This is a genomic window from Nocardia sp. NBC_01377 (genome assembly GCF_045040005.1).
In the GTDB taxonomy this organism is placed as follows: domain Bacteria; phylum Actinomycetota; class Actinomycetes; order Mycobacteriales; family Mycobacteriaceae; genus Nocardia; species Nocardia noduli.
Genome location: NZ_CP109566.1, coordinates 5,241,482 through 5,298,231, shown reverse-complemented (window position 1 = coordinate 5,298,231; position 56,750 = coordinate 5,241,482). Strand labels below are relative to the sequence as shown.

At 68.5% G+C, this 56,750-nt stretch carries 53 protein-coding genes and 2 pseudogenes (2 of these 55 running past the window's edge); 24 read left to right on the top strand and 31 right to left on the bottom strand.

The genetic code is table 11. The annotated features are described in order from the left end of the window. Positions 1-111 carry the 5' portion of a Scr1 family TA system antitoxin-like transcriptional regulator gene (locus OG225_RS24340; protein ID WP_405177421.1) on the bottom strand. It extends 2,001 nt beyond the left edge of the window, so only the first 111 of its 2,112 coding nucleotides appear in the window; it begins with the start codon at positions 109-111; its stop codon lies beyond the left edge, outside the window. A gap of 433 nt (positions 112-544) precedes the next feature. On the opposite strand from OG225_RS24340, the gene OG225_RS24335 reads away from it, so the two are divergent. Next, a complete protein-coding gene (locus OG225_RS24335) occupies positions 545-2,071 on the top strand; it encodes a flavin-containing monooxygenase (protein WP_405177420.1) in 1,527 nt (508 codons plus the stop codon). Positions 2,072-2,156: 85 nt separating this feature from the next. Here OG225_RS24335 and OG225_RS24330 read toward each other — a convergent pair whose 3' ends face one another. Then, positions 2,157-3,671, bottom strand: a complete 1,515-nt coding sequence (locus OG225_RS24330) for a catalase (RefSeq protein ID WP_405177419.1) — start codon at positions 3,669-3,671, stop codon at positions 2,157-2,159. Between the two features lie 107 nt (positions 3,672-3,778). Next, on the bottom strand, positions 3,779-4,882 hold the full coding sequence (locus tag OG225_RS24325; RefSeq protein ID WP_405177418.1) for a glutamate--cysteine ligase: 1,104 nt from the start codon (positions 4,880-4,882) through the stop codon (positions 3,779-3,781). 264 nt (positions 4,883-5,146) lie between these two features. On the opposite strand from OG225_RS24325, the gene OG225_RS24320 reads away from it, so the two are divergent. Continuing rightward, positions 5,147-5,611: a hypothetical protein gene (locus OG225_RS24320; protein ID WP_405177417.1), complete on the top strand. Its 465-nt coding sequence runs from the start codon at positions 5,147-5,149 to the stop codon at positions 5,609-5,611. Between the two features lie 117 nt (positions 5,612-5,728). After that, positions 5,729-6,208, top strand: coding sequence for a Dps family protein (locus tag OG225_RS24315; protein ID WP_216910806.1), 480 nt, complete (start codon positions 5,729-5,731; stop codon positions 6,206-6,208). Between the two features lie 135 nt (positions 6,209-6,343). Here OG225_RS24315 and OG225_RS24310 read toward each other — a convergent pair whose 3' ends face one another. The 10 genes from OG225_RS24310 to OG225_RS24265 form a co-directional block, all read right to left on the bottom strand. Then, on the bottom strand, positions 6,344-7,312 hold the full coding sequence (locus OG225_RS24310; protein WP_405177416.1) for an ABC transporter substrate-binding protein: 969 nt from the start codon (positions 7,310-7,312) through the stop codon (positions 6,344-6,346). A gap of 30 nt (positions 7,313-7,342) precedes the next feature. Next, a complete protein-coding gene (locus OG225_RS24305) occupies positions 7,343-8,425 on the bottom strand; it encodes a FecCD family ABC transporter permease (protein ID WP_405177415.1) in 1,083 nt (360 codons plus the stop codon). Continuing rightward, entirely contained in the window at positions 8,422-9,231 is an 810-nt protein-coding gene (locus tag OG225_RS24300) for an ABC transporter ATP-binding protein (protein ID WP_405177414.1), read from the bottom strand. The genes OG225_RS24305 and OG225_RS24300 overlap by 4 nt, the downstream gene beginning before the upstream one ends. Then, on the bottom strand, positions 9,228-10,082 hold the full coding sequence (locus tag OG225_RS24295) for a class I SAM-dependent methyltransferase (RefSeq protein WP_405177413.1): 855 nt from the start codon (positions 10,080-10,082) through the stop codon (positions 9,228-9,230). Before OG225_RS24295 ends, OG225_RS24300 begins: the two co-directional genes overlap by 4 nt. Beyond that, entirely contained in the window at positions 10,063-11,370 is a 1,308-nt protein-coding gene (locus tag OG225_RS24290) for an MFS transporter (protein ID WP_405177412.1), read from the bottom strand. The genes OG225_RS24295 and OG225_RS24290 overlap by 20 nt, the downstream gene beginning before the upstream one ends. Then, positions 11,367-12,410 carry a dipeptide epimerase gene (locus OG225_RS24285; protein ID WP_405177411.1) on the bottom strand — a complete coding sequence of 348 codons (1,044 nt, stop codon included), beginning with the start codon at positions 12,408-12,410 and terminating at the stop codon, positions 11,367-11,369. The genes OG225_RS24290 and OG225_RS24285 overlap by 4 nt, the downstream gene beginning before the upstream one ends. Next, positions 12,407-13,465 carry a PLP-dependent cysteine synthase family protein gene (locus OG225_RS24280; protein ID WP_405177410.1) on the bottom strand — a complete coding sequence of 353 codons (1,059 nt, stop codon included), beginning with the start codon at positions 13,463-13,465 and terminating at the stop codon, positions 12,407-12,409. The genes OG225_RS24285 and OG225_RS24280 overlap by 4 nt, the downstream gene beginning before the upstream one ends. After that, positions 13,453-14,322, bottom strand: coding sequence for a Rossmann-like domain-containing protein (locus OG225_RS24275; protein WP_405177409.1), 870 nt, complete (start codon positions 14,320-14,322; stop codon positions 13,453-13,455). The genes OG225_RS24280 and OG225_RS24275 overlap by 13 nt, the downstream gene beginning before the upstream one ends. Then, positions 14,319-15,584, bottom strand: coding sequence for an ATP-grasp domain-containing protein (locus OG225_RS24270; RefSeq protein ID WP_405177408.1), 1,266 nt, complete (start codon positions 15,582-15,584; stop codon positions 14,319-14,321). The genes OG225_RS24275 and OG225_RS24270 overlap by 4 nt, the downstream gene beginning before the upstream one ends. 96 nt (positions 15,585-15,680) lie before the next feature. After that, on the bottom strand, positions 15,681-16,391 hold the full coding sequence (locus tag OG225_RS24265; protein ID WP_405183355.1) for a hypothetical protein: 711 nt from the start codon (positions 16,389-16,391) through the stop codon (positions 15,681-15,683). 346 nt (positions 16,392-16,737) lie between these two features. On the opposite strand from OG225_RS24265, the gene OG225_RS24260 reads away from it, so the two are divergent. The 3 genes from OG225_RS24260 to OG225_RS24250 all read left to right on the top strand — a co-directional run bounded on the left by OG225_RS24260 (position 16,738) and on the right by OG225_RS24250 (position 18,862). Then, complete coding sequence (locus OG225_RS24260) at positions 16,738-17,259, top strand: DUF4254 domain-containing protein (protein WP_232840229.1); 522 nt, start codon at positions 16,738-16,740, stop codon at positions 17,257-17,259. Between the two features lie 202 nt (positions 17,260-17,461). Next, on the top strand, positions 17,462-18,064 hold the full coding sequence (locus OG225_RS24255; protein ID WP_216910824.1) for a DUF4126 domain-containing protein: 603 nt from the start codon (positions 17,462-17,464) through the stop codon (positions 18,062-18,064). Between the two features lie 243 nt (positions 18,065-18,307). Then, positions 18,308-18,862 carry a GNAT family N-acetyltransferase; N-acetyltransferase gene (locus tag OG225_RS24250; RefSeq protein WP_405177407.1) on the top strand — a complete coding sequence of 185 codons (555 nt, stop codon included), beginning with the start codon at positions 18,308-18,310 and terminating at the stop codon, positions 18,860-18,862. Here the strand turns inward: OG225_RS24250 and OG225_RS24245 are convergent. Beyond that, on the bottom strand, positions 18,786-19,913 hold the full coding sequence (locus tag OG225_RS24245; protein ID WP_405177406.1) for an FAD-dependent oxidoreductase: 1,128 nt from the start codon (positions 19,911-19,913) through the stop codon (positions 18,786-18,788). The genes OG225_RS24250 and OG225_RS24245 overlap by 77 nt on opposite strands. A 168-nt stretch (positions 19,914-20,081) precedes the next feature. Between OG225_RS24245 and OG225_RS24240 the strand changes: the two genes are divergently transcribed. The 5 genes from OG225_RS24240 (at position 20,082) to OG225_RS24220 (ending at position 25,649) form a co-directional block, all read left to right on the top strand. Then, positions 20,082-21,332 (top strand): hypothetical protein, encoded by a 1,251-nt coding sequence (locus OG225_RS24240; RefSeq protein WP_405177405.1) that lies wholly within the window; start codon positions 20,082-20,084, stop codon positions 21,330-21,332. A 114-nt stretch (positions 21,333-21,446) separates the two neighbouring features. Beyond that, positions 21,447-22,298 carry a hotdog domain-containing protein gene (locus OG225_RS24235; RefSeq protein ID WP_405177404.1) on the top strand — a complete coding sequence of 284 codons (852 nt, stop codon included), beginning with the start codon at positions 21,447-21,449 and terminating at the stop codon, positions 22,296-22,298. 65 nt (positions 22,299-22,363) lie between these two features. Then, positions 22,364-23,227, top strand: coding sequence for a type I methionyl aminopeptidase (map, locus tag OG225_RS24230; RefSeq protein WP_405177403.1), 864 nt, complete (start codon positions 22,364-22,366; stop codon positions 23,225-23,227). 100 nt (positions 23,228-23,327) lie between these two features. After that, the gene (locus tag OG225_RS24225) at positions 23,328-24,965 is read left to right on the top strand and encodes a cobyric acid synthase (protein WP_405177402.1); all 1,638 of its coding nucleotides are present in this window, start codon (positions 23,328-23,330) and stop codon (positions 24,963-24,965) included. Between the two features lie 120 nt (positions 24,966-25,085). Next, positions 25,086-25,649: an alpha/beta hydrolase gene (locus OG225_RS24220; RefSeq protein ID WP_405177401.1), complete on the top strand. Its 564-nt coding sequence runs from the start codon at positions 25,086-25,088 to the stop codon at positions 25,647-25,649. On the opposite strand, the gene OG225_RS24215 is transcribed toward OG225_RS24220, so the two are convergent. Then, positions 25,629-26,690: an alpha/beta hydrolase gene (locus tag OG225_RS24215; RefSeq protein ID WP_405177400.1), complete on the bottom strand. Its 1,062-nt coding sequence runs from the start codon at positions 26,688-26,690 to the stop codon at positions 25,629-25,631. The two genes, OG225_RS24220 and OG225_RS24215, sit on opposite strands and share 21 nt — an antisense overlap. 288 nt (positions 26,691-26,978) lie before the next feature. Between OG225_RS24215 and mqo the strand changes: the two genes are divergently transcribed. The 6 genes from mqo to OG225_RS24185 all read left to right on the top strand — a co-directional run bounded on the left by mqo (position 26,979) and on the right by OG225_RS24185 (position 34,063). Then, positions 26,979-28,499, top strand: a complete 1,521-nt coding sequence (gene mqo, locus OG225_RS24210; protein ID WP_405177399.1) for a malate dehydrogenase (quinone) — start codon at positions 26,979-26,981, stop codon at positions 28,497-28,499. Positions 28,500-28,511: 12 nt separating this feature from the next. Next, positions 28,512-28,961 carry a GNAT family N-acetyltransferase gene (locus OG225_RS24205; RefSeq protein ID WP_109529583.1) on the top strand — a complete coding sequence of 150 codons (450 nt, stop codon included), beginning with the start codon at positions 28,512-28,514 and terminating at the stop codon, positions 28,959-28,961. Between the two features lie 147 nt (positions 28,962-29,108). Then, entirely contained in the window at positions 29,109-31,175 is a 2,067-nt protein-coding gene (locus OG225_RS24200; protein WP_405177398.1) for a VWA domain-containing protein, read from the top strand. Between the two features lie 59 nt (positions 31,176-31,234). Next, a complete protein-coding gene (gene cobO, locus OG225_RS24195; protein WP_216910842.1) occupies positions 31,235-31,849 on the top strand; it encodes a cob(I)yrinic acid a,c-diamide adenosyltransferase in 615 nt (204 codons plus the stop codon). An 85-nt stretch (positions 31,850-31,934) separates the two neighbouring features. Beyond that, on the top strand, positions 31,935-33,593 hold the full coding sequence (locus OG225_RS24190; protein WP_405177397.1) for a cobyrinate a,c-diamide synthase: 1,659 nt from the start codon (positions 31,935-31,937) through the stop codon (positions 33,591-33,593). A 107-nt stretch (positions 33,594-33,700) separates the two neighbouring features. Continuing rightward, complete coding sequence (locus OG225_RS24185) at positions 33,701-34,063, top strand: cobalamin biosynthesis protein (RefSeq protein ID WP_405177396.1); 363 nt, start codon at positions 33,701-33,703, stop codon at positions 34,061-34,063. Between the two features lie 47 nt (positions 34,064-34,110). Here OG225_RS24185 and OG225_RS24180 read toward each other — a convergent pair whose 3' ends face one another. The 4 genes from OG225_RS24180 to OG225_RS24165 form a co-directional block, all read right to left on the bottom strand. Further along, complete coding sequence (locus OG225_RS24180; RefSeq protein WP_405177395.1) at positions 34,111-35,208, bottom strand: hypothetical protein; 1,098 nt, start codon at positions 35,206-35,208, stop codon at positions 34,111-34,113. Between the two features lie 2 nt (positions 35,209-35,210). Next, positions 35,211-36,341: a phosphotransferase family protein gene (locus tag OG225_RS24175; protein ID WP_405177394.1), complete on the bottom strand. Its 1,131-nt coding sequence runs from the start codon at positions 36,339-36,341 to the stop codon at positions 35,211-35,213. A gap of 150 nt (positions 36,342-36,491) precedes the next feature. Further along, a complete protein-coding gene (locus tag OG225_RS24170; protein WP_405177393.1) occupies positions 36,492-37,487 on the bottom strand; it encodes an isopenicillin N synthase family dioxygenase in 996 nt (331 codons plus the stop codon). Positions 37,488-37,503: 16 nt separating this feature from the next. Beyond that, positions 37,504-37,974 (bottom strand): nucleoside deaminase, encoded by a 471-nt coding sequence (locus OG225_RS24165; protein ID WP_405177392.1) that lies wholly within the window; start codon positions 37,972-37,974, stop codon positions 37,504-37,506. A gap of 85 nt (positions 37,975-38,059) precedes the next feature. Between OG225_RS24165 and OG225_RS24160 the strand changes: the two genes are divergently transcribed. Beyond that, a complete protein-coding gene (locus OG225_RS24160) occupies positions 38,060-39,589 on the top strand; it encodes a PucR family transcriptional regulator (RefSeq protein WP_405177391.1) in 1,530 nt (509 codons plus the stop codon). Positions 39,590-39,605: 16 nt separating this feature from the next. Here the strand turns inward: OG225_RS24160 and OG225_RS24155 are convergent. Beyond that, positions 39,606-40,461 (bottom strand): annotated as a pseudogene (locus OG225_RS24155) (cytosine permease); the annotation flags it as partial. 165 nt (positions 40,462-40,626) lie between these two features. Between OG225_RS24155 and cobA the strand changes: the two are divergent. Together cobA and OG225_RS24145 are read left to right on the top strand one after the other, a co-directional pair. Then, positions 40,627-41,883, top strand: a complete 1,257-nt coding sequence (cobA, locus tag OG225_RS24150; protein ID WP_405177390.1) for a uroporphyrinogen-III C-methyltransferase — start codon at positions 40,627-40,629, stop codon at positions 41,881-41,883. Between the two features lie 138 nt (positions 41,884-42,021). Next, positions 42,022-43,506, top strand: a complete 1,485-nt coding sequence (locus OG225_RS24145; RefSeq protein WP_405177389.1) for an MFS transporter — start codon at positions 42,022-42,024, stop codon at positions 43,504-43,506. Between the two features lie 7 nt (positions 43,507-43,513). Here the strand turns inward: OG225_RS24145 and OG225_RS24140 are convergent, their stop codons facing one another. The 6 genes from OG225_RS24140 to OG225_RS24115 all read right to left on the bottom strand — a co-directional run bounded on the left by OG225_RS24140 (position 43,514) and on the right by OG225_RS24115 (position 47,856). Then, complete coding sequence (locus OG225_RS24140) at positions 43,514-43,834, bottom strand: hypothetical protein (protein WP_216910862.1); 321 nt, start codon at positions 43,832-43,834, stop codon at positions 43,514-43,516. Next, positions 43,834-44,136: a hypothetical protein gene (locus OG225_RS24135; RefSeq protein WP_405177388.1), complete on the bottom strand. Its 303-nt coding sequence runs from the start codon at positions 44,134-44,136 to the stop codon at positions 43,834-43,836. Before OG225_RS24135 ends, OG225_RS24140 begins: the two co-directional genes overlap by 1 nt. 8 nt (positions 44,137-44,144) lie before the next feature. Beyond that, complete coding sequence (locus tag OG225_RS24130; RefSeq protein WP_405177387.1) at positions 44,145-44,459, bottom strand: PPOX class F420-dependent oxidoreductase; 315 nt, start codon at positions 44,457-44,459, stop codon at positions 44,145-44,147. Between the two features lie 149 nt (positions 44,460-44,608). After that, positions 44,609-44,974: a hypothetical protein gene (locus OG225_RS24125; protein WP_405177386.1), complete on the bottom strand. Its 366-nt coding sequence runs from the start codon at positions 44,972-44,974 to the stop codon at positions 44,609-44,611. Positions 44,975-45,115: 141 nt separating this feature from the next. Continuing rightward, positions 45,116-46,606 carry a CoA-acylating methylmalonate-semialdehyde dehydrogenase gene (locus OG225_RS24120; protein WP_405177385.1) on the bottom strand — a complete coding sequence of 497 codons (1,491 nt, stop codon included), beginning with the start codon at positions 46,604-46,606 and terminating at the stop codon, positions 45,116-45,118. Between the two features lie 518 nt (positions 46,607-47,124). Beyond that, positions 47,125-47,856 carry a hypothetical protein gene (locus tag OG225_RS24115; RefSeq protein ID WP_405177384.1) on the bottom strand — a complete coding sequence of 244 codons (732 nt, stop codon included), beginning with the start codon at positions 47,854-47,856 and terminating at the stop codon, positions 47,125-47,127. A 237-nt stretch (positions 47,857-48,093) separates the two neighbouring features. On the opposite strand from OG225_RS24115, the pseudogene OG225_RS24110 reads away from it, so the two are divergent. Beyond that, positions 48,094-49,080: pseudogene (locus tag OG225_RS24110) on the top strand (GMC oxidoreductase); the annotation flags it as partial. Positions 49,081-49,114: 34 nt separating this feature from the next. On the opposite strand, the gene OG225_RS24105 reads toward OG225_RS24110, so the two are convergent. Continuing rightward, the gene (locus OG225_RS24105; RefSeq protein ID WP_405177383.1) at positions 49,115-50,323 is read right to left on the bottom strand and encodes an NADH:flavin oxidoreductase; all 1,209 of its coding nucleotides are present in this window, start codon (positions 50,321-50,323) and stop codon (positions 49,115-49,117) included. A 2-nt stretch (positions 50,324-50,325) separates the two neighbouring features. Then, positions 50,326-50,901: a TetR/AcrR family transcriptional regulator gene (locus OG225_RS24100; RefSeq protein WP_405177382.1), complete on the bottom strand. Its 576-nt coding sequence runs from the start codon at positions 50,899-50,901 to the stop codon at positions 50,326-50,328. 181 nt (positions 50,902-51,082) lie between these two features. Here OG225_RS24100 and OG225_RS24095 point away from each other — a divergent pair, with 181 nt between their 5' ends. After that, the gene (locus OG225_RS24095; protein WP_405177381.1) at positions 51,083-51,415 is read left to right on the top strand and encodes a hypothetical protein; all 333 of its coding nucleotides are present in this window, start codon (positions 51,083-51,085) and stop codon (positions 51,413-51,415) included. 10 nt (positions 51,416-51,425) lie between these two features. Here the strand turns inward: OG225_RS24095 and OG225_RS24090 are convergent, their stop codons facing one another. Beyond that, complete coding sequence (locus OG225_RS24090; protein WP_405177380.1) at positions 51,426-52,679, bottom strand: PucR family transcriptional regulator; 1,254 nt, start codon at positions 52,677-52,679, stop codon at positions 51,426-51,428. A 527-nt stretch (positions 52,680-53,206) separates the two neighbouring features. Continuing rightward, entirely contained in the window at positions 53,207-53,572 is a 366-nt protein-coding gene (locus OG225_RS24085; RefSeq protein ID WP_405177379.1) for a hypothetical protein, read from the bottom strand. A 535-nt stretch (positions 53,573-54,107) separates the two neighbouring features. Here OG225_RS24085 and OG225_RS24080 point away from each other — a divergent pair. After that, positions 54,108-54,734 (top strand): metal-dependent phosphohydrolase, encoded by a 627-nt coding sequence (locus OG225_RS24080; RefSeq protein WP_405177378.1) that lies wholly within the window; start codon positions 54,108-54,110, stop codon positions 54,732-54,734. 13 nt (positions 54,735-54,747) lie between these two features. Here the strand turns inward: OG225_RS24080 and yaaA are convergent, their stop codons facing one another. Beyond that, complete coding sequence (yaaA, locus tag OG225_RS24075) at positions 54,748-55,491, bottom strand: peroxide stress protein YaaA (RefSeq protein WP_405177377.1); 744 nt, start codon at positions 55,489-55,491, stop codon at positions 54,748-54,750. A gap of 124 nt (positions 55,492-55,615) precedes the next feature. Between yaaA and OG225_RS24070 the strand changes: the two genes are divergently transcribed. Then, positions 55,616-56,750: the 5' portion of a proline--tRNA ligase gene (locus OG225_RS24070; protein WP_405177376.1), read on the top strand. It continues 614 nt past the right edge of the window; 1,135 of the gene's 1,749 nt are visible here — the first part of the coding sequence; the start codon lies at positions 55,616-55,618; the stop codon falls past the right edge of the window.

Sequence of the window (56,750 nt, the reverse complement as noted above, 5' to 3'; positions counted from 1 at the left end):
CGCGCCCGCGATGTCGCGGGGCGCCGAAATCACCGTCGCGGGTACGGAACCCGAGACGACGACGCCGACCGCGATCAGGGTCGACGCGGTGATCGGGGCGGATAAACGCATGCGGCCACACCTATCCCGACGTCGCGGGCTCGCGGCGTGACCGTGTCCGGTCGGTCGCCGTCCCGGACGACGCCGTCCAGAGAACAAGAACTGTCAGTAACATATCGCATAATCGATCCATGTAGATAGCTTGTCCTTCAGCGAAGCTCTGATCACATGGATCGTGAGGGTTCGGCGTCGCGACGCGGGTTCGGATTACCGACCGGTCGGGTCTGATTAGCTGAATATCTGCTATAGCTATTCGGCAATCTGAAACACTGCGCAACAATTCCTCGTGTTCGGTTTTCGCATGACTGAAGACATTCCGATCGCTATCGAATTTCCCTGTCTCTAGCTAGGTTTATTCGATTCAGTGCCGTTTTCATATCGCAATCAATCCATTCGGGCTTGCCACGCGAATAGAGATTGCTGAATGTTGACTGAATGAGAGAGGTTGGACGTCGACGTGGTGCTTGACCTGAAAGTGGCGGTAGTGGGCGCGGGATTCGGTGGGATCGGTATGGGGGTGGCGCTGAAGCGGGCCGGGTACGAGGATTTCGTCATCCTCGAGAAGGGCGACCGGGTCGGCGGTGTGTGGCGGGAGAACACCTATCCCGGCTGCGACTGCGATGTGCCCTCACATCTCTACTCGTTCTCCTTCGCCCCGTATCGCAGTGCGAAGCAACGGTATCCGGGCCAGGAGCAGATTCTGTCGTACCTGCGTCAGGTCGCCGACGACCACGGCCTCACCCCGCATCTGCGGTTGAACTCGGCGCTGTCGCGCGCGACCTATCTCGAGGATCTCGCGCGCTGGGAACTCACCACCACCGACGGCGAGACGATCCGCGCCGAAGTGGTGATCTTCGCGCTCGGCCAGTTGCACCGGCCCTACATCCCGACTATCCCGGGGCGGGATCTGTTCGCGGGTCCGGCATTCCACACCGCGAGATGGGATCACCACCGGGATCTGCGTGGCCGCGATATCGCGGTGATCGGCACCGGCTCCAGCGCGGTGCAGTTGCTGCCCCAGATCGCGCGGATCGCCGGGCGCGTGCATGTCTACCAGCGCACGCCGCAGTGGCTGCTGCCCAAACCCGCACGCGAATTCGGTCCGGTGTCGCGACTGGCGCTGCACGTGCCTGGCGCGCATCAGGTCTACCGCAGGGCATTGCACCGGGGCGCGGACACCCTGCTCGCGCCGATCATGCATCGCGGCTGGTCGGCGCGGCCCGCGCAATGGTTCGCGCGCGCGTACCTGCATCGCCGGGTCACCGATCCGGGGCTGCGCGCGGCGGTGACGCCGGACTACCCGATCGGTGGCAAACGGATCATCTTCGACAATGCCTACTACGCGACGCTGGCCCGCCACAACGTCAAACTCGTGACCGACCCCATCCAGCGCATCGTCGCCGACGGTGTCGAGACCGTCGACGGCGCGCACCGCCGCGCGGATATCCTCATCTACGCCACCGGCTTTCGGGCCGCGGAGTTCATGGTGCCGATCTCGGTCCGCGGTCGCGGCGGACAGGTGCTCCAGGAACAGTGGTCCGACGGTGCGGACGCCTTCATGGGATTGGCCGTGCCCGGATACCCGAACGCGTTCCTCATCGCCGGACCGAATTCCTTCACACCCGCGGGGAGCAATCCCACCATGAAGGAGTACCAGATCGGCTACATCATGGAATGCCTGCGCTGGCGCGAGGAGATCGGCGCTCCCGCGATCGAGGTCGGCGCGACGGCGATGGCGCGGTACCGTACCTGGTTACAGGGGGCGATGGCGAAGACGATCTGGTCGGGCTCGGTCGACAGCTGGTTCAAACACGCCAACGGCCGCGTGGTCAATCCGTGGCCGGGGACGACGCGGAGTTTCGCGCGCATGCTCGCGCATCATCCGGCGGACGCGTTCACCGTGGTCCCGGCCGGTACCGGCATCGCGTCGAACGTGAGGACGGACGCCGAGCAGAGCGACCGCCGGTCCTAGCCATCGGTACCACGTCGGTGTGGACGGCCGAACGGTTCCGCCCCCGGTGCGCGGTACGCGCGCCCGGGGGCGGAACGGCGCGCGGTCAGGCCTTGCGCTGCGCCGAGTAGCGGGCCGGATTGGCCTGTTCGGCGGCTTTGGGGTCGAGTTCGTCCTGTTTGTCCCTGACCCCGGCCTCGATCCGGTCACCGAGATCTTTGTCGACATTGCGCCAGTACTCGAACGCGCGTCCCAGCACCGGTTCGCTCACGCCATTGAGCAGATGGCCGACGATATTGTCCACCAGTCGCTGTCTGGCCGAATCGTCGAGGACATCGCGCACCATCGTGCCCGCTTGACCCCAGTCGTCGTCCTCGGCGCGGACCGTATAGGCCTGCCTGACCATCTCCCCGTCGGTATGCCACCCGACGGGCGGCCCCGACACCTGGGGATCGGCGTGCGGACCGCCCTTGGAATTGGGGACGTAGACCGGATCGCCGGGATTGTGATGGCGCATCGCCCCGTCCTTGGAATACGAGCGAACCGTGGTGGCGTGCGGCGAGTTGACCGGAAGTTCCTTGTAGTTCACACCGATCCGATGGCGGTGCGCGTCCGGATACGAGAACCAGCGCCCGAGCAACATCTTGTCCGGACTCGGGCCGGTACCCGGCACGGAATTACTCGGTTCGAACGCGGCCTGCTCGATCTCGGTGTGATAGTCGGCCGGATTGCGATTCAACGTCATCCTGCCGACCTCGATCAGCGGGTAGTCGCTGTGCGGCCAGACCTTGGTCAGGTCGAAGGGATTGAACCGGTAGGTCTTCGCGTCGTCGAACGGCATGATCTGCATGTTCAGCGTCCAACTCGGATGGTCGCCGCGATCGATCGCCTCCCACAGATCCCTGGTGTGGTAATCGGTATCGATCGAGGCCATCTGGTCGGCCTCGTCCTGGGTGAAGAACTCGATGCCCTGATCGGTCTTGAAATGGTATTTGACCCAGAAACGCTCGTTCGCGGCGTTGTACCAGAGGTAGGTATGGCTGGAATAGCCGTTCATGTGCCGCCAGGTGCGCGGAATGCCGCGATCGCCCATCAACCAGGTGACCTGGTGCGCGGATTCCGGTGACAGCGTCCAGAAATCCCATTGCATATCGTGGTCGCGCAGGTTGTTGTCGGCCCGTCGTTTCTGCGAACGGATGAAATCCTGGAATTTCATGGGGTCGCGCACGAAGAAGATCGGCGTGTTGTTGCCGACCATGTCGAAATTGCCCTGTTCGGTGTAGAACTTCAGCGCGAAGCCGCGCGGATCGCGCCAGGTATCGGGACTGCCGCGCTCGCCCGCCACCGTCGAGAAGCGCGCGAGTACCTCGGTCTTCTTACCGGGCTGGAACAGATCGGCCCTGGTGTAGGCGCTGACATCCGCGGTCACCTCGAAGGTGCCGAAGGAGCCGCCGCCTTTGGCGTGCGGTTGCCGCTCGGGCACCCGCTCCCGGTTGAACGCGGCCATCTTCTCGATGAGATAGGCGTCGTTCAACAGGATCGGGCCGTCGGGCCCCACCGTGAGTGAATGTTCGTCGCTCGGTACCGGAATACCCGCGTCATCGGTGGTGAAATTCGACATCTTGCTCCCTTCTACCTCAGGTAACCGGGAGATCGAGCCGTAGCTCGCGTCCGGCCGTGACAGTTGCCGCCTACCCCCGCCTCGAGCGGTGAAACCGGCCGCCTCGCTCAGACGCATCCCTCCAGCGTCGCGCGCGAGAGTTCGGCGATGACATCGGTGACCTCCCCGCGGGCTCGCATCGCCCGCAGTTGCCTGCGGGCGCCGTTACCCCTGCTGTGGAGCGCCGCGATCGCCTCGGCGACGAAGTCGTGGTCGCCGGTGTCGCGCAACGCGGGTTCGATCCGTTCGACGAGATCGGCCAGCAGTTCGCGATGTGGCCTGACACGACCGGTCACCGGGTCGAGCCCGTCCCCGTCGAGTCCGGAGTGGGCGGCTTTCCAGTAGGCGGCGCGCAGGACTTCGGCGGGTACCGCGGGCGCGCGGACCCCGCGGACGATGGAACGCAGCCCCATCGTCACCGTCGCCCGGATCAACGCCGCGAGCAGGGCAGATTCCTCGACGGTCGCCGGAATGTCGCTGACACGCACCTCGACGGTGGGAAACGTCTCCGAGGGACGGATATCCCAATACACCATCTTGTTGTCGAGAATGCTGCCGCTGGCCCGCATCATCGCCACCATCGACTCGTATTCGGTGGCGGAGCTGAAATACGGTGGCGGCCCCGCGCTCGGCCAGCGCCGCCACAGGATGCTGCGCCAGCTGGCGTAGCCGGTGTCGCGGCCCCGGTAGATGGCCGAGTTGGCCGTCGTCGCGAGCAGGACGGGCAACCACGGGCGGACGTAGTTGCCGACCAGCACCGCCGTCTCGCGATTCGGCACGCCGACGTGGACGTGGCATCCGCACAGGCCCTGCTCGTGGGCGAGCATGCCGTAGGCGTGCTCGATCCGCCGATACCGCGGGGTGTCGGTCACCGGGAAGTGTTCGGGGACGGTCGGGGGGATGGCCACCGCGATCAGCCGCGCGTCGTTGTCCTCGGCGCAGTCCGCGACCGTGCGGCGCTGTTCGCGCAGTTCATCGAGCAGCGCCGGGATCCGCGTATGCACGCTCGTGCTGGTCTCCACCTGACAGCGGGTCAGTTCCAGTTGCAGCGCGATCCCCGCCTGCTTCGCCGCGTCGGCCACCGCCAGGTTCTTGGCGGCGGGTGCGCCGGTGACCGGGTCCGCCAGCAGGAACTCCTCCTCGACGCCGACGGTCGGCGCGGCCTCGTCCATGCCTGTAGGCTACGCCGCCTTCATGACGATTCGGCTATAACAGCTGTTTGAAAGCATGCCGCCGGGGATCGTCGCGGGCACCTCGCCATCGGGGCCGCGCCTGTAAGGATTCCGTAGGAAAACTCCTAGCTCCAATGGATTTGATTCACAGGTACGAACACCACAGTGGGGTTCGCCTCGACCGGGGATTCGCTCCCGGAAGGTCGCACGGATGCCGATACGAGATCCGGATCCGATGGAGAAAAGGAGAAGACAGTGCCGACGATGTTTCCGACTTCCGTCACGGTGGCGAGCCAGGACACCACGCGGGATTACACCCGTTTCGGGTGGACGGTCGCGGCGACGGCCAACGGCGCCTGCCTGATCACCGACGACCGGGTCGCCGGTATCGAACTGACGGGGGAGTTGGCCGCGAATGTGCGCCGCTTCCTGCGTGCGAACAATCTGTCCGGTCCGGTGATCGAGATCCCGGGCGCGCAGCGTCGTGAAATCCATCTCGTCACCGGCCTGAAGCGGGTCGAAGGGGCGATCGCGGCACTGCGGCACGCGGGAGCTGTCGTCCACAGCGACGGCGCCGGTGTCCCGCTGCCGCCGAGCACCCTGTCGACCGGCGCCCTCACCTGGGGGATCGCCCCCGCCGAGGCCCGCTGGATGCCGCCGCTGGTCGCCGTCGCGGCGGCCGTGCGCGCGGCCTCGCGCCGGGCGCGGATCGTCGGCATCGCCTGCTGAGAAGTGTCGCGTCGGCGACGCTCGTGACTCGCGACACCCCGGTTTCGGCTCGGTGAGGCCGGGTAGTTCGGTCCGTGAGTACGGCGAAAGCGTCGCGACACGAGAAAGGCGTGAACGATGACCAAACCGATCACGAGCACACTCGACCAGGAACAGCAGCGGATCGCCGGCGAGGCATTGCAGGCCACGGTGGTGGATCTGATCGACCTGACCCTGATCGCTAAACAGGCACACTGGACCGTCATCGGCCGCAACTTCCGCTCGGTCCACCTCGCATTGGACGAATTGGTGGTCGTAGCGCGGGAATTCACCGACAGCAGCGCGGAACGCGCCACCGCGATCGGTATCAGCCCCGACGGTCGCGCCCAGACGGTGTCGACGGATTCCGGCGCGCTCGGCATCGGCGCGGGCTGGCAGCAGGACACCGACGTGATCGACTCCGTGGTGGGCAATCTCGGCGCGGTCATCGCGCGACTGCGCGACCGCATCGAGGCGACCGAGAAGGCCGATCCGGTCACCCAGGATCTCTTCATCGAGATCGCGGCGCGGCTGGAGCAGCTGCACTGGATGTGGCAGGCACAGCTCGCCACCGTGTAGTTCTCGCGTGAGCAGAGCGGACCGTCCGCCGTCGACCGAGCGTCGACGGCGGACTTGTGCGCGGGGCAGGGGCTTTCGGGCAGTGGGCATCGGCGACACGGATCGCCTCGTGGGTTCGAGGCGAGGTCTACACGGTCACCGCAGGGCTTCGAGCTTGTCGGACAGCGTTTCCAGACCTTCCACCGCGACCGGGCCCGGGCCGGTGTAGCCGAACGGGACGGCGATGACGCGGTCGGCGCGGATCGCGTCGATACCGGCCAACTCCGGTCGGTTCCGTAGGGCGGCGCGGGCGGAGTCGGGGGTCTGATCGCCCTGGGTCAGCAGGATCACGATTTCGGGGTCGCGCTCGATCAAAGTTTCGGTGTTCGCGCCGAAACTGCGTTGGGCGACATCTCCGAAGATATTGGTCAGTCCGAGGATCTCCATCTGGGTGTCGACGGTGCTGGTGCCGCCGTAGGCGTTGAGGGTCGATCCGTCGCGGGACAGTATCAGCGCGGCCGCCGGGCGCTTACGCTGTTCCGGGGTGTGTTTCGCGGTGACGGTCGCGACTCGCGCGCGCAGTGCGGCGACTTCGTCGGCGGCGGCGCGCTCGGTGCCGAAAAGCCTGCCGTAGAGCTCGATATCGGCGAAGACGTCGTCGAAGGAACCCGCCGCGTCCTTGCAGTATCCGCGGGTCACGATCAGCGGGATGCGCGCGGCCGCGAGGTCGTCGGGGGTGACGGCGGCGCCCTCGAAACTCACCACGACGTCGGGAGTCCGGACGATGATCTCCTCGCGCGCGAGTTCCGCAGTGGGAGCGACGAATTCGGCGTGCGCGAGCCGGTCGGTATACGCGCCGGGGAAGGGGGCGGTCTCGAAAGTGCGGGCGATCACGCGGTCGGCGGCGCCCGCGGCGGCGATCATCGGTGCGGCGATCGAGCCGACCGTGACGACACGCCGTGGCGCGGCCTCGAAGGTGACGTCGCGACCGCAGCTCGAGATCGTCAGCGGGAAACCGGTTTCCGGGTGCGCCGTGGTCCGCGCGGTCGATCCGCCACAGGCGGTGAGGCCGACGAGCGCGGCCAGCGCGACGGGCAGGACGGTGAATCGGTGCGGAGTTCTCATGGTTGGTCGGATTCCTTCTCTGACGGGGGATTACGAGGTGACGGTGCGGAGTCGCCGGATCAGGAGCAGCAGCATGGGCGCTCCGACGACGGCGGTGACGATGCCCAGCGGCAGTTCGCGTGGCGCGAACGCGGTGCGCGCCACGACATCGGCGGCGACCAGGAAGATCGCGCCGATCAGCGCGGACACCGGGATCAGCCTGCGGTGCGCGCTTCCGACACACAGCCGGGCGACGTGCGGAATGATCAGCCCGACGAAACCGATCGTGCCCGCCACCGCGACCACCGCGCCGACGCCCAGTGCCACCAGGCCGAGCGCGTACATACGCAACCGGATGGGTGCGAAGCCGAGGGTTCTCGCCGTGTCGTCGCCGATGGCGAGCGCGTCGAACCGGGCGCCGAGCAGGAACAGCGCGCCGAGCGTCACGGCCACGGCGACGGCGGTGACACCGGTCGAGGTCCACGCGGCCGACCCGAGCGATCCGAGCAGCCAGAAGAGTACGGCGCGCGCGCCTTCGGGGGAGTCGGAGGCGAAGATCAGGAAACTCGTGGCCGCGGAGAAGATGTAGCCGATGGTGACCCCGCCCAGCAGCAGCCGCAGCGAGGTCATCTGCCCGTTGATCCTGGCGATGGTGAACAGCAGGGCGGTGGCGATCGACGCCCCGAGGAACGCGCTGGAGGCGAGCGCGCCGGTGGCGACCGTGGCGGTCGAGCCGAACAGCAGGCAGACGGCCGCTCCGGTGGACGCGCCGGAGGTGACGCCGAGGATATGCGGATCGGCGAGCGCGTTGCGGACGATGGTCTGGAGGACGACACCGCTGACCGCCAGTGCCGCGCCGACGCAGGCGCCGAGCAGGACGCGCGGCGCGCGCACCAGCCAGACGATCGAATCCTGGGCGGCGGACCATTCCACCTCGCCGGATCGGCCGAGCAGATGGTGGACGACGATCCGGGCGACCGTCGGCGGTGGCACCGAGACCGGCCCGATCCCGGTCGCGACGATGACCGTCACGCACAGCAGCGCGGTGAGCCCGCCGATCCACGTCGCCGTGATCCACCGTTTCCCTGTCTGCGCCGAGTCGTCGACCTCGGTCGGTGCGAAGGTCGCGGTCACGGTGCGAGAACCTTTCCGGCGCAGGTGGTTACGACGTCCTCGACAATCGGCCTCCTCGGCCCGAACAGCAGCTGAATCGCGCCGAACGCCGTCGAACGCGCCACGGTGACCTGGTAGACGGGTTCGAGTACGTCCGGGGTGAGGACGTCGTCCACCGGGCCCGCCGCGGCGATTCGACCCCGGTCGAGCAGGACCAGGCTGTCGCAGTACCTGGCCGCGAGGTTCAGGTCGTGCAGGACGACCACGGTGGTGACATCGAGATCGTGGACCAGGCCCAGGAGTTCGTGCTGGTAGCGGATATCGAGGTGATTGGTCGGCTCGTCGAGCAGGATGTGGTCGGCCCGCTGGGCGAGGGCGCGGGCGATCAGCACCCGCTGGCGCTCACCGCCCGACAGCGAGGCGAACGGACGTTCGGCGAGCGCGCGCACCCCGACCCGGCGCATCGCGGCGGCCGCGGCGGCCCTATCTGACCGCGAATACCCTCGCAGCGCACCGGCCCACGGCGAACGACCGAGCAGAACCATCTCGGCGACCGTGATCGGCGTGTCCGCCGAGGATTCCTGCGTCACCACCGCGAGGCGGCTCGCGATATCGCGTCCCCGCAGGTCGGCGACCGGGGTGCCGTCGATGGCGACGACACCGGTACGTGGCCGAAGGGCCCGGTAGATCAAGCGCAACAGTGTCGACTTGCCCGAACCGTTGGGACCGATGAGCCCGAGGGTGGTGCCGGGTTCGGCCACCAAGCCGATTCCCGACAGCACGAGGGTGCCGCCGTAGTCGAAATGGACGTCGTCGAGGGTGATCACGCGACAACCTCGACGGCGGTCGAGCCCCGTCGTCGGGCCACGACATGCAGGCGGTCGCCGTCGAGTGCGTCGCCGAGTATGCCGTTACCCGGCCACTCCGGTTCGGTGAGCGGTCCGGGTCGATCGAACAGCGCGAGGACCTCGAATCCGCTCAGGTCGAGCAGGTATCGCAGCTCCCGGGGGAACAGCAGACGCCACCCGGTGTCCTGGGTGACCGGTATGCCGCAACCGTCCCAGGTCCAGACACGGCGCCTGCGCAGCAGTTGCGCGGGCAGGTCGATCGACAGCGACGTGCGCGAGGTGTAGTCGACGCCCTCCCACGCGATCGTGCGGACCGATTCGTGGTCGAGCAGTTCGCGCCGCCCCCGGTCGGTGAGCAGGAACGCGCCGTTGCGCATTTCGAGGATCAGCACGCCGCCGGGGCGCAGGCACGCGGCGAACCGGGTGAGGGCCGCGACGATATCGGCGGTGTCGTGCAGGTGCAGCAGGGTGCTGCCGAGACAGGTCACCACATCGACCGTTGCGGCGACCTCGATGTCGCGCGCGTCGGCGACCGTCACGGTCAGATCGGGGTATTTCGCGCGGGCATAGGCCACCATCCGCGCGGAGATGTCGACGGCGCTCACCGAATAGCCGAGGTCGGCCAGCCGGGCGGCGTCGCGTCCGGTACCCGCTCCGATATCGAGCAATCGCCTCGAATCCGTCGCGGTGTCGGCGAATCGCGTCACCAGGTCGTGGACGAAACGCGCGTTGCGTTCGCCGTTGTCGGGGAAGGTCCGTTCGTAGAGCGCGGGATTGTCGGTCAGCAGGTTCTCACCCGCGAGCACCGGGTCAGCGCTGGTGGGTGTCATCGTCGCAATCACCTTTCACGAGTACTGTGCGCGGGCCGGACGTGCCGTCGGGGGTGGGCAGCGCGCCGCGCCGGTGCAGGACCGTCACGGCCGCGGCGGCGAGCGAACCCGTCGCGGCGCACAGCAGCGCGGGCCACCAGGCGAGCGGTCCGCCGAAGCGATCGACGGCCGCGCCGACGGCGGAGGTGAGCGTCACGGTGAACACGCCCGCGACGAGATAGAAGGCGCCGTAGTAGGTTCCGGTCAGGTGTGGGCCGCTGAATCGTGGGATCAGTTCGTTGACGAACGGTTGCACCGTCATGACGCCGACGGCCAGGATCGACGCGGCGAGCGCGACCGGCGCGACCGACACGATCGTGGAAAGTGCTCCGCCGGTGCCGGATTCGAGGACACGCGACGCGATCGGCGGGACGAGGAAGGCCGCGCCCATCGTCGCCATGCCCGTCGCCATGGCGGGTCCGCGCGCCCGGGTGCCGAACGCCCGGGTGATACGGACCTGGAGCAGGAGAATGATGATCGTCTCGGTGAGGAACAGCGCCGCCACCGCGATCGCCGCACCGCCCGCTCCAGCCGCCCGGCGCGCCTGCAAGGTCAGGAGGAAATAGATCTGGCTCTGCAACGCGAACATGGCCATCAACGCGAGCGCGAAAGCCACGAACACGCGATGGGTGAGGACGGTGACCACATCGCCCGCCACGGTCGTCGTGCCGCGCGCGACCGGACGATCAGGCAGCAGGACGAGTTGGGCGACGGTGAGCGCCAGGAAAATTCCCGCCGCCACCACGGCGGTGAGCCGAAAACCGATCGAGACCAGGACGGTGCCGACAACGGGTCCGAGCGCCGACCCGATATTGCCGAAGATGTTGAACAGCGCGAAGGCGTCCGCCGCGCGGTCGTCGCTGTCGAGGGCGATATAGGAGCGGACCGCCGGATTGAACAGCGCCCCGGCGAATCCGGTGAGCACGGCGGCGAGCAGCACGACCGTGACGGACCCGCCCACCGCGAACAGTCCGAACCCGGCCGCGCGAACGGCCGCGCCGACGACGATCACCCGGCGCGCGCCGAGCCGATCGGCCGCCGACCCGCCGACCAGGAACAAGCCTTGCTGGCTCAGATTGCGCACCCCGAGCACCACGCCGACGGTCGCCGCCGACAACGCCAGATCGTGCAGCAGGTAGTCGGCGAGAAACGGGATGAGCAGATAGAACCCGGTATTGCCCGCCAACTGGTTGACCAGGAGTAAGCGCACCGACAGCGGGAACGTCCGGAACAACGCGAGCGTGTTCACGCGGCCACCCGTCGGCGGATTCCGAGTCCGGGCCCGGCGGGACGGCGCAGGACACCGTCGACATCGCCGAGCCCGCACCACGGATCGGCGGCGATCAGCAGATGTCCGTCCAGGTCGATCCATCGTGCGGCGCCGCTCAGATGCGCGGCGGGGGCGATACCGAGCGAGGTCGACACCTGGCAGCCGAGCATCACCTCGACACCCGAACGCCGCGCCCAGTCGATCATCGAGGCGGCCGCGTCCAGGCCGCCGCATTCGGCCAGTTTGATATTGATTCCGGCCACCGTCGTCGGCAGTGCCGCCAACTGCTCGACCGAACCCGCGTCCTCGTCGGCGATCACCGGCATCGGGACCGCGCGCGCGACGGCGTCGAGGTCGTCGAGCCGTCCCGTGGGCACGGGTTGTTCCACCGCGGCGATCCCGGCGTCGGCGAGTTCGGTGAGAACCCGCACGGCGGTCTCGGCGTCCCATGCTCCGTTCGGGTCGAGTATCAGCGTGGCGGTCGGAGTTGCCGCCCTGACCGCGCGGACCCTGGCGATATCGGCGGCGGGATCGGGTTCGCCGAGTTTGAGTTTGAGCACGGAGAAACCGGCATCGATCAGCCGTCGGGTCGAGCGAACCGTGGGTTCGATGGCCCCGATGCCGAGCGTGTAGGCGGTGGGCGCCGAATCCCAGTGCGGCATACCGAGATAGGCGCTCAACGGTTGTCCGGCCCGGGTGGCGAGATGGTCGTGCACCGCGATATCGACGGCCGCCGCCACGGGCAGCGCGTCGGCCAGGCGGGCGCGAAGGGCGGGCAGGGCCGCGCGCAGAGCTTCCGGGTCGCCCACGCCCGCCGCCCACGCGGCGGTGTCCGCGAGCGCCCGACCGATCGTCGCGACGGTGATTCCCAGACGCGGGCTGGTGACGACCTCGCCCCGGCCGGAGACGCCGTCGTGCGACAGGGTGACGCATACGGCATCGCGTTCGGACATGGTGGCGCGCGAGATGCGCAGCGGCTCGGTGAGTTCGATACGCGTCGTCGTCCATTCGAATCTCATGCCGATACCCGCGCTGTCGCCGGATCGCGGACGACGCGGCAGCGCGCCCAGCCCTGTGCCTCGGATTCGTCGGGGTCGCCGAATTCGACGGGTTCGGTACACGGTGCCTCGAGCAGGCCGCGCTCGGCGCACCAGTCGTCGTCGTAGATGGTGCGCAGATATCGGTGCGGTCCGTCCGGGAAGACGGTCAGCACCCGCGATCCCGGTTCGCGGCGCGACACCCAGTCGGCGACCAGCGCGGCGGCGCCGGTGCTCCAGCCGCCCCCGAGGCAGGTACGCGCGGCGAGGTCGCGGCAGGCGGCGACCGATTCGGTCGGGCCGACCCAGTGCACCTCGTCGAAATCGGCGTAGGCGACGTTGCGCGGCAGGATACTGCTGCCGAGGCCGCGCATCACCCGGCTGCGCGCGGGTTGGCCGAAGATCCGCGAGCCGACCGCGTCGACGCCGACGACGCGCAGTCGCGGCCAGTACCGGCGCAGCGCCCGGGTCAGGCCAGCGGAGTGACCGCCCGAACCGACGGTGACGACGAGCACGTCCATCGGTTCGGTCTGGTCGAGAATCTCGCGGGCCATGTCGAGATAGCCGAGCGCGTTGTCGGGGTTGTTGTACTGGTCGGGCCAGTACGCGCCGGGTGTCGACGCGCGCAGGACCGCGAGCCGATCGAGGCGGGCGCGTTGCCAGCCGCCCTCGGGATGCGGATGCTCGGCGACGGCGAGGGCGACGCCGTAGCGGCCGAACAGCGTCCGCATATCCGGTTCGAGTTCCGCGTCGACGACGAGTGTGACCGGATGGCCGAGCGCACGCCCCGCCAGCGCCAGTCCCACACCCATTGTGCCGCTGGTCGATTCGATGATCGGCGCGCCGGGCGCGAGTTCCCCGCGATCGATGGCGGCCAGCAGCATGGACGCGGCGGCGCGCGCCTTCATGCCGCCCACCCCCGCGGATTCTATTTTCGCCCAGTAGTTTCCGGACTCGGTCGGGATCGGGGTGACCGGTGTCCCGCCGATCAGTCGGAGCAGTCCGGATCGACCGCCGTGTGGCTCTACCGTGCGCACGTGGACTCCGAAAGGTCGTAGTGGATATGAGTGCTCGGGCCGCCGTCGAGGGAGAAGAACGGATACGGTTCGGCCGATATCGCCGTGACGGCGTCGTCTCCGAGGAACCACGGCAGTACCGCGCTGCCGGTCTGCGCGAACATCACCAGGGGCATGCCGTGGCGGCCCGCGTGCTCGAGCAGAGGATCGAAACTGCCGTTGACCAGCGTCATCCCGGTGACGAGCATGGCGTCGTAGGGGGTGGTGATCGCCTCGGTGGACCTCAGGACGGGTTCGTCCCATTCGGTCGTCCCGCCCGCGCGGTCGCACGGGATGTAACCGATTCCCCGCGCGCGCAATTCGGCGAGCAGGGAGTTGACGACGCCGACCACGAGCACGGTCCGGATGCCCCGCGTGGGCAGCAGGTCGACGACCGTGCGGGCCCGGTTGCGCGATTTGATCAGTGACGACGCGCCGTCGACCGCGATCGTCCGTCCCGTTCGTCCCGCCGCCGAGGGATGCGGGTGCCGGTGCATGAGGTAGCCGTCGAGTGCCGCGATCCTTACCGCGGGAACGGCGTGGTCGAGCAGTGCGGCCACCGTCGCGCCGACACAGTCGGAGACGATCTCCGCGTGGTCGACGCGCCGATCGGGTTCGAGTCCGCACGAGCCGACCGCGGAACCGACACGCACACTGATGATCTCGTTGCGATAGCGCTGTGTCCGGCCCGCGTGCCTGGTGCCGTGCACGGTGAGGAACGCGCTCGCGACCGTGACCGTCTCCGGCGGCGGGCCGAGCGCGCCCGCCCGGACCAGGTCGACGAGTTCGGCGACCGAGCGCGGCCGTCGTCCGGTCGCGGGGGTGTTCGCGGCCGTCATGTCCGGGTACCGGGATCGTGATAGGCGACGCGTAGTCCGGCGATCGATCGCTGGGCGAGTTCGCTCGCGGCGCGCGGCTTCTCGTCGACGACCATGACGTAGCCGAGGTATTCGTTGTTGTTGTCGGCGACGCGTACATTTCTGCCCGCCGCGGCGAGGTGATGATCGACGATCCGGTCGTCGAGGGACCACTGGCCCGCGCCGAGGATGGACTCCAGTCGCCCGGCGCGGTCGGGTACCAGGAAGGCGATGGCCGCGCTGCCGATTCCGGTGTCGACCGGTGCGAGGACGGGTTCGATCCCGGCGGCCAGATCCGCGTGGACCGCCGCGAGATCGATACCGGTGACCCGGCGCACCAATTCGGTGATCCGATTGCCCGCCGGTCGCGGATTGACCTCGACCAGGCGTGGACCCCGCGCGGTCACGACGACCTCGGTGTGGGCGACCGTGCCGTCGAGTCCGAGCGCCTCGATCGTGGCGACGGCGACGGCGCCGATGGCCGCCGACTGCTCGGGGTCGGTCGTGGCGGGGAACATGTGCCCGGCCTCGATGAAGCAGTCCGAACCCACCACGTATTTGTCGGTGATGCCGACGACGGTGGTCCGGCCGCGGTGGGTGACGGTCTCGACGCTGTATTCGGGACCGTCGAGACATTCCTCGACCAGTACGTCGGGCGCGCGGACCTGCCCGCGCGCGTTGACGGGGAATCCCGCGATGGCCTCGACCGCGTCGCGCAACCGGTCGACGTTCTCGACGCGGCGCACGAACATCCCACCGCAGAGGTCGACCGGTTTGACAACGACCGGATAGCCGATTCGCTCCGCCGCCGTGGTGATCTCGTCCCACGCGGCCACCACCGCGAATGCCGGACCGGGAACCCCGGCGGCCGAGCAGATCCGGCGGGTCGTCGCCTTGTCGCACGCCGCGCGCATCGCGTCGCGGCTCGGCCCGGGGAGCCCGAGGTCGGCGGTGATCGCGGCGACGGTGGGCAGGTAGTAGTCACACGAGGACAGCACCCCGTCGAATTCGAAGACCTGGTGCAGACGACGCACGGTGTCGACGACGGCCTGCTCGTCATTGGTCTCGGCTGTAAGGATATTCGTCGCGCCGAGCAGGGGATGGCGCGCATCGGTCGCCGTCCGCAGGTAGTGCCCGAGATCGCGGGTCAGGAAACTGAATCGGTGTCCTCGGTCGCGGATGCCGTGCGGGAGCAGTGTGCTCATGGACCCGACCCAGCTCTCCACCATCAGTAGGTGCCCCATGTGTTCTCCTCATCGCGCGCGGTCGATAGGTAATGATAATCGTTATCGTTTTCTCTCGAAACCCCTCCCTTGGAGGAGGTTTCGAGGGGGTGCGACCTATTTGGCGGGCGCGGGATTCGGTGAGGGGGAGTTGATCGTCGTGAAGTACTGCGCGGCGGCCATGATCGCGACCGGTCCGGTCACGAGCAGTTGCCCGGCGACCGTGCCGAGGGCGCCGACGGCGACGATTCCGCCGAGGCAGCCGACCGCGGCGGCGGGGACGAAGGGGCCGAACAGGCCGACGATCGTCGCGGCGGCGACGGTGGCCCCCGCGATGCCGCCGAGTACGCAGCCCACCGCCGCGCCCGCGAGCCCGCCGGTGAGGGTGCCGATGGTCGCGCCCATCGAGATGGTGCTGGTCATCCGGCTCCACGCCGCTTGTTCCCGGTCGTACTCGTTCTTCCACGGCGCCTTGTCCTCGTACGGCAGGGCGACCGGGCGGTATGTCGCGTGCGCGAGGTCGAACCTCGGCGTCAGCGTCGCGGTGTCGCCGGCGATGTCGGCGACGATAGGGAAGACGAAATCGTCGACGCGGAAGGACAGTTCGGTCCCCGCGAGCGTGGATCCGTCCGCCGCCCTGATCGTGAATATCCCGTTCTCGGCGGCCATCGAGCCGGAATCGGTGGTGATGACGGTCGCGGTCGCGGTGGTGTCGGCTCGATACGAGACCGCGTCGGTGGGCGTCGCGTCGGCGGTCGCGTGGCCGAATGTCATCGCGGTGATCAGCAGTACCGCGCCCACGGTCGGGGCGGGGGCGGTTTTCCTCATCGGCATGTGGGGGTTCCTCATCGATCGGTGGATCTGGCGAGTGCGCCGCATCGGATCTTAATGACAATGAATGTCATTTGCATAGCCCGGAGGTGATGGAGGTGCGCCGCGCCGCCGATCCACGCGGACCGCGCGGTCTGTTGCTCCTCGGGTGCCGGAAGGCCGGAAACCCCTCTTGCACATGCCGTTCCGTCTGTTTCGCGGACTTACCGTGGTCACGGCCGTGCGATGACTTCGCGATTGCATCTGTAAGAACATGTCGGTTGCAGCAAGTAGAACGCAATCTTGCGTTCTGGTATCCGTGAGCGCCGGATGCCGCTAGCCTGATGCGAGAACAACTGATCCGATGACCGGGAAAACCGAATCGAGAGCCAATAATGTTGGTACTGAGAGCATTGGTGTCGGGCGATTTTCGGGGGATGCGATGAGCGCGCCGACTGTAGGGGTACTGCCGACCGCTCCGCAAATACTGTGCGCATTCCAGGGGCGACGTTTCCTGGATCGCGAACTGTTGCGATCCGCCCACGCCCTCGCCGAACTGCATGCCCGTCGCGCCCAGATACGCGATGCCTTTCTTGTCGCCGAAATCGACTGTCGGCGGGTAGAGCTCGTCGACGATATCAACGACTGGATCTCGCAGGAGGTCCCGCAGCATCGCCAAGGTGCGTCATTGCATACCGAAAGCCTCGGGTCCGTCGTCGATCGGATGGCCCGTAGCTGGGTCGATGCCAACCAGGCGATCGATGTCGACGGTCCGCGCAGCGACAGCACGCACAAGCATTGGTATCACTTGGCCGAACTCGTGGACGGTTACACGGATCTGGTCACCGACGTCGCCGGTGGTCGTCGTCGATTGCCCGAGAAGTAACGCCGGGAAGCGACCCGGGGGCGTCACTCCGGAAGCGACACGGAATCGGTCGGATGTCGTGAATCGAAGTTTTATCGTCTCGTTATGAAATTGTATTCGATTCGGCGACAACGATTTCTCCGCACGGACCGCTGCCACGATGATCGTGTGGCAGCGGTCTCGCTTTGTGCTCATTCGCCGGGACCTGATTACGATCGACCGGGTGTCGCTGCTTCCTTTGATCTTCACCGCGGGCTGGGCCAGTGGAATCAATGCCTACGCGGTAGTCCTGCTATTCGGGCTCTACGGTCTGACCGGGTTATCCGATGACGTACCAGTCGGTTTGCAACGTACCGATGTCCTGATCGCGGCGGCCGTGCTGTTCCTGATCGAGGCGGTGGCGGACAAGGTTCCGTATCTCGATTCGTTCTGGGATTCCTTCCATACCGTGGTGCGCCCCGCCTCCGGCGCGGTCGTGGCCGCGCTGATCGCGGGACCGGACGGGTCGCTGCCGCAGTTGGCCGCGGCGGCGGTCGGCGGGACCTCGGCACTGGTCAGTCATCTCGTCAAAGCCGGGCTACGGATGGCGATCAACACCTCGCCGGAACCGGCGAGCAATATCGTCGTCAGCACGGCCGAGGATTTCGGTGTCGCGGCGATCATCACCCTCGCCGTCTTCCATCCGGTCCTCGCCGCGAGCATCGCCGGAACCCTGTTGCTCATCGGCGCACTACTGGTCCTGTTGGCGGCGAGCAGGATTCGCCGCTTCCGCCGACGCAGGCGCGAACGCCGCGCCCGACGCCAGGAAGCCGCGCTCGCGGGTTGAGGCCGCTCGGCCGGTGGATCGGGCGACACCTCCACCCGTCGAAATCGCCTTGCGGCTCCTCGGCGCGCCGACGACGATCGATACATGGAACAGCCGACGCCACATCAGCGGGCGCTGGCGCGGGGAGTCGCCCCGCCCCGGCACATCGAACTCGGCGACCTGTTGCTGCGGCGATGGGAGACCACCGACTTCGAGGCTTAGTTCGCAGCGCTCACGGCGTCGTTCGATCAGTTGCACGCCTGGATGCCGTGGATGGCGCAAGCCCCGTCGCGTGACCGGCAACGCGAATTCCTCGCCGAGGCGTCGGCGGACTGGCCGGACTCCACCGGGGAATGCGCCTACGGCATCTTCGATTCCGAGGGCGGCGTGCTGGGCGCGATCGGCTTGGGCGACCACCTGGGCCCGAAAGCGCTGGAAATCGGCTACTGGTGCCCCTCCGCGCACACCGGCCGCGGGCTGATCACCAGGTCGGTCGCCGCACTCACCGATATCGCGCTGGCACTGCCCGATATCGGCACGTCGAAATCCACTGCGACGCCGCCGATACCCGTAGCGCGGCGGTGCCGCGCAGGCTCGGCTACCGTCTGGACCGGGTCGAGCCCAGGGAACGGCTCGCGCCCGCCCACTCCGGCAACGGCACGGTCTGGGTACGGGACACCCCGCGGAACGGTATGTGACCTGTCGCGTGGCGCTCGACCGAGATCGACGCCCCGGCGCTGGCTCAGAGTCCGAGCAGGTCGGCGGTTTCCTCGCCGAGGAGTGGGCCGAGTGTCGTCGCGAGATGTCCGGCCCCGGTGAGGACCCAGACGTTGGCGCTCGCCCGGATTCGGGTGACGGGTGCCGACGGGTCGGCGCCGTGACTCCGGACGTAGGCCCAACGCCGCAGCACCCGGGGCAATTTCCGGCCGAGCAGTTCCTCGGTGACCTGGGTGAGGTGGTCGTAGGGCGCCTCGTCCACGTCGAAGGGGAAGGGTTCGGCGGATTCGTGGGTCCGGCCGATCGTCAGTCCACCGTGCAGGCGCTGGACACAGAGCAGTTGCATCGTGTGTTCCGCGGCGACGGCGGTCTGGGACTGTTCGGCGATCAGCGCGTCGACGGCCGGGCCCGCGAAACCGGGGTGATAGCGGAAACTGTCACCGTCGGCGACGGCGGTGGTCAATGGTTCGCCCAGCGTCGCGGTCTGCATCATCTGCGCGCGCACCCGGTGCAACGGCAGGACACCGGCGAGTTCGCGGGTCAGGCCGGTGTGGGTCGCACCGGGGCAGTGCAGGACCAGATCGGCGTCGAAGACCCGGCCGTGATCGTCGAGGACCCGTGCGCCCGAACCGGTATCGGTGACCGCTCTGGCCTCGGCGCCGGCGTGGAAGGTGTAGCGCCCGGTCGCGGTGAGAGAGGCGCGCAGCGCGGGGAGGGCGCGGCGCGGTTCGATGACGGAATCGGTCGAACAGTGCAGTCCGGCGAGGAATTTGCCACGCAGCGCTGGGGTGAGCGTCCGCACCGCTTCGGGCTCCAGCAGTTCCAGGCCGCGCGATCGCGCGTCGGCGTCTGCCGCCGCGGCCTCGGCGACGGCGAGTTCCGCGTCGGTGCGGATCACGGTGAGCGAGCCGGTCGGCCGGAACCCGACGCCCGGCACCCTGCCGCCGATCTCCTCCCACAGTTGCCTGGCGAGCAGGGCCGCCTCCAGGTCGGTGGACGCGCATCCCGACACCCGCACGAGTCCGCTGTCGCGCACCGTCGCGCCCCGCGCACTCGACTCCCGCTCGAGTTGCACGACCTCGTGCCCTCGGCGCACCGCGGCGAGCGCGTGGGCGGTACCGAGGAGTCCGCCTCCGATGACGACCGATCGCATGGACCCATCGTGGGCCAGTCCCTCGGAGGGCGGGCAGCGCGCGGGCGAACGGCAGGTTAACAAGTGCTCGCACCGGCGACCGCCGAATCGGGTCACCCGGAATGCGCGCATCGAACGGCGGTCTCTCGTTTTTTCGTCGGATCCGCTGTGCCGCATACACTCCGGCGCATGCGTTTTCTCGGGGGCCTGTTCGGCTCGAACCGTAAGGTGTTCGTCGAACAAGCGGTGGATATGTTGCGGGCGATGAACAGCGTGGCATCGGTGGAATCCGATGCCGAGGCATTGCAGATCTCCTATTGGACACACGACGGTATGCACGGCCGGATCGACCTCACGACGGTGTACCGGCGGTGCCGCCGGGCATCGGCGGCCGATGCCGGGCGGATGCTCGCCGAATTCATGTCCATCTCGCCGCAGAACGGCCGTGCCGACCGATCCGGCGGTGCCGAGCGAATCTCCGGCTGGGCGGAGATCGCCCCACTGCTGCGACCGGTGGTGCGGCAGGCGGGCGGACTGGATCAGCGTTTCGACGGCGAGCGAATCGCCGACCACACGGTGTGGCGGCCGGTCCTGCCGTACCTGACGGAGACGATCGTCATCGATCGGCCGACCTCCATGGAGAGCGTCAACCCGCAGCACCTGGCGGAATGGGGTGTCGACGCGGACACCGCGTTCGCCACCGCCCGTACCAATCTGGCCGCGTCGGCGTTCGACACCCTCGCCGCATACGACCCGGGCTCGAAGGCGGGGATGCTGCACATCCCCGATATGAGCGGCGACCTGTACGCGGGATCGCTGCCGCTGGTCGACGGCTGGCTGAGCGGCATCGGCGCGAAGGCGGGCGCGCGGCCGATCGTGTTCATCGCGCAGAACGTCGGCGTCCTGATCGGCGTGGAATTCTCCGAAGAGCATGTGGTGCGGTTGGTCGAGATGGCACGCCGGTTGTACGACGACGCGGTACGGCCGGTGTCGCCGATGCCGTACACGGTGGACGAGGCGGGGCGGCTGGTCCCGTACCTGGTCGCGCGCGACCATCGGGCCTGGCGGGAGATCACCGCCGCCGAGTCGACGTTGGCGGCACAGGTGTACGGCTCGCAGTACGAACATCTGCGCGCCGATCTCGACGACTACCTGACCGAGGACCGCGCCGCGCAACTGATGCACGTGCGCAGGCCGGACGGCGTCGAGTCCACCATCGCGCCGTGGACGAATACCGTCGCCACCCTGCTGCCGCGGGTGCACATGGTCACGCTCACCGATGTCGACACCGGCGAGACCTTCGGCGTCGGCTGGGAAGCGCTCGCCGCCGAGGTCGATCTCCGACCGGTTCCCGGCGTCTACCCGCCGCGCTACCGGGTCGAATACCACCCGGACGCCGAGGCGATGGCACGGCTGCGGGCGGTGGCCGCGCTGCGATAACGGGCGTTCGGTCCGATCCGCCGCGACGGTCGGGAGACCGAGGGTGTCCAATGGCTACGAGACAGATGGTTTCCGAGACGAACGGTTTCGGGATGTCGGCAGGGAGGACAGTCGATGACGAGCGATATGCGCGGGCGGGGTTCGGTCGAGGGGACGGCCCCGAACGAGGGGGCGACACCGGGGGTCGCGGTGCGCCCCGGCAACCTGTTCCGGGTGCAGACCGTCGCCGCCGACGCGGAGACCTCCACCGCCGTGATGGACATCGGTCCCTGGCTGCACGGACTCGACGGAAACTACGCGCACGGATCGCTGGGCGTCCTCGCCGATGTCGTCTTCGGTCACAGCGTGTTCGTGGCGGCCCAGCCGCATGTGCGTGCCGTCACCACCGAACTGCTGCTCGAATTCTGCGACCCGATCACGAGCGACAGCGGTGTGTTGACCGCCGAGGGTAGGACGATGCACGTCGGGAAGGAGTACGGGGCCGGGGCCGGGGTGATACGCGCCGAGGACGGCACCGCGATCGCCACCGGCATGGTGCGACTGCACTTCTTCCCGGGCGAACGAATCGGCCCGGCGCGCGCTCCGGCCTCGCGCGACGATCTCGACCGGGCGCCCCATCCGCTCGGCGTACTCGACATGGACCTCGAATCGCGCCGCGACGCCGCCGATCTGCGCGTGCGTGTCAACAGGGAGATCTGCAACCCCGGCGGTGGGATCCACGGGGGTATCTCGGTGTGGCTGTCGGAACTGGCCGCCGCCGAGGCCGTCGCCGCGGCGTCGGAACGGCTGCGGCCGACCTCGCTGCACATCACCTACCTGCGCCACAGCCCCGTCGACACCTCCGTCACCTTCGCCGCGCGCGTCGAACACCGCACGAATCGGTCCGCGGTCGTGCGGGTCGTGGCGACCAGGGAGAACGGCGGGGTCGGCACCGAGGCGACGATCGTCTACCGCAAGGTGGAATGAGGACGGGCACCGGCGGCGCCCGGCACCGCCGGGTGGTGATCGACCGGTCCGGATAGTCTTGTCCCATGGCAGTTCGGACCCGCAAACCCCTCGTACCCGGCACGCAGTCGCCCACGCGTGAGGTGCCCCGCTCGATCGAGCGCCCGGAGTACGCGTGGAAGAAGACCGTGAACGAGGGGCGTGAGCCCTGGGTGCAGACCGCGGAGACGATCGAGAAGATGCGGCTCGCGGGAAAGATCGCGGCGCGCGCGCTCGAGGAAGCGGGTAAGGCGGTGGCGCCCGGCGTCACCACCGACGAACTCGACCGCATCGCGCACGAGTACATGTGCGATCACGGGGCCTACCCGTCCACGCTCGGCTACAAGGGTTTCCCGAAGTCGTGCTGCACGTCACTGAACGAGGTGATCTGCCACGGCATCCCCGACTCGACGGTGATCGAGGACGGTGACATCGTCAATATCGACGTCACCGCCTACATCGACGGCGTGCACGGCGATACGAACAAGACCTACCTCGCCGGCGATGTCGACGAGGAGGTCCGGCTGCTGGTCGAGCGGACCGAGGAGGCCACCGCGCGCGCCATCAAGGCGGTGCGGCCGGGGCGGGCGCTCAACGTCATCGGTCGGGTGATCGAGTCGTACGCGAACCGTTTCGGCTACGGCGTCGTCCGCGATTTCACCGGTCACGGCGTCGGCCCGACCTTCCACAGCGGCCTGGTGATCCTGCACTACGACCAGCCCGCGATCGAATCGGTGATCGAACCGGGGATGACCTTCACCATCGAGCCGATGATCAACCTCGGCGGCATCGACTACGAGATCTGGGACGACGGCTGGACCGTGGTCACCAAGGACCGCAACTGGACCGCGCAGTTCGAGCACACCCTCGTGGTCACCGACACCGGCGCCGAGATCCTCACGCTGCCGTGAGGGTTCGGCGGTGCGGGGGGCCCACGCCGTCGGGTGGTCGCGTGGTCGCGCGGGGGCCGTCGCGCGCGCGGTCCGGTGATATCCCGGCGACGGTCACGTCGTGAAGGGAGCGTTACTGGTCGCGGGCACCACCTCCGACGCCGGGAAAAGCGTGGTGGTGGCCGGGCTGTGCCGACTGCTGGCCCGTCGTGGCGTCAAGGTCGCCCCGTTCAAGGCTCAGAACATGTCCAACAATTCCGTCGTCACCCTCGACGGCGGGGAGATCGGCCGAGCGCAGGCATTGCAGGCCCAGGCCTGCGGACTCGAGCCGAGCGTCCGATTCAACCCGGTCCTGCTCAAACCCGGCAGCGACCGGCGCTCGCAATTGGTGGTGCGCGGCAAGGCCGTCGGCACCGTGGGAGCGCGCGACTACTTCCAGCACCGGCAGAGTCTGCGCAGAATCGTCGCCACCGAACTGGATTCGCTGCGCGCCGAATTCGACGTGGTGATCTGCGAGGGCGCGGGATCGCCCGCCGAGATCAATCTCCGTGCCACCGATCTGGCGAATATGGGTCTGGCGCAGGAATCCCGACTACCCGTGCTCGTCGTCGGCGATATCGACCGAGGCGGTGTGCTCGCGCACCTGTTCGGCACCGTGGCGGTTCTCGACCCCGCCGATCAACAGCTCATCTCGGCCTTCGTCATCAACAAATTCCGCGGTGACGTCGAACTGCTACGTCCCGGCCTGGAACGCCTGACCGAGCTGACGGGCCGCCCGACCCTCGGGGTGATCCCCTTCGCCGACGATCTGTGGATCGACGCCGAGGATTCGCTCGGCACGGTCGGCGACGCGGCCGTCGGCAGGCCGCGGTCGCCGGTCGGCGCGCAGTGGCTGACCGTGGCCGCCGTCCGGTTGCCGCGGATCTCGAATTCCACCGACGTCGAGGCGCTGGCGTGCGAACCGGGCGTCGCGGTGCGCTGGGTGACCGAGCCGTCCCGGCTGGCCGACGCCGATCTGGTGGTGCTGCCTGGCAGCAAGTCCACCGTCACGGATCTGGAGTGGTTGCGACGCAGCGGTATCGCGAAGGCGCTGCGCGAGCGCGCGGCGATCGGCCGCCCGATCCTCGGTATCTGCGGCGGCTATCAGATGCTGGGCAAACAGATCAGCGACGATGTCGAATCCGAGGCCGGGATGGTCAACGGGCTCGGTCTGCTCGATCTCGACATCGAATTCGATCCGGTGAAGGTGCTGCGCACGGTCGAGGGCCGGGGCGCGGGCGGCGCCGCGACCGAGGGAATCGCGGTGTCGGGCTACGAGATCCACCACGGACGGGTCACCCACAGCGGCGATCGGGCCTGGCTGGAAGTCGACGGTCGGGAGGAGGGCAGCGTGCGCGGCGCGGTGTGGGGCACCCACCTGCACGGCCTGCTCGAATCCGACCAATTCCGGCGCGCCTGGCTGCGTATCGTCGCCGATCGGGCCGGACGCTTCGATTACGTTGTCGCCGAGGATATCTCGGTGGCGGCGGTGCGTTCGGCGCAACTGGACCTGCTGGCCGATCTCCTCGAGGAACATCTCGACATCGCCCGGATCGAGGAACTGATCCGCGGCGGCGCTCCCGCCGACCTCCCGGTGCTCGCCCCCGCGCTGCTCGTGCCCGCGCCGGTGCAGCCGCATCGCCCCGCCGCTGTCGCGCTCGCGCCGGACGCGGCGATATCGAGTACGGAGTCTTCGGCGGTACGTGCGGCGGATGGGTGAACGACGAATCGGTGACGCGGGAGACACCCGGCGATGCCGGGCGATGACGGCGGGCCCGACCCGGCCCGGACGACGCGGCGACGCGGGCGAGTTCAGCCGAGCGGTGTACCGTACTCCGGCATGAAATCTCGGCGGATCACAGTCGGTGACCGGGCCTGGACCGTGCGGGTCGACGGGCCGGATACGCGGCACAGCGTGCTGCTGCTACCCGACGCGGGTGACCCCGTGGACGTGTACGACCAGGTATGTGCCCGACTCCACAATTCGGACCTGCGCACCATCGTCGTGGAGTCCATCGACGGGCTCGACGCGCCCGCGGTGCACGCCATCCTCGACGAACTCGGCGTGCCCTACGCCAATGTCGCCGCGCGCGGCGAGGGCGCCGCGCTGGCCTGGCAGATCTGCTCGGGGACCTTCGGTCGTTTCGTCAGCCTGATCGTCGCGGACCGGGGCCATCCGGCCGCTCCCGCGGCGGACGGGGCCGTCGCCGATCCCGCCTGCCGTCCGATGGAACTTCCGGTGACGGTGCTGGTGACCAAGAGCCTGCCGCGTTCGGTGGCCGACGCGTCGGGGCGCTTCGTCTACGGGGAGTTCCGCGTCGTCGAGGTCGACGTCGACAACGTCGCCAGCGCCGCGGGCAACGAACTCGCGACCGAGATCGTGCTACGCACCAGCCTCTGGTGAGTCGGTCGCCGCGCGGTAACCCGCCAGCCAGCCGAGCCAGTTGTCGAGTTCGGTGAACGCCTGGGTGCGTGGCCGCTCCGAGGACAGGAAGACGTCGTGGCGGGCCCCGTCGATGGGCACGATATTGGTGCGGTCGCCGAGGCAGCCCGCCCAGCGCTGGATCTGGCGCACGTCGAGCACGACGTCGGCGACGTCGGCGGCCGGACCGTACTTGCGCATGAACCTGGTCACCCGGGAGCGCAGGATCAGCGACGGCACCCCGACGTCGAGGCCCCGGTGCAATTGCGACTGCCCGAGTCGGATCGCGCGCAGCCACCCGAAACGGACCGGGAATCCCGACAGCGGCTTCCAGTCGAGGTTGTAATCCCATTCGCCCGACACCGTGTGGTGCAAACTGTCGCCGTAGGTCCGGATCTCCGCCCCTGGTAGGGCGAATGTCGCCCGGACACGGCCGAGTGCGTTGACGACCTGGGTTCCCACGTGGCGGTAGTAGGCCGGACCCTGTAGGTCCAGCCACGGGCTGTTGAGTACGAGGCCGATGATTCCCGACGCGACGGTTCCCGCTTTCCGGTTCCGCCGATCCAGCCACAGCGCGGTGATCAGTCCGCCCGTCGAATGCGCGACGATCAGCAGCGGCGCGTCGGTCTCCTGCGCGATGATGCGCGCGGCCTCGTCGAGTTCGGCGTCGTAGAGCGCGAGATCGGTCACATAGTGCGGGGTCTGTCCCTCGCGCAGCGAGCGTCCGCATTTGCGGAGGTCGAGCGCGTAGAAGCGGTGCCCGCGCTCGGCGAAATGCTCGGCCAGATGGCGCTGGAAGAAGTAGTCGGTGAAACCGTGCACGTACAGCACCGTGGGTTCGGTGACCTCGGCCGCGTCATCGCCGGGGGTGTAGCGCACCAGCGTCGCGACCGCGTCGCCCTCGCCGTCCGGGTCGGGGCCGAGGGGCAGGGTTCGCTGCTCGTAACCCGCACCGAGAATGTCGGGCTGCCACCGCGCCCGATCCGTGATGTCCGACACGGCATATGAGGTTTTTTCGGTCACGTGTCCCAATCTAGGCGATATCTGGGCCGAGGGCGTGTGAGATCACCGAACCGCCGAGGAGGCATCTACGTCACATTCACCCGGTTTGTTGCAGGTTGCCGCGGTGGCGAGGTGCACAATTGGCAGTAGGTGAACGGCGGGTAACCTCTTCTCCGCCAGCAATTCGAGCCGAAGCCACGACGCCAGGCTCGGCAACAACCGCATAGCGCATGTGCCCAGGCAGCTCCACCCAGCCGGTGGGCTGCGCAGAGTGACAAGGAAGTCGATCTACCCGTGCCGAACGCTGCCATGACAGAGAAGACCGATGTTGTCCTCATCGGTGCAGGAATCATGAGTGCCACCCTCGGCGCGCTGCTTCGGCAGCTGCAGCCGGACTGGTCGATCTCGCTGTTCGAGCGACTCGATGCCGCCGCCGCGGAGAGCAGCGACCCGTGGAACAACGCGGGCACCGGCCACTCGGCGCTGTGCGAACTGAACTACAGCCCGCAGAACGCGGACGGTTCGGTCGAGGTGAGCAAAGCCATCGACATCAACGAGCGCTTCCAGGTGTCGCGTCAGTTCTGGGCCTACGCGGTGGAGAACGGCGTGCTCGGCGACCCGTCCGGTTTCATCAACCCGATTCCGCATGTCAGCTTCGTGCACGGCGCCTCCGACGTCGAGTACCTGCGCAAGCGTTACGAGGCGCTGGCCCGTCACCCGCTGTTCGAGGGGATGGAGTACATCGACAGCCCCGACGAGTTCAGCAGGCGGTTACCGCTGATGGCGCGCGGTCGCGACTTCTCCGATCCGATCGCGCTGAACTGGACCGACGCGGGCACCGATATCGACTTCGGCTCGCTGACCAAGGAACTACTCGCCCATCTCGGCGCCACCGGCGCGGATCTGGCCTTCGGGCACGAGGTGCGCAACCTGTCCAAGCAGGCCGACGGCAGCTGGCTGGTGAAGGTCCGCAACACCCGCAACGGCAAGATCCGCACCATCGCGGCGAAATTCGTCTTCGTCGGCGCGGGCGGAGGAGCGCTGCCCCTGCTGCAGAAGTCGGGCGTCAAGGAGATCGCGGGTTTCGCGGGCTTCCCGGTCAGCGGCCAGTTCCTGCGCTGCACCGACCGCGGGCTCATCGGTCAGCATCGGGCCAAGGTGTACGGCAAGGCCGCCGTCGGCGCGCCGCCGATGTCGGTCCCGCACCTGGACACCCGCGTCATCGACGGGGAGGCCGGGCTGCTGTTCGGTCCCTACGCGGGCTGGACGCCGAAATTCCTCAAGGACGGCAGTAACGGCGATCTGTTCAAGTCGATCAGGGCGGGCAACCTGGCCCCCATGCTCGGCGTCGGCCTGACCGAGCTGTCGCTGGTCAAGTACCTCGTCTCCGAACTGCTGAAATCGCAGGCGGGCAAGGTCTACACGATGGAAGAGTTCATCCCGCGCGCCGACGGCCGCGAATGGGAACTCATCACCGCGGGGCAGCGCGTGCAGATCATCCGGCGCAAGGGCGCGGGTGGTGTCCTCGAACTCGGCACCGCCGTCATCGCGGCCGAGGACGGCAGTATCGCGGGCCTGCTCGGTGCCTCCCCGGGGGCGTCGACCTGTGTGACCGCCATGCTCGATGTCCTCCAGCGCTGCTTCCCGCGCGAGTACAGCGAGTGGACCCCGAAACTCGAGACCATGATCCCGTCGCTGGGCGTGAAACTGTCGGAGAACAAGGCGCTGTTCCAGGAAGTCTGGAACTGGACGTCCAAGACGCTGAATCTCACGGATGTGGCGGTCGACACGGAGACCCGCGCCGAGGTCGCGTCGACAGCGCTGGTGTGATAGCAAGACGCGATGATGTCAACGGTTGCTCTCAAACGGTCATGGTCACTGGATCTCGATACCGCCACCCTGTATCAGCTGTTGAAATTGCGCGTCGAAGTCTTCGTCGTCGAGCAGAAGTGCGCGTACCCGGAGTTGGACGGACTCGACTTGCAGCCGGAGACCCGGCACTTCTGGCTCGAGGACGACGGTGAGGTCATCTCGACCCTGCGTCTGCTCGAAGAGCACGACGACGGGGTCAAGAGTTTCCGTATCGGACGTCTCTGTACCGCCGCCCCGCTGCGCGGCCACGGATACACCACCAGGCTGCTGAAGGCGGCGCTGGCCGAGGTCGGATCGGCGCCTGCCCGGCTCAACGCGCAGACCTACCTCGTGGACATGTACGCCAAATTCGGGTTCAAGCCCGACGGCGCGGAATTCGATGACGACGGCATCACCCACCTGCCCATGCGCAGGGGATAGTCCTCCGGTGTCGCGCGCGCCCGTCCCAACTCCGGGGCGGGCGCGTGTGTTCCGGCTCACCTCGGCTCGCGGCCCCCGCGTCGGGTGGACTCCGGCACGCACGGGGTGCCGACGCCCGGGCCGACGCCCGCGAATAGTGTGAGGGGTATGTCCGTGTCCCACGCCGAAATCGCACCACCGTCCCACTCTGCCGGGTCGCGCGCGGACCTCGAAACCGGGTTCCCGTTCTCGGCGGTGGTCGGGCAGGAACAGCTGCAACTGGCGTTGATCCTGTGCGCGGTGCACCCGGGAATCGGCGGTGTGCTCGTGCGCGGCGAGAAGGGCACCGCGAAGTCGACCGTGGTTCGCGCGCTGGCGCAACTGCTCCCGCCGGTCGTGGACGAGACCGGCGCGCGGCCCGCGCGCCTGGTGGAACTGCCCGTCGGCGCGACCGAGGACCGGGTGGTCGGATCCCTGGATCTGGAACGGGTGCTGCGCGACGGCGAACAGGCCTTCCGGCCGGGTCTGCTCGCGGCCGCCCATCACGGCGTGCTGTACGTCGACGAGGTCAACCTGCTGCACGACCACCTGGTCGACGTGCTGCTCGACGCCGCGGCGATGGGGCGGGTGCATATCGAACGCGACGGCGTCTCGCATTCGCATCCGGCGCGTTTCGTCCTGGTCGGCACCATGAATCCGGAAGAGGGCGAACTGCGTCCGCAGCTGCTCGACCGTTTCGGCCTGACCGTCGACGTGGTCGCCTCCCGCGACGTCGACACCCGGATGGCCGTGGTGCGCCGCAGACTCGACTACGAGGCGGACCCGGCCGGTTTCGCGGCCAGCTACGCCGGTGCCGATCGCGCGGTCGCCGACCGCGTCCTGACCGCCCGCGACCGGGTCGCGCGTATCGCGCTCGACGACGCCGAACTGCGCCGGATCGCCGCGCTGTGCGCCTCCTTCGACGTGGACGGGATGCGCGCCGACCTCGTCGTCGCCCGCACCGCGACCGCCTACGCCGCCTGGCGCGGCGGTGACGCGGTGACCGAGGAGGACGTCCGGGTCGCCGCGGAACTCGCGCTGCCGCATCGCCGTCGCCGCGATCCCTTCGACGAGCCCGGTATCACCGAGGACCAGCTGGACGACGCGATGCGCGACGCCGCCGCGGAGGTCGATCGGGCCGACGAAGAGCAGGCCGAGGATGCCGGACCGCGCGATAACCGGGACGACACCGCGCCACGTGAGGATTCCGCGGCCGACGATTCGGGATCCGACGACGGGCCCGACGGCACGCGCGAACAGAATTCGGCCGAGGACGATCCGGCCGGTCCCGATCCCGATCCCGACGACGATCCCGATTCGTCCCCCGACGGTCCGCGCGGCGGGAAGTCCCGCGAGAACCGCGCGGGCACTCCGGCATCCACGACCGCCGCCGCGCCCCGCTGGGAAGTTCCCGGCGTCGGCGAAGGCGCTCCCGGCCGTCGCTCCCGCGCCGAGACCAGGCACGGCCGAATGGTGCGTCCGAGCACCGACACCTCCGCCGGACTCCACCTGCTCGGCACGATCTTCGCCGCCGCCCCCCACCAGCACCGCCGTGGCCGCGTGGACGGCCCGCTCGCGCTGGCCGCCGAGGATCTGCGCGGCGCGTATCGCGAAGGGCGCGAAGGCAATGTGATCGTCTTCGTGGTCGACGCCTCCGGGTCGATGGCGGCGCGCGACCGGCTCTCCGCGGTCACCGGCGCGATCGTCGCCCTGCTGCGCGATGCCTACCAGCGCCGCGACAAGGTCGCCGTGATCACCGTGCGCGGAGCCGAAGCCGAACTGGTCCTGCCGCCGACCTCGTCGGTCGATATCGCGGTACGCCGCCTGTCCGGTCTGCGTACCGGCGGCAAGACGCCGCTGGCCGCCGGGCTGCTGAAGGCCCGCGAGGTCGTCCATCGGGAGCGGGTGCGCGATCCGCGACGTCGTCCGATGCTTGTCCTGCTCACCGACGGTCGCGCGACCGGCGGGGTCGACCCGGTGCCGCGGGCCCGTGCCGCCGCGTCGTTGCTGGCGAGCGACGCGGTGACCGCGATGGTCGTCGACTGCGAGCGCGGCATGGTGCGTCTCGGGCTGGCCGCCGATCTGGCACGTGATCTGCGGGCGGGCTACGTCCGCCTGGCCGAGTTGACCGGCGATTCGGTCGCCGACATCGTCCGGGCCGGGCGCGGCGCGGGCCCGGGCGCACGGGCCGCCTGAACGGTGACCGGGGTTTCGGTCGAAACCCGCACGACGCGAACGACGAACGAGGAGATTCGATGCCCAAGGGCGTGCCGGAAACCGTTCCGGAAGACGGGCTGACCACGCGCCAGCGCCGTAACCAGCCGGTGCTGGCCGTGCACACCGGGCCGGGTAAGGGCAAGTCGACGGCGGCGTTCGGCATGGCCTTGCGCGCCTGGAACCAGGGCTTCGACGTGGCCGTCTTCCAGTTCGTCAAGAGCGCCAAGTGGAAGGTGGGCGAGGAAGCCGCCTTCCGCACCCTCGGCCGCTTGCACGAGGAGACCGGTGCCGGCGGCGCGGTGGAGTGGCACAAGATGGGCGAGGGCTGGTCGTGGACCCGCAAACCGGGCAGCGACGAGGATCACGCCGCCGCCGCGCTTGCGGGCTGGCAGGAGATCGCCCGGCGGCTGCGGGCCGAACAGCACCGGTTCTACGTGCTCGACGAATTCACCTATCCGCTCAAATGGGGCTGGGTGGATATCGATGACGTCGTCGACACGCTGCGGGAGCGCCCGGGCAACCAGCATGTCGTCATCACCGGTCGCGACGCGCCGCCCGCGTTGCTCGAGGTCGCGGATCTGGTCACCGAGATGACGAAGGTCAAGCATCCGATGGACGCGGGCCGCAAGGGTCAGCGCGGTATCGAATGGTGACGGGCGCTCGGGGGACGGTGTCGACGGGGGAGCGGAGCCGCTCGCGCACGGACCGATCACGGGTGTTCGCGGCCGGGGACCTCCGATGAACGTGCCGGCGGTGGTGATCGCGGCGCCCGCGTCCGGGAGCGGGAAGACCACGCTCGCAACGGGTTTGATCGGTGCGTTGGGGCGGGCCGGGCATCGGGTCGCGCCGTTCAAGGTGGGACCGGATTACATCGACCCCGGCTACCACGGGCTGGCGGCGGGCAGGCCCGGACGCAATCTCGATCCGGTACTGGTCGGCGAGCATCGGGTGGTCCCGCTGTACCTGCACGGTGCGCGGGGCTGCGACCTGGCCGTGGTCGAAGGCGTCATGGGGCTGTTCGACGGCCGGATCGACGAGAACCAGGCGGGTCCGGTGGCCGAGGGTTCGACGGCACAGGTCGCGAGTCTGCTCGGCGCGCCGGTCGTGCTCGTTGTCGACGCCCGAGGCCACAGTCAGAGCCTCGCGGCGCTGCTGCACGGTTTCGCCACCTTCGACACCTCCGTGCGGCTCGGCGGGGTGATTCTCAACCGGGTCGGCAGCGAACGACACGAACAGGTGTTGCGCGCGGCCTGCACCAGGGTGGGTCTGCCGGTGCTCGGCTCGCTGCCTCGCATGGCCGAATTGGAAGTGCCCTCACGGCATCTGGGCCTCATCCCCGCCATCGAACACGGTTCGGCCGCGACGATCGCGGTGGCGGCCATGACCGATCTCGTCGCGGCCCATGTGGATCTGGCCGCGATCGCGGGTCTGGCTCGCAGTACGGTCGGCGGTCCCGCGTGGGATCCGGACGCCGAAGTCGGAGCCTTCGCGCGCGAGCGGATCGCTGTCGGCGGAGGTGATGCTTCGGTGTCGGCCGAAAATGCCGTGGCCGCGACCGCGGTCGACTCCGCACCGGGTGGCCACGGTTCGCCGAGCGAGGGCATGCCTTTCGGCGTCGGTCCTTCCGGCACGAGTGCCGGTGACTCGGCGACCGCGAATGGTTCGGCGGGCATCGGTGGCCCGGTCGTCTCTGTCGACTCGATCGCCGCTGATGGAACGGGTGACGCGCTCGGCTCGATCTCCTCGCCGCGTCGGGGCGGCCCGGTGATCGCGATGGCGGGTGGTCCCGCGTTCACCTTCGGATACGCCGAGCATCGCGAACTGCTGACCGCCGCGGGCGCGCGTGTCGTCGTCTTCGATCCGCTGCGTGACGACTTGCCAACGGAAACAGCTGGTTTGGTGCTCCCCGGTGGCTTCCCGGAGGAGCACGCCGCCCAACTCGCCGCCAACACCCGGCTGCTGACGGCGGTCCGCGAACTGGCATCGGCCGGATTGCCCGTGCACGCCGAATGCGCCGGACTGCTGTACCTCGTCCGGTCGCTCGACGGGCACGCCATGGCCGGAGTGGTCGACGCCGACGCGGAATTCGGACCCCGCCTGACCCTCGGCTACCGCGACGCGGTGGCCTTGGCCGATTCCCCGCTCTGGCGCACCGGTGAACGCGTGCGCGGTCACGAATTCCATCGCACCCGCCTGGTGTCCGCCGCCAACGCCGGTTCCGCGTGGGGCTGGCGCGGCGGCCTGGGCGAACGTGTCGCCGAGGGTGCGCTCGTTCACAATGTGCACGCCTCCTACCTGCACACCCATCCGGCCGGAAACCCCACCGCGACAGCGCGGTTCGTCGCCACGGCGGCGGACTTCGCCCGCGACGGCGCGATGAGCACTCACGCGAAGTGAACGCCGGGGGAGATGTTGCCGAGACACCTTCTCACCGTTACCCGCATCGTCCGAGTAGCAGGGGCGTCACGCCGGTGGGGGCGAGCCGTGCATTGCCGCCTGTCGCGGTGGGACTCGGTCTTCGTCCCGCCGAGTCGGCGGAGCGCATCCTCACGGCCCTCGCCGAAGTCCGTCGTGACTACCGCATCGTCCGCCTGGCGACCGTCGACCGCAGGGCCACCGACATCGGTGTCCTGGAAGTCGCTGGGACACTGGCTGTCCCGCTGCTCACCTTCACTGCCGAGGCACTGTCTCGCGTCGAGGTCCCGCACCCCGCCGACCGCGTTTCGGCGGTGATCGGCACGCCCAGTGTCGCCGAGGCCGCCGCGATCCTGTCCGGTCGTGGACCCTTGATCGTGCCGAAGCGGGTTGTCGACGGCGTCGTGATCGCGGCGGTCGTCGTCGACATGTCTGCGCCGCACCCGGCGTAGTCACCGAGTCGGTGCCCGACGCGTTCCGCCCTACGTCGGCGCGAACCTCAGGGGGCGACCGAGGTCCAATCGGCGAAGCCGGTGGGATCGTGACGTCCGAGACTCCCGTGTTCGAACAGTCCCCACCCTTGGGCGTCTCCGCAGCGGGCGTGGGCGACGTGGTCGGTCACGCCGTAGGGGATGCGCGCGGCGACGGCGGGATCGGTGAGGTCGTAGCGGCTGGTGCTGGTCCAGTCGCGGCCTTTCCACTGGCCGTGCTGCCAGTCGGGGTCGCCGCTGTAACCGCAGCCGACGTGCAGTGGGACACCGACACCCGTGGTGATCTCCACCTCGAGGGGTTTGCCATCGGGGGTGGTGAGGTCGAGTCTGGCGCTGATCGGGACGCGGGTGCCGGAGCGATAGCGCAGGGAGATGCGGGGCCAGCCGAGTTGTTCGGTGCGGCCGTCGGGCCAGACGCGTACCGCGTCGTTGAGGGTTCTGGCGCCGTCGGGCTCCTCCTGCACGATGACGATGATGGCGAAATCGTCGAAACGCAAGGGCGCGTACAACCACCAGAAGCCGCCGGAGGGTTCACTCGCCGCGCGACCGGGCGGTTCCGGCTCGCCCACTGGGCGGATCCCCCACGAGCGATCCCTGCTGCCGGTCCACACGGCGGGGTCGATGGCGACATCCTCGCCTTCGATACTCAGAGTGCCCGCCCAGGAGCCGACCTGGGCGAATCGAGAGGCTTCGATGAGGGGCCGGTTGCCGGTGAGCACCAGGTGCGGCTGTTCCTGCACGGCGGGGAACGAGCCGGTCCAGGTGAGGTCGAACGAGAGTTCGTCGTGTGCGCAGATCACCCGGATCCGTTGCAGCGCTTCGATGACCTCGATGCGGTAGCCGCCGACCCGCATCGCGAGACCGCGGTCGCCGAGCGCGTCGGAGAAACGCACCGTGCGATGGATGTCGCCGCGTCGCACGCACGCGTAGGCGTCGGTCACCCCGAGGTTCGGGTAGACGCCGAATCCGGTGATCAGGAACAGGCCGCCGTCGCGGTTGTGGGCGTTGAAGTAGCTGCGGTCGTAGAAGTTCCGGTCACTGCTCGCCACCCGGGTGAACGGCAGCGTGGTCTGGTGGATGGCGTATTCGTCCAGGGGTGAAGGCATGGTCAGTCCCATTCGTAGGTGCCGTCGAGCATCGCCTCGAGGCTCGCGCGGTGCATCACGTAGTCGTCGCGGTCCTCGGGAACGGTGGCCTCGCCGAAATGGATCATGCGACGGGTCACCCGCGCCATCACGATCGCGTGCCGCAGCGCGGCGTAGACGAGATAGAAGTCCAGGTCGCGTACCCGGTAGCCGCTGCGTTTCTCGTATTCGGCGGCGACCGCGTCGCGGCGCAGGAAGTCCGGCAGACCCGGCTGGCCGAATTTGACGGCCAGATCCTGGAAGAAGCGGTGGATGAAGATCACCCACGCCACGTCGAGTTCACGCGGACCCAACGCCGCCATCTCCCAGTCCAGTACCGCGACCGGCTCGAATTCCCGGTAGATGATATTGCCGGGCCGCGCATCGCCCCAGCTCAGCACATCGGGCCCGGGATCGGCGGGCCAGTGCTGCTCGAGCCAGGCGAAGCCGCGTTCGATGAGCGGGATCTCGTAGCCGTCATCGGCCAATGCCCAGCGATACCAGGCTTTCTGGGCGTCGACATGCCTGCGCAGCGCCGATCCCGGCCCGTCGAGCATCGGGAAACGCGCAGCGGGATCGGCGATGGCGTGGATCTTCGCGAAGATCTCGAGGGTGTCGCCGGTGAGCCGATCGCGCTCTTCGGCCCGAGCGTCGAGCAGCCAGCCGACGAAGACGTAGGGCGGATTGTCCGACGGCACCCGTCCGTCGACCCGCCTCATCACGAAAAACGTTGAGCCGAGCGCCTTCTCGTCGGTATCGAGCCAGCACAGCTCCGGGACCGGCACATCGGTCGCGGCGGCGACACCTTCGATGACGTGGTACTGGGTGGCCAGATCGTAGGTTTCGAACACCGGGAAGGAATCGTCCTCCGGCACCATCCTGGCGACGAACGAGCCGCTCTCCGCGCGCCCGCCGACACTCCATTCGGCCTCGAACAGGATCGACGTGCTCGACATGCCGCCCGCCTGCGGTCGCGTCAGCTCCGAGATCACGGGCGGGCCGTCCGCGCCGACCCGGTCACCGAGCCAGCGGGACAGATCGGCGGCGAGATGGTCGAGATCGCGCTCGCTGACGGTCAATCGGGTCCGCTCGGTGGGATCTGGATCGTCGGCCATCGAGGTCCTCCTGTGTCGCGCCCGCGCGTCCGGAAAGGCAACCGCACGCGGAACTGCCCGGGATACGGACTGTAACGCGTTCTAGTTGTCTCACAGGGCGGAAATACGGAGAAATTTCTCGACGACCGGGCGACGGCGCGCCCGCGCCCATCACCCGACGGTGATGGCGTCCAGTCGGGTGCGCAGGAAATCGGCGGAGATCACCGGCGGCTGGCCGGTGACCCGGCCGACCGGCGCCGCCAGCGGTGTCACCACCGCGTCGTGGTCGAGTTCGTAGAAGTAGATCAACGACACCAGATCCTCCTCGGGCGCCTCCGGTTGCGGCGGCAGCACCCGGTGCCTGCCCGAGGGCCACCGCTGACCGCTCCAATAGGCGAGCAGATCGCCGATGTTCACGGTGACCGCGGCCGGGTCCCACGGCGCGTCGGCCCAGCCCTGTTCCTCGGTGTACACCTGGAGACCGCCCGCGCCCGGTTCCCGGTCCAACACCGTCACGGTGCCGAAATCGGTATGCGGGCCGATGCGGAACTGCCCGGGTTCCGGCGTGCCGACGGTCGTCATCGGCGGGTAGTGGTTGATATTGCAGGTCCAGGTCGGCCGGGTGGTCACGGAGGCGAACGGGTTGTCGGGCAGGTGCAGGGCGGCGGCGAACAGGGCGAGCAGTTCGTCGGAGAGCGCGCGCACGGCGGCGGTGTAGGCGGTGAGGAGTTCACGCAGTTCGGTGACCTCGGCGGGCCACACGTTCGGCAGGAACCACACGTCGTCGACCGCGCGATCTCCGGTCGCGGTATCCGCGCCGACCGCGTAGGTCTCCTTCAGATCGGGCGGTGTCTCGGTGCCCTCGGCATAGCCGTTGGCCTCCTTGCCCGGTCCGATCCAGCCCCGGCCGCCGACGGTGACCGCGTAGACCTCCTTCACCTCGTCGGGCAGCGCGAAGAACCGCCGCGCGGCCGCTCGTACGGCCGCGGGCAATTCCGCCGGAATCCCGTGCCCGTACACCAGGAGGAATCCGGCGCGTCGCAGGCCCGCGTCGACCTCGCGTTCGACCTCGGCCGCCGCGTCGCCGCCCGCGCGCCAACGGGCCAGATCGATGGAGGCGATGGCGTCGGGGGCGTCGGGGGCGTCGGGGGCATCTGGGGCATCCATGGTTGTCGCTCCTGTCTCACTCGACCGTGCTCGGGTCGGCCACGCCGATATCCTCGAACCACAGCGCCGGTTGTTCGGCGATGAAGGCGGTCATCAGATCGATGCAGCGCCGATCCTCCAGCACGGTGACCGCGACGCCGTGTTCGATCAGCCAGTCGTGGCCGCCGTGGAAGGTGGTCGACTCGCCGACGATCACCGTCCCGATCCCGAATTGGCGTACCAGACCGCTGCAATACCAGCACGGCGACAGCGTGGTCACCATGATGGTCGAGCGGTAGTCGCGCCGTCGCCCGGCCGCGCGGAAGGCGTCGGTTTCGGCGTGCGTGCTGGGATCCCCGGATTGCACGCGACGGTTGTGTCCGCTGCCGAGCAGCACACCGTCACCGTCGAACAGCGCCGCGCCGATCGGCACCCCGCCCTCGGCGAGTCCGCGCAGAGCTTCCTGGTAGGCCACCTCGAGCAGCCCGTCGGGCGTCAGCTGGGTCATGGGTCAACCCTCGCGGCGGACCCGGTCGCTCCGCAACGTACAGATCGTCCGGTTCGTCCCGGAGGCGGGATGACAAGATGACCGTATGCTCCCCACCGTTCGCGAGTTACTCGCCGACCAGTTCGTCGCGGCCGATCCGCACGTCCTGGCCGGTCACGGCGGACTCGATCGCGCGGTGCGCTGGGTGCATTCCAGCGAGATCTACGAGATCAGTCCGCTGCTGTCCGGCGGGGAACTGCTGCTCACCACCGGACTCGGCCTCTCCGGTGTCGACGCCGGAACCAGACGGCACTACCTGCGGGAGATCGCGGCCCGCCAGGTGGCCGGGGTCGCCTTCGAACTCGGCCGCACCTTCGAGGCCATTCCGGCCGAGATGGTGGAGGAGGCCTCGCGCAACGGCCTTCCGCTGATCGCGTTGCGCACCGTCGTCCCCTTCATCGACCTGTGCCGCGACGCCAATACCGAGATCGTGTCCCGCGAGGTGCGCTCGCTGCGCCTGCTGAACGAACTGGTCGGCGATCTGACCGGTGAACTCGCCGCGGGCAACGGGGTGGCGCGACTGCTCGCCCGTATCGCGGCGGTCACCGAATGCGCGGTCGTCGTGACGAGCGGCAGCGGCGCGCTGATCGCCGCGCACGGGGTGGACGACGACCGATCCGCGTGGGCCGCGGTCGAATCCGGTGCGGCGCGGGCGAGTATCCGCGTCAAGGACAGCATCTGGGGCACCCTGACCGCCGGACCCGGTTCGCCTCTGGACGCCGCGACGCTGGCGGCGGTGATCGACCAGTCCGCGCCGGGAGTCGGTCTGGCCCTGGCGAATTCGGGCACGCCGAGCGGTCGGCCGCAGGTGGCGGCCACCGCGTTGCTCGCGGATCTGGTGAACGGTCAGCAGATCCGGCAGGCCGATCTGCGGTCACGGGCCGGTGCCGCCGGTGCGCCCGGACTGACCGGGCGCACCGTGGTCCCCGTCGCGATCGAGGCCCCCGATAGCCGGATCGCGACCGGATTCCTCGACGCCGCCACCAAGGCGCTCGGGCGGCCCGGGGTGATCGCCGATGTCCACGCCACCACCTACGCCCTAGTCGCGGTGGCGAATTCGGTCGCCGATCCGGTCGGCGAAGTCACCCGGGCGCTGAGGTCGTCCATCGCGGCGAACAGCACCGAGGGCGTCACGATGGTGGTGGGCGACGCGTGCGAATTCACCTCGGCCGCCCTGGCCGCCGGACTCTCGGCCACCAGGTCGGCCCTGCGCCTGGCCACCCGCAACCGTCGTGACCGGCTCCACGGGCCGCTCACCAGCTGTCGTGAACTCGCCGCCGAACTGACCGTGGAAACCCTGCCCGTCGCCGAACGGGCCCGCCTGGCCGCCGTGCTCACCCCGCTCGTCGACTGGGACACGGCCCACCACAGCAGTCTGACCCGCACCCTCGAGGTCTACCTCCGTCACGGCGCGAGCCCGACCCGCTGTGCCGCCGCGCTGCATATCGGCCGTCAATCGCTCTACCAGCGCCTGGACCGCATCCGCGAACTGCTCGGCTACGAACCCAACGATCCCGCCCTCGCCGCGACCCTGCTGCTGGCGCTGTGCGCCCACCGCCTCGGTGGCGACCGCTGAGTCGGCGACCGGTGAGTCAGACCGACAGGCGTCGCCGGTTCACCAGCAGGTAGGCCGCGCCGGACAGGACGAAGCCGACGAAGAAGGTGATATCGCCCAGTTCGGGGATCTCCCGCACCACGTAACCGGTGAATTTCGCCTGATTGCAGAACAGCAGTACCGAAATCGCCAGCCCGGCCAGGAAGGCCGCGGCGCCGCCCCGGTTGGTGTAGGAGCGGTCGTAGAGCAGTTCGGCGATATCGCCGCGCCGCCGCAGATACTGATCGGCGAACATCACGCCGAGCCACGGGCCGATCCAGTACGCGACGATCAGCAGGAACGCCTCGTAACTCTGGGCCGCGTCCGGCAGCGCCCACAGCGCGCAGTCCCGCCGCGGCGAATCCGCCGGTCGCCGTCTTCGAGACGCGAGCGGGCAGATAGCGGGTGTAGTCCGCGGCGTAGGGATTCCAGCCGCCCGCGTAGCCGAACGCGGTGCCGACGGTCAGCAGGAATCCGCCCATGCCGCCCACCCCGCCGGACGGCGCGGCCGCCCCGAGATCGGCTTTGCTGAAAATCACCACGGTGACCACCAGGAACACCACGGCCAGGACCGGAAAGACGAACCGCTCGAAGGCGTGCACCAGATTGTGGCCGAAGACGGCGAATCCGGTCTGCGCCACCACGATCAGCGTCAGCGCCAGCGGTTTCGGCATCCCGGTCAGCGTGTTGAGCGCGAACGCGCCGCTGACGCTGTTGGTGGCGAACCAGCCGACCCCGCACATGATCGACATGAACGCGGCGGGCAGCGCGTTGCCGCGATAGCCGAACGCGGCGCGCCCGAGCACCATCTGCGGCACCCCGTGCCGCGGACCGCGCGCCGACAGCACGAAATGCCAGAATTCCGACATCAGTAGACAGTTCGTCCGGGGTATCGGGTGATGTCCCGAAACCGAAACGTGCGGGAAACCTGGGTGTCGATCCGGGCGTCGAACCCGGCCCGCCCGCACATGCCGGTCTGTCTGCGAGCGGCGCGAAGCCAGGCCGTACTCTCGACCACTGTGCCGAATACGTCAGAAGCCACCGAAGACCAGCCGACCGGTGACCCGAACTACCTGGTCGGGCTCGATCTCAACGGCCGCCGCGTCGTCGTTGTCGGCGGTGGAACGGTGGCCCAGCGCCGCATCGGGCTGCTTCTCGCGTCCGGTGCCGATGTCCACGTCGTGAGCCGCGAGGTGACCCCCGCCGTCGAGGGCATGGCCACGTCGGGACAGCTGACCATCACCCTGCGCGCCTACGCCGACGGCGATCTGGACGGCGCCTGGTACGCGACCGCGTGCACCGACGAGCCCGAGACCAACGCCGCCGTCGTCGCCGAGGCCGAGCGCCGCCGTATCTTCTGCGTCCGTGCCGATATCGCCCGGCTCGGCACCGCCGTCACGCCCGCGACCGCCCGCTACGACGGACTGAGCATCGGCGTGCTGGCCAGCGGTCAGCATCGGCGTTCGGCCGCGGTCCGCACCGCGCTCCTGGAAGCCTTGCAATCGGGCGTCGTCACCGACGATTCCTCGCCGATCGTGCCCGGCGTCGCGCTGGTCGGCGGCGGACCCGGCGACCCCGACCTGATCACGGTGCGCGGCCGCCGCCTGCTGGCCAGGGCGAATCTGGTGGTCGCCGACCGCCTCGCGCCGCCGGAACTGCTCGCCGAACTCGGTCCCGACGTCGAGGTGATCGACGCCGCGAAGATCCCGTACGGACGCGCCATGGCGCAGGAGGCGATCAACGCCGCCCTGATCGAAGGCGCCAAGGCGGGCAAATTCGTGGTGCGGCTCAAGGGCGGCGACCCCTATGTCTTCGGCCGCGGCTTCGAAGAGGTCGAGGCCTGCGTCGACGCCGGTATCCCGGTGACCGTCGTGCCCGGCATCACCAGCCCCATCTCGGTGCCCGCCGCCGCCGGTATCCCGGTGACCCATCGCGGCGTCACCCACGAATTCGTCGTGGTCAGCGGTCACGTGGCGCCGGATCATCCGGATTCGCTGGTCGATTGGCCCGCGCTGGCCCGGCTGCGCGGGACGATCGTGCTCATGATGGCGGTCGAGCGGATCGAACAGTTCGCCACCGCGCTCATCGACGGCGGCAGGCCCGCGAACACACCGGCCACCGTCATCCAGGAGGGCACCCTGCGCACCCAGCGGGTGCTGCGCGCCGATCTGGGCACCATCGCCGCGCGGGTGCGCGGCGAGGGAATCCGCCCGCCCGCCATCGTGGTGATCGGCCCGACCGCGGCGTTCTCCGCCGATCTCGCCGCGAACCGCTGAATCCTGCGAACCGCCTGAATCCGTGCCCGGCGTGGCGGACCGGCACGGTCACAACGAAGACCGCGGTCCGTTGTGGCTCGTCGGTCCAGCGTGCCGCGGGGCGGGCACAGGTTGCCACATCAATTACAGTGGCTCACTGTGCTCCAGAACCCCGCTGCGCCGACGCAGTATCCCGTGACGCAGCGGGCCTTCGGGCTCGCCATCCTCGTGCTGAGCGGTTTGCAGCTGATGGTCGTCCTCGACGGCAGCGTGGTCATCCTCGCGCTACCGAGACTCCAGCAGGAGATGGGCCTGTCCAGTTCGGGCAGCGCGTGGACGGTGACCTCCTACGGCCTCACCTTCGCGGGCCTGATGCTGCTCGGCGGCCGGATCGGCGACGCCTTCGGGCGCAAACGCATGCTGATCGTCGGCGTCGCGCTGTTCACCTTCGCCTCGCTGCTGTGCGGTCTGGCCACCGGCGAGGCGATGCTGATCGCGTCGCGCGCGCTCCAGGGCACCGGCGCCGCACTCGCCGCGCCGTCGGCCTTCGCGCTCGTTGCCACCACCTTCGCGCCGGGTAAGGCGCGCAATCAGGCCATCGCCATCGTCGGCTCCATGGTCGGTATCGGATCGGTCGGCGGCCTGGTGATCGGCGGCGCGCTGACCGAACTGTCCTGGCGCTGGATCTTCCTGATCAATGTGCCGATCGGCGTGCTCATCGTGGTCGGCGCGATCTACTGCCTCGCCGACACCGACCATCACCGCGTCGGCCTCGATATCCGCGGCGCCGTGCTGGGCACCCTGGCCTGCACCGCCATCGTCTTCGGCGCGACCGAGGGGCCCGAACTGGGCTGGGGGCACTGGGCCATCATCGGTTCGCTGGTCGGTGGGGCCGCGCTGCTGGTCGCCTTCGTCTTCGCCGAACGTCGCGTCGACAATCCGCTGGTGCCGTGGTCGCTGTTCGACAGCAGGGACCGGGTGGCGACCTTCGTGCTGATCCTGCTCGCGGGAGGTGTGCTCGGCGCGATGACCTTCTTCGTCGCGCAATTCCTCCAGAACGTCCTGAACTACAGTCCGCTGCACGCCGGTATCGCCTGCATCCCGTTCACGGTCGGTATCGGTATCGGTGCGGCAGGCGCCTCGAAGCTGGCGCTGCTCGTCGCGCCGCGCTGGTTGCTTTCGGGCTCGGCGGCGGTACTGGCCGTCGGCCTGCTGATCGCCTCGACACTCGACCGCGACGTGCAGTACCTGCCCACCCTGCTGATCCTGCTCGTGGTGATCGGCGCGGGTGTCGGCGTGGCGATGGTGCTGACGCCGCTGTGCGTACTCATCGGCGTTCCGCCTTCGGATATCGGCCCGCTCGCCGCGGTCGGCCAGATGTTCATGAACCTGGGCACCCCGCTCGCCATCGGCATCCTGACCCCCGTCGCGGTCTCACGCACCCTGTCCCTCGGCGGCCGCACCGGCCACGCCTCCGGCATGACCCCCACCCAGATCGACGCCCTCAGCAACGGCTACACCCTGGTCCTCGCCGTCTGCGCGGGCGTCGCCGTCCTGATCGGACTTGTCGCCCTCACCCTGCGCTTCACCCCCCAGCAGATCGCCCAGGCACACCACGCCCAGGAAGAAGCCCAGCGCAGCTAGTTCCGGCTCACGGGCCGAGGATGGCGCGGACCTGGTCGGCGGCGCGCCGGGCGGCGGGTTCGTCGAGGATCGCGATGGGTTCGTCGGTGCCGTCGAACCAGTTCGGGCCGACGGCGAAGGGGGTGCCGGTGAGGGCGACGCCGATGCCGGGGCCGAGGGGGCAGATGATCGCGTCGCCGGACAGGGGGTCGGTGACGACCTCGACGATGATGTATTGGCGGCGGATCCGGTTGTAGTCGTCGGAGCTGACGATGAGACAGAGCATGCCGCCGGGCAGCACGCTGCCGGACGGGGCATGCCAGACCTCGCCGAATCGGGGCGACGGCATCAGTGGCCCGCGCGTCGCTGCGCGAGCAGACCGGCGGCCACCGTCGTGGCCCGGTCGGGGGTGTGTCCCGCCGAATTCAGGGTCGCGGTGTCGGCGGCCAGACGTTGGCGCAGGTCGTCGCGGTGGATGAGTTTGGCCAGGTACGCCGAGCGTCCGAGGTTCTCGGCCTCGGCGCGGCGCTCCAATATCTGGAGGGTCTCCTCGTCGAGTGATACCGAGGTCTTGCGTCCAGCCATACCGTCGAGGGTACCGCCGGTGGCGGTACCCCGCGGCACGGCCGAGATCCGCCGGGTGATCGACATCTGTCGGATCAGAGGCGGCTGACGACCTTGGTGGGGGTTATCCGGACGATGATGCGTTCGGCGCTGTCGTCGGGGGCGGACGGGTTGAAATCCGCGTAGTCCTGCCCCGTGTACTTGCGGGACAGGCGGTTCGGCAGCACCCGTTGCGGATCGTCGGTCACCGTGGCGGTGCCGCGGATCTCGGCGTAGAGATAGGGGTTGTCGGGCGGGCTGACCAGGATGGTCACCCGTGGATCGCGAACGATATTCCTGCCCTGTGCCCGCGTACGGGTGGTGGAGAACAGCCGACTTTGTTGAAGGAGAAACTTCGCGGACCGTCGCACGCTGTCCCCGCGTCATTGTTTCCGTATGGCGAATTTCGGCGCGACCACCGTACAGGTCGAAATAGCGAGCATTAAAAATTCGGGCTGAAAGGAAAACCATCCGGCGTCACACGCGGAAGGGCCGCCGACATATCGGCGGCCTGCCTCCTTTATGCGCAGTCCGAGCGCAACTTACCCAATGCGTTGATGATCAGAGAAGCATCGGCGGGGGTATTGGCCGCCTCCAGGGCATTGATGAAGTTCTGGACATCGGCGCGACCGCGATCGGTGGTCAGCCCGCCCAGTTGGCCACGCAGCTGTCCGATGTAGACCTGCTTGGCGGCCCGCGATTCCTCCAGCGGAAGGCCCTGGAGCGGCGTCAAAGTGCTGATGGCCTGGTCGGCGATCGACGTGATGGTCCCGCAGTCCGCGGCGATGTCGGGGCCGGGCTCGGCCGTCGCGACGGGCGAGAGGATGCCGGATATCGCGGTGGCGGTGGCAAGCGCGGCCAGGGCCATGGCACTTCGTTTTATCATGACAATCTCCATTGATCTCATTGATTCGGACAGCGTCCGGCCGCGGGCGAGGGCTCTCGTCACGGCGCCGAATCTGTCACGAGCGGAGATGCTACATGAGAGTTTTCCGATTTCCAGGGGCAATCGAAATCGGTTTTTTTCCTAGGTATTGCGGGGGAAACCCAATTCGAGGCCGCCGTGACTCGGGTCGAGCCACCTGGCGGTGACGGCTTTGCCCCGGGTGAAGAATGCCACCCCGTCGGTGCCGTGCGCGTGCGCGTCGCCGAACAACGAGTTCTTCCAGCCGCCGAAACTGTAGTAGGCCATCGGCACCGGAATCGGCACATTGATGCCGACCATCCCGACCTCCACCTCGTGGTGGAACCGCCGGGCCGCGCCGCCGTCGTTGGTGAAGATCGCGGTGCCGTTGCCGTAGGGGTTGGCGTTGATCAGCGCCAGCCCTTCGTCGTAACTGTCGACCCGAACCACCGAGAGCACCGGGCCGAAGATCTCGTCGGTGTAGACACTCATTCCGGGGTCGACGTGGTCGAGCACCGTGGGGCCGAGCCAGAATCCGTCGTCGGAACCGTCGACTCGCGCACCGCGTCCGTCGAGAACCACTGTCGCGCCGTCGGATTCGCCCGCCTCCAGATAACCGGCGACGCGATCGCGGTGCTCGCGTGTGACCAGCGGCCCCATCTCCGCGCCGCGCACGCTGTCGCCCGTGGTGATGGTCGCGGCGCGTTCGGCGATCTTCGACACCAGTTCGTCGCCGATCGGCCCGACGGCGAGCACCACGCTGATCGCCATGCATCGTTCACCGGCCGATCCGAATCCGGCGTTCACGGCGGCATCGGCGGCCAGGTCGAGATCGGCGTCGGGCAGCACGAGCATGTGGTTCTTGGCTCCGCCCAGAGCCTGCACCCGTTTGCCGTTGGCGGTGCCGCGTTCGTAGACGTAGCGCGCGACGGGTGTGGAGCCCACGAAGGAGACGGCTTTGATCGCCGCGCTGTCGAGCAGCGCGTCGACCGCGACCTTGTCGCCCTGCACCACGTTGAACACCCCCGCGGGCAAACCGGCTTCGTGCCACAGGCGCGCGAGCCACAGCGACGAGGAGGGGTCCTTCTCGCTCGGTTTGAGCACGACGGTGTTGCCCGCGGCGATGGCCAAGGGGAAGAACCACATCGGTACCATGGCCGGAAAGTTGAACGGCGAGATGATCGCGACGGGACCGAGCGGTTGGCGGATCGAGAAGATGTCGACCTCGGTCGACGCGTTCTCGGTGTAACCGCCTTTGAGCAGATGCGGTATACCGCAGGCGAATTCGACGACCTCGAGTCCGCGTGTCACCTCGCCCAGCGCGTCGGAGGCGACCTTGCCGTGTTCGGCGGTGACCAGCGCGGCCAGTTCCTCCTTGCGGTCGTTGAGCAGTTCCCGGAAGCGGAAGAGGGTCTGCGTGCGCCGGGCCAGCGAGGTGTCACGCCACGCGGGGAAGGCGTCGGCCGCCGCGGCGACGACGGTCTCGACATCGGCGGCGTCGGCCAGCGCGACCCGCCCGGTGACCACGCCGGTCGCGGGATTGGTCACCGGGGCTGAGCGGCCGCTCGTGCCGTCGAAGGGTTTGCCGTCCAGCCAGTGCGCGATGGTGTCCATATCTCCTCGATCGTGGGAGTCGTGGTTGCGCTGTCTCGCGCGTCCATCGTCGCCGAGCGGAGGCCGCCGTGTCGGTCATTCGACGCTTTCGGCATGTCGGAGCGGGGAGAACCCGGGGGTCTAGCCTGCCCCCGGGTTCCAGTGATGCCACCCAATTCGCACACCGGGATCGGTGGGATCGGATCAAGATGATCGCGACGCGTCCTGCCTTTGGACCATCCCCCATTGTGGCTGAGGGAGCCGGAGTTGAACCGGCATCTCGGCGCTGCGTGTCCTTTCCTCGTGATCCCGTGTTCGGCGGCGAATACTCGAAGCTGGAGCGAGAATCTGAGCGTCGTCACGGCTGCCTCTGCCGATTGGGCTACCCGGGCAGGTACCCGGGGCGGGGCTCGAACCCGCACTGACACCGTGTGATTCAGATCTGAACTTCAGTTTGAGTGTGCGCTCCTGCGCTGTCCCCGCCTCGCGGCGGGGACGAATGTGGGATCCGGGGCGGGCGATACCGCCCCGGATCGGTGTCATCGGAAAAGGTAACCGAAGATCGCCGCACCGGTCTTGCGATCGGTGATCTCGGCGCTGTTGGCCTCCTCGCGAGCGAATTTGACCGCCTGCTGCACCTTCTCGATGCGGTCGGCGATCTCGTTGACGCGCCGCGCGGGCAGCGCGCCGGAGAATTTCACCGTGGTCCAGTAGCCGATGGCGATGTCCTCGTAGTACACCTCGACCTGGGCCGGGTGCTTCTCGGTGGCCTCGGCCTTGACGTGGTTGCGCGGCACCTTCTTGGTGCGCAGGGTACGCACCGCGTCGGTGCGCCAGGTGTCGGAGGAATCGTCGAAGGACCAGGCCTCGGCGGCGTCGAGTACCGGCAGCTTCTTGACGAAGGTGTGCAGGTCGGCGAGCTGCTTCTCGAGGAAGAGCAGGTAGGAGACCGGGACGTCGGTGAGCAGCGTCGTACCGTCGACGGTGACGTCGGCCTTGGCCTCGGTGTTGGCCCAGTCCTTGGTGGCCGTCACGTCGAACAGGCGCGTCAGCGTGCTCGCGGTCTGCCGCAGCACTTCCTCGGATTTCACCTGCACGCGCGTCGACTCCGGCGGGAGCTGTTCGCCCTCTTCGTCCTTCGGCTGATACGTGCGCGCGATACCGGCGAGCAGCGCGGGCTTGTGCAGCTGTCCCTGGGTGTCGGCCAGTTCGCGTAGCGCGCCGCTCTTGACGCCCTTCTCCACGGCGATGATCTGATTGAGTTTGGTCATCGTCTGCCTCCTCTCGGCGCTGCTCGGTTCGCGTACGCCGAAATCATTGCACCGCAACATCTTTGTGCCCGGTACCTTCGGTGCGGCGCCGATGATGTTCCCCCGCCGCGCATGTCACGGTAGCGGCGCGTCGCCCCGGTCGCATCCGAATTACCCGGCGATGAGGGATGTTCCGACGTCACGGCGTCGATTCCGCTCGGGCGATCAAGGTTTCGGCGGTTGTCCGTGCGGGCGGTCGCGGCGCGCGTACAGCGTGCGGGTATGCCGCTGTCGAAGATACCCATGCCGATCGATTGGGATTTCGCGCTCGCCGAACTGCGCGGGGAGATGAAACCCTCCTACACCAACGGCGACGGCGCGATGGGCGTCAACAACGGCGGCAAGCATTCGGTGGATGTCACCTACATCGCCGCCGCCGAGGCCACCGGACTGGTGCGGGTGCAAACCCTGCACGAGGTCACCGACGTCGAACGCGCGCCGGACGGACGCTGGATCGCCCACGTCCTGCGCCTGGACACCACGGGCGCGGTGGTCGAGAACAAGATCCTCACCGCCGATGCCCTGATCATGGCCGCTGGCAGTCTCAACACCACCCGGTTGCTGGTGCGCGCGGGTGCCAAGGGCATGATTCCCGGCCTGCCCGACGGGCTCGGGCAGGGCTGGGGAACCAACGCCGACCGCATCTACGTGTGGACCGATCCCGACGCCGAATTCGGTGCGCCCCAGGGCGGACCGGTGGTCTACGGCAGCAAGAACTGGGACGACCCGCGAGCCGCGCACACCGTCATCCAGGCGTCCATACCGCCGCTGTCGATCGACCCGCGCGGCACCATGATGGTCGGCTACGGCGTCAGCGACAGTCGCGGCGCCTTGGCCTACGACTCCGCACGCGACGACGCGATCCTGCACTGGCCCGCCGACGGCGACAGCGATATCCAGAACAACCACATCGATCCCGCCGTGCGCCGGATCGCCGGGCCCGACGGCCTGCTGATCGACACCAACGCGCTGTTCCCCTCCACCTGGCATCCCCTCGGCGGCGCGAGTATGGGCGCGGTCTGCGACCTGGACGGCCGCGTGCACGACCAGCCCGGTCTCTACGTACTCGACGGCGCGCTGCTGCCGGGTAACGCCGCCGCCTGCAATCCGTCGATGACCATCGCCGCGGTCGCCGAACGGGCACTGGACAATATCGTCGCCCGCGATATCGGCACGCTGATCTGAGCGTGCCGCGGTACGGCTCGGACGATCGGGCCGATCAGCGGGAGATCGTCGGCATCGGCAGCGTGACGGGTTCGTGCGGGAGCACGGGGCGATAGACGCAGCGGGTGCCGGAGTAGATCGTCGGCACGCATTCGTTGCAGTGCACGCACGCCGACCGCGTCGATTCGTCGGATCGTATGCGGTGCAACAGATCCGGTTCCCGCAGCAGCGCGCGTCCCATCGCGACGAAATCGAAACCTTCGGTCATCGCCAGGCGCATGGTCTCCATATTCGTGATGCCGCCGAGCAGGATCAGCGGCATGGACAGTTCCCGGCGGAACTGACGCGCCCGCTCGAGCAGGTACGCCTCGTGATAGGGGTATTCCTTCAGGAAGGCCCGTCCGACCGCGCGGAAGCCCCAGCGCGCCGGGCCGGGAAGGGTTTTCGCGAACGAGCGGCGCGGCGCGTCACCGTGGAACAGCAACATCGGGTTGAGCAGCGAACTGCCCGCGGTCAATTCGATCGCGTCGAGGGTGCCGTCGGCCTCCAGCCACGAGGCCACCTGGAGGGATTCGGGGACGGTGAGTCCGCCGCGCCTGCCGTCCTCCATATTCAGTTTGGCGGTGACGGCGAGCCGCCCGCCGACGGCCTCCCGGACGGCACACGCGATCTCGCGGGCGAAGCGGGCGCGGTTCACGAGCGGCCCGCCGTAGTCGTCCTTGCGACGGTTGAGCAGCGGGCTCAGGAAGGCACTCGCCAGATAGTTGTGGCCGAAATGGATTTCCACCGCGTCGAATCCGGCCTGTTCGGCCAGTCGCGCGGCGCCGGCGTGCGCGGCGACGAGGTCGGCGATCGCGGCGGCGTCGGGGACCTGCATGGCCCGCATCCCGAGCGGGCTGAACAGCGGGCTCGGCGCGAGTGCCGGTACGCGGTTGGAGGCGGCGTTGGCGACGGGTCCGGCATGGCCGATCTGGGCGTTGGCCGCCGCGCCTTCGGCGTGGACGGCGTCGGTCAGTTTCCGCAGACCCGCGACGGCTTCCGGTCGCATCCAGATCTGGTGCCGATCGGTGCGCCCACCCGGCGTGACAGCGCAATAGGCGACCGTCGTCATGCCGACGCCGCCCGCGGCGACCTCGCGATGGAACGCGATCAGATCGTCTGTCGCGAGCGCGTCGGGGGTTCTGCCCTCGAAGGTGGCGGCCTTGATCACCCTGTTGCGCAGCGTGATCGGGCCGAGTGCCGCCGGTGCGAACACTTCTGTCATGGTCACTCCTGTACCGGTGCGGTGAGGCCGGCGACGACGAAGTTCCGCAGTGTCGCCACCGCGCGCTCCGACATGCCGTGTTCCTCGGTTTCGGGGCTGCCGAAACGCATGATGACGAGGTCGAAGGCGAGCATCCAGCGGCGTCGGCTCTCCCCGGCGCTCAGTTGCGGCAGCAGGGCCGTCCACGAGTCCATGCGGAACCATCGCCCCTGCCACGCGGTGAGGTGGCGTCCCGACACGAAGCGGGCGAGCAGGCGAAGATGCAGCCTGCCCACCGGATCGGCGGCCAGATCGAGGAACGGGGCCAGCACGGCGTCGACGAGCGCGGGCACCGAATCGGGCCGTGAGCCGGTGGCCTCGGCCATCCCGGCTGCCCACAGTGGTCCGAGCCGGTCCTCGATCAACGCGCCGACCAGCGCCTCCTTCGACCCGAAGTGGTAGTGGACCGCCGCCGGATTGGTCCCGGCCTCGGCGCAGATCGCCCGCACCGACACCTCGTCGTAGGGCTCGCTCAGCAGCAGTCGTTCGGCGGCGGCGAGCAGGCGCTGACGGGTGCCGACGGCAAGTTTCTGGACCACCCTAGAATTAGAACACGTTTCAGTGCCATGTTCAATCGATGATTGAAACGGTGACGGGATCGGCGCGCGCGATTCGGTGACGATGTGGAAACGAACCCCGCGCGATCCCGAGCCGGACCGTAGCGTCGTCGGCAGGCGGTTCAGGGGGCCGCCGTCGGGACACGAGCAGACGAGGCGACGAATGAGACAGCGGCCCACCGCGATCGGATACCTGCGCCGAGATGTGTCCGGGGTGTCGTGGGAATGGCACGAGGTCCGGATTCGCGGCATGGCCCGGCGGTTCGGCTACGACCTGGCCGATACGGTCGCCGCGGGCTCCGGGGCCGACCGGTCGCTGCCTCGACTGCTCGAACTGGTGCGGGGGATGGACGTCGACGCCGTCATCACGCCGAGCCTGGTGCACCTGGGCGGCGAGCTACCCGACGACCTGCTGAGGCTGTGCGAGATCAACACCTTCGAACCGGAAGCGACCTACGCGGCACGGACCCCGGTGCGCTGGGAGGGGTATCGCTGAGCGGCGGCCCTCAGTGATCGTCACCGGAATCCGGCGCAGCCGGGGGCGGGAACAGGCGGTGGATGGTCAGTGATGCCGCCAGTAACCGGGAGTTGTCCGGTTCGTTCGGGTCGATGCCGGTGAGTTCGGCGACGCGCCGCAGCCGATAGCTGAACGTGTTCGGGTGGATATGCAATCGCGCCGACGCGGTCTTACGGTCGGAGCCGTGGCGGATATGCGCCTCCAGCGCTTCGAGCAGGTGCGGGTTGCGCAGAAGGGGCGTGATGCGTTCGGCCAACCGATCGCGCGCGGAGCCGGGACGGGTGAGCTGGTACTCCAGCAGCAGATCGTCGAGCCGGTAGAGCCCGGACGGACGCCCGAGCAGGCGCGCCAGGGTCGCGAGTTCGGCGACTTCGGCCGCGGCGGCGGGAACGTCCGCGCGCCGGACCGCGCGAGATTCGGTGAGATAGGCGGGCACGCCGAACTGTTCGGCCAGATCCTCGGCCAATCCCGCGTAGCGGGCGGAATCGGTGTCGGGATCGGCATGCACGGGAAGTAGCGCGATCCCCGCCGAACCGTCGAAGGTCGCCAGCGCACCGCCGTTGGTGCGGGCGTCGAGGGTGCGGTGCAGGACGCGGATGCGCCTGCGCGCCAGCAGGTCCGATGCCGGGGCGGGCCGCGCGGGCGGGGCGATCCCGATGGCGAGCACGGTATAGCGATCGGTCAGGGCCGTGTCGGCGCGGGCAGCCTCCTCGTACGCCGGTCGGCCGCGAAGCAGTGCCGAGCACAGTTCCCGGCGCGCTTCGCGCTCGGCGCTGTAGATGGACTGTTCGACCTCGGCATAGGTCTCCATCACGGTGACGTTGATATGCATGAGCAGATCGAGCAGTCGTGAGATGACCACGGTCAGCTCATCGATCTCGCCCGGTGCGGTGAGTGCGGCGGCCTCGGCGAGCACCGACTGCGCCGAGCCGTGCATCGCCTCGATCAGCAGGGCGAGCGGTAACCGGTCCTCGGCATGGCGCTGCGCGACGGGAGCGACGAATGCCGTCACCTCCGCCCTGGTGAATTCGCGTACCTCGCCGATGGCCTGCAACACCGCGCGCCCGCATCCATAGATAGCGGGCAGTACCTCGGCGGTGAAATGACCCTCGGGCAGGTCGGCCGCGGGTGGGGTGGCGCCGAGTCCGGCGGCCAGCATTCGCTCGGCGATCTGCGGCCACCGGGCGAGTAGTCGGGTCACCAGGGGCGGATCCGCGGTGGTCGACGGTGTTACGACAGGCATGGGCCGATTGTGTCCGACGGCCCCCGGCCGGACAACGTTTCGGTTCCGGCAACCAGAACTTTGTCACCGGCGACAAGGCGAACGGGCGCGACTTCGTCCCCGCCGACCATCCGCGTCCCGTCGCGCTGTCGCTGGACGCCCGACTCGACGCCGCACGGCGATTGTCGGATTATGCGAACGCGAAGTTCTCCGGCCGCGCGGGCCGAATCCGCCGGGGATTTCCGGAATTCCCCTCCGATATCGCGCCCGCCCGGCCGAGATATCGACACTTGTCCGATTTGTCTGATGTATCCAAATAATCCAGTTCGAGGCCGGTCGGCACTCGGTGTCGACCATTGATCGGGTGTCGGCATCGCTCGACGGGAGGATGATCTCCAACGGCGATACCCGCACGAGGTGACTTTTCACAATCCCATTCGACGCTATTGTGATCGGAATTTGTGCTCTCCGGTCGAGAGTTTTTCCGGTGGATACACGAAAGCGGGGTCACCGAATAGTCGGTGACCCCGCTTTCGGAGCGTGAGAACTTATGCGCAGTCGGAACGCAGTTTACTCAGCGCGTTGACGATCAGATATCCGTCGGCCGGTGACGACGCGGACTGAAGCGCGTTGACGAAATTCTGGACGTTCGCGCGGCCCTGGTCCGTGCTCAGTTCGCCCACCCGCCCCTGGAGTTCTCCGATGTAGGCATCCTTGATGGGCGCCGACTCCTCCAACGGGAGGCTCGCCAGCGGTGTCGACGTGGCAAGAGCTTCGTTGGCGATCGCGGTGATGGCCGGGCAGTCCGCGGCGATATCGGGGCTGGGCGCCGCCGTCGCGGCCGACGACATGATGCCGGTCATCGCGGTAGCGGTGGCCAGCACGGCGAGGGCCATTGCACTTCTTTTTCTCATGAGAATCTCCACTGATTTACTGAGTTCGTCCACCGGACAATGCTGACGGATTATCGATCCGCAGATTGGCGAACAGCGAGCGGGTCATTCGTGAGACCCGCACGAAACCGGGGGAATTCGATCGACGGCGCGGTGTGACCCGGACCGATGGACCGTCCCGGCTTCCGATAGTTTCCGGATTCGCCGAGTTGTGTCTCTCGGCGAATCCGGAGAACTACCATGAATCGAAACGGTACAGCAATTGTTGCGGGATGCCAGGGGGCGGCATAAAGATTCTTGCTTCCGCCCAATCCCGAGTTCGACGCCGCGGCGTGGCGATTCAGGTCAACTGTCTGAGTCTGTCGGTCACATCCAGAGGAAATGCCGATACGCCGGAGAGACGGTCCGGCACATCGGCCACGCGCGCATTCGATGAGGATTGTGACGCATCACAGAATTCGCGCCGCCACGATCCCGGCACCGGAATCGGGCGTGCGCCGAATCGCGCAGCGTCCCAGTGATTGTCGAAGTGGGCGTCGGTGGGCAGACTTGTCGGATGCGAACAGACGTGGGACCGGATCTGATGCGGCGATGGGTGGCGCTGTCGGGGGCGGCGGCGGAATCCGTCGGGGCGGAACTGATCGCGCGATACCGGGAACCCCATCGGTGCTACCACACCGTGGAGCACCTCGCGGCGATGCTGACGGTCATCGACGACCTCGCGGCCGACGCCGACGATATCGACGCGGTGCGCTACGCGGCCTTCTTCCACGACGCCGTCTACGCGGTCGACCGTGCCGACAACGAGGAGCTCAGCGCCCGGTTGTCCGAGTCGACACTGGCCGCACTCGGCGCTCCGGCGGAACTGATCGGCGAGGTCGCCCGATTGGTGCGGCTCACCGCCGGCCACACCCCGCGACCCGAAGATCGCAACGGCGGCGTGCTCTGTGACGCCGACCTTGCGGTACTCGCGGCGGACGAATCCGGGTACGACGCCTACGCCGCGGCGGTCCGCGCCGAATACCGGCGGGTACCCGACGAGGTCTTCCGGCCGGGCCGCGCCGCCGTGTTGCGCGGACTCGCCGAACAGGAACGGCTGTTCCACACCCCGACCGCACGCGCCCGCTACGAATCGGCGGCACGGGCGAATCTCGCGCGCGAGATCGCGCGACTGACCGGGTAGCGGCCGCGACCGCTCAGGTCAGGACGAGCAGTTCGGTGGGCGAGGCGATCTCGGTACGCAGGCCCGCCTTGGTCGCGATCCGCGCGACCGCCCGGATATCGGTGGGATCGGCGCGGGTGATGACCAGGGCACGCGCGAGCAGCCCCTTGTGGTGTTTGTTGAAATGGCTGACCACCGTGCGGCTGCCGTCGGGATGTTCGGTGAGCACGTTGGCGGTGACCGCGCCGGGGACGCGGCCGAGTTGCTGGTAGGTGCCCGAGCGCAGGTCGACGACGAGTTCGCCCGCCGCCTCGTCCGCGAGCGCCGCGCCGAGATGATCGCGCCACATCGCCGAAAGGGTCGGCAGGCCGGGGAGTTTGGTGCCTCCGGAGAGCCGGTAGGCCGGGATGGGATCGCTCGCGCGGATCGCGCCGAACAGCGCGGAGCCGATACCGAGCCTGGCGTAGGCCTTCTCGCGCTGAACCTTGGTGAAACCCTTCGCGTCGAGCGCGTCGTAGAGCACCCCGGTGTAGCGCTGGAGGGCCGGGCGGGTCGCCGAGGTGCGCAGTGCGGCGTTGCGCGCGATCTCACCGTCGGCCCCCTTGCCGAGCCCGAGGACATCGCGCGAGCGGTCGGGATCGGCGGCGAGCCGGATCACTTCGGTGACGAGCCGGTCGCGTACCTCGGTCAGGCGCGGCATCGCGAGTTCCGAGAGTTCCAGTGGCGCGCCCGCGCCGCCGTCGGATTTGGTTTCGGAGGGAGGCAGCAGCACCAGCACGAGCGGATACGGTACCGGCGTGCGCGCCCGTGACGCGGAGGTGGTCGCCCGGTGCGAACACGGCGCGCGGGAAAACGGTAATGGCTTGCGTGGTCCCTGTGACCGGCGACTACGCTTTGCACCCGTGATCACCCGCCTCTCCAGACTGTTCCTGCGTACCCTGCGCGACGATCCCGCCGACGCCGAGGTGCCGAGCCACAAACTGCTCGTCCGCGCCGGATACGTGCGTCGCGTCGCCCCGGGGATCTACTCGTGGCTGCCGCTGGGTCTGCGGGTGCTCCGGCAGGTGGAGAATGTCGTCAGAGAAGAGATGGACGCCATGGGCGCCCAGGAGATCTCGCTGCCCTCGCTGCTTCCTCGCGAGCCCTACGAGACCACCAACCGCTGGACCGAATACGGCGACGGCCTGTTCCGGTTGCAGGACCGCAAGAACGCCGATTACCTGCTCGGACCCACCCACGAGGAACTTTTCGCGCTCACCGTGAAGGGCGAATACAACTCGTACAAGGATCTGCCGGTCGTGCTCTATCAGATCCAGACCAAATACCGCGACGAGGAGCGTCCCCGCGCGGGCATCCTGCGCGGACGCGAGTTCATCATGAAGGATTCCTATTCCTTCGACCTCGACGAAGGCGGTCTGAAGAACAGCTACCGGGCCCATCGCGATGCCTACCAGCGCATCTTCGAACGACTCGGCGTCAAGTACGTGATCGTCGCGGCGACCTCCGGCGCCATGGGCGGCAGCGCGTCCGAGGAGTTCCTGGCCGAGAGCCCGGTGGGTGAGGACACCTACGTGCGCAGCGAGGAGTCCGGGTACGCGGCCAACGTGGAAGCCGTGGTCACGCCCGCGCCCGCGCCGCTGCCGGTCGACGGCCTGCCCGCCGCGGTCGTTCACGACACCCCCGGCACCCCCACCATCGCGACACTGGTGGAATGGGCCAACGCGGCGGGTGTACTCGATCGCCCGGTGACCGCGGCCGACACCCTCAAGAACGTCATGGTGAAGTTGCGCCACCCGGACGGCAAATCCGAGATCATCGGCATCGGCATCCCCGGTGACCGCGAGGTCGACGACAAACGACTCGGCGCCGCCGTCGAGCCCGCCGAGGTGGAACTGCTCACCGATGCCGATTTCGCGGCCAACACGTTCCTGGTCAAGGGTTACATCGGGCCGAAGGCGATGCAGGACAACGGCGTTCGCTACCTGGTCGATCCGCGCGTCGGGACCGGTACCAGCTGGATCACCGGTGCGGACGTCT

What these genes read in the sequence shown, in the direction of transcription:
- mqo (WP_405177399.1), top strand. Translation starts at nt 26,979, where the DNA reads ATGACAGAGAAGACCGATGTTGTCCTCATCGGTGCAGGAATCATGAGT.
- OG225_RS24160 (WP_405177391.1), top strand. Translation starts at nt 38,060, where the DNA reads ATGCTCCCCACCGTTCGCGAGTTACTCGCCGACCAGTTCGTCGCGGCC.
- OG225_RS24190 (WP_405177397.1), top strand. Translation starts at nt 31,935, where the DNA reads ATGAACGTGCCGGCGGTGGTGATCGCGGCGCCCGCGTCCGGGAGCGGG.
- OG225_RS24200 (WP_405177398.1), top strand. Translation starts at nt 29,109, where the DNA reads ATGTCCGTGTCCCACGCCGAAATCGCACCACCGTCCCACTCTGCCGGG.
- OG225_RS24095 (WP_405177381.1), top strand. Translation starts at nt 51,083, where the DNA reads ATGAGACAGCGGCCCACCGCGATCGGATACCTGCGCCGAGATGTGTCC.
- OG225_RS24105 (WP_405177383.1), bottom strand. Translation starts at nt 50,323, where the DNA reads ATGACAGAAGTGTTCGCACCGGCGGCACTCGGCCCGATCACGCTGCGC.
- OG225_RS24085 (WP_405177379.1), bottom strand. Translation starts at nt 53,572, where the DNA reads ATGAGAAAAAGAAGTGCAATGGCCCTCGCCGTGCTGGCCACCGCTACC.
- map (WP_405177403.1), top strand. Translation starts at nt 22,364, where the DNA reads ATGGCAGTTCGGACCCGCAAACCCCTCGTACCCGGCACGCAGTCGCCC.
- OG225_RS24125 (WP_405177386.1), bottom strand. Translation starts at nt 44,974, where the DNA reads ATGATAAAACGAAGTGCCATGGCCCTGGCCGCGCTTGCCACCGCCACC.
- cobO (WP_216910842.1), top strand. Translation starts at nt 31,235, where the DNA reads ATGCCCAAGGGCGTGCCGGAAACCGTTCCGGAAGACGGGCTGACCACG.
- OG225_RS24180 (WP_405177395.1), bottom strand. Translation starts at nt 35,208, where the DNA reads ATGCCTTCACCCCTGGACGAATACGCCATCCACCAGACCACGCTGCCG.
- OG225_RS24115 (WP_405177384.1), bottom strand. Translation starts at nt 47,856, where the DNA reads ATGACCAAACTCAATCAGATCATCGCCGTGGAGAAGGGCGTCAAGAGC.
- OG225_RS24235 (WP_405177404.1), top strand. Translation starts at nt 21,447, where the DNA reads ATGACGAGCGATATGCGCGGGCGGGGTTCGGTCGAGGGGACGGCCCCG.
- OG225_RS24315 (WP_216910806.1), top strand. Translation starts at nt 5,729, where the DNA reads ATGACCAAACCGATCACGAGCACACTCGACCAGGAACAGCAGCGGATC.
- OG225_RS24170 (WP_405177393.1), bottom strand. Translation starts at nt 37,487, where the DNA reads ATGGATGCCCCAGATGCCCCCGACGCCCCCGACGCCCCCGACGCCATC.
- OG225_RS24265 (WP_405183355.1), bottom strand. Translation starts at nt 16,391, where the DNA reads ATGAGGAAAACCGCCCCCGCCCCGACCGTGGGCGCGGTACTGCTGATC.
- OG225_RS24165 (WP_405177392.1), bottom strand. Translation starts at nt 37,974, where the DNA reads ATGACCCAGCTGACGCCCGACGGGCTGCTCGAGGTGGCCTACCAGGAA.
- OG225_RS24090 (WP_405177380.1), bottom strand. Translation starts at nt 52,679, where the DNA reads ATGCCTGTCGTAACACCGTCGACCACCGCGGATCCGCCCCTGGTGACC.
- OG225_RS24325 (WP_405177418.1), bottom strand. Translation starts at nt 4,882, where the DNA reads ATGGACGAGGCCGCGCCGACCGTCGGCGTCGAGGAGGAGTTCCTGCTG.
- OG225_RS24295 (WP_405177413.1), bottom strand. Translation starts at nt 10,082, where the DNA reads ATGACACCCACCAGCGCTGACCCGGTGCTCGCGGGTGAGAACCTGCTG.
- OG225_RS24220 (WP_405177401.1), top strand. Translation starts at nt 25,086, where the DNA reads ATGAAATCTCGGCGGATCACAGTCGGTGACCGGGCCTGGACCGTGCGG.
- OG225_RS24260 (WP_232840229.1), top strand. Translation starts at nt 16,738, where the DNA reads ATGACCGGGAAAACCGAATCGAGAGCCAATAATGTTGGTACTGAGAGC.
- OG225_RS24275 (WP_405177409.1), bottom strand. Translation starts at nt 14,322, where the DNA reads ATGACGGCCGCGAACACCCCCGCGACCGGACGACGGCCGCGCTCGGTC.
- OG225_RS24140 (WP_216910862.1), bottom strand. Translation starts at nt 43,834, where the DNA reads ATGCCGTCGCCCCGATTCGGCGAGGTCTGGCATGCCCCGTCCGGCAGC.
- OG225_RS24175 (WP_405177394.1), bottom strand. Translation starts at nt 36,341, where the DNA reads ATGGCCGACGATCCAGATCCCACCGAGCGGACCCGATTGACCGTCAGC.
- OG225_RS24120 (WP_405177385.1), bottom strand. Translation starts at nt 46,606, where the DNA reads ATGGACACCATCGCGCACTGGCTGGACGGCAAACCCTTCGACGGCACG.
- OG225_RS24205 (WP_109529583.1), top strand. Translation starts at nt 28,512, where the DNA reads ATGATGTCAACGGTTGCTCTCAAACGGTCATGGTCACTGGATCTCGAT.
- OG225_RS24240 (WP_405177405.1), top strand. Translation starts at nt 20,082, where the DNA reads ATGCGTTTTCTCGGGGGCCTGTTCGGCTCGAACCGTAAGGTGTTCGTC.
- OG225_RS24270 (WP_405177408.1), bottom strand. Translation starts at nt 15,584, where the DNA reads ATGGGGCACCTACTGATGGTGGAGAGCTGGGTCGGGTCCATGAGCACA.
- OG225_RS24285 (WP_405177411.1), bottom strand. Translation starts at nt 12,410, where the DNA reads ATGAGATTCGAATGGACGACGACGCGTATCGAACTCACCGAGCCGCTG.
- OG225_RS24245 (WP_405177406.1), bottom strand. Translation starts at nt 19,913, where the DNA reads ATGCGATCGGTCGTCATCGGAGGCGGACTCCTCGGTACCGCCCACGCG.
- OG225_RS24330 (WP_405177419.1), bottom strand. Translation starts at nt 3,671, where the DNA reads ATGTCGAATTTCACCACCGATGACGCGGGTATTCCGGTACCGAGCGAC.
- OG225_RS24310 (WP_405177416.1), bottom strand. Translation starts at nt 7,312, where the DNA reads ATGAGAACTCCGCACCGATTCACCGTCCTGCCCGTCGCGCTGGCCGCG.
- OG225_RS24250 (WP_405177407.1), top strand. Translation starts at nt 18,308, where the DNA reads ATGCCGTGGATGGCGCAAGCCCCGTCGCGTGACCGGCAACGCGAATTC.
- OG225_RS24320 (WP_405177417.1), top strand. Translation starts at nt 5,147, where the DNA reads ATGTTTCCGACTTCCGTCACGGTGGCGAGCCAGGACACCACGCGGGAT.
- OG225_RS24135 (WP_405177388.1), bottom strand. Translation starts at nt 44,136, where the DNA reads ATGTCGATCACCCGGCGGATCTCGGCCGTGCCGCGGGGTACCGCCACC.
- OG225_RS24080 (WP_405177378.1), top strand. Translation starts at nt 54,108, where the DNA reads ATGCGAACAGACGTGGGACCGGATCTGATGCGGCGATGGGTGGCGCTG.